The sequence below is a fragment of the Nonomuraea insulae genome (genome assembly GCF_042656245.1).
This window is the reverse complement of the sequence record NZ_JBHSPA010000007.1, coordinates 11,190-54,673: the sequence shown is the minus strand read 5'-3', so window position 1 is coordinate 54,673 and position 43,484 is coordinate 11,190. Positions and strand designations below refer to the sequence as shown.

Here is a 43,484-nt window from a genome sequence, read left to right as displayed (position 1 = left end):
GCCGGCACAGGTCGGCCTGGAGATCGCCACCACGCTCACCGTCCGGAACAGCACGGCTCCCCCTAAGCTTTCTATTTAGGCAGGCCTGGACTTCGGTGCAGGCGCGTGCGGATTGCGTCTTATGTTGCGACGTATCACCATCCAACGGGTTGTACCGGAATGTGACTGTCGCGCTACGGCGTCGGACTGGCGCGCGCTCATGCCCAGCGCGGTTGCACTCCCCGAAGTCGAGCATGCCCGACCCAGGCCACTGCTCCGGCCAGAAGCCAAGACAAACCCGCAGCTCACGGCCCTGGGCGGAGTATTGACACCCTTCGGGCTCGGGTGTCGCCTCGGAAACGTCCGGCTGGTCGGCCTGATGCACTGCTTCGTGCATCAGGCGGTTCAAAGCAGCATGAGCCTCAGCGGCGAAGCGATCTTGGTGCTTGGCGGTGGCGCTCACGGTGATGGCGGCGGCGTCGACGGCACCGCACAGGTACATCAATTCTGCTCCGTATGCGTGGGTGGGCGTCCGTAGCCGGTGTAGAAGGCGTTGCGGAGGTCAGGGCGTGAGTGGAGGGTTCGCATGGTGAAACGGAGGAAGTTGCGGCCTGCGGCCTCGTAGCGGCTGGTTTCGAAGTCGATGACCGACACGATTCCGGCACCGCAGAGAAGGTTGCGGCTGGTGAAATCCAAGTGGGAGGGGACAGCCGGCTGGGGCGGCAATACTCCCAGCTCACCGCACGGCAAGCCCGCTCGGTCGCCTCGCATGCCTGTGCCGCCGCCTCGTCAATTTGCTCACCGGCGCTCGTCGCCGAGTAATACCAGCCTGCGAAGCTGTCCCCAGCCCTTGGGCCAACGGAACGCGCGCACCGGCGGCACCCGCTCGAACCGCACATTCCAACTGGCTCCGAGCGGTGTGCGGCATCGTATGCCGTCTTGGTAGAAGCCCAGCTCGAACGCGGTTAACGCCGGATCGGCGTCCCCAGCCGCGAGTTCCTCCACCGTCACTCCTGACGACCGAGCGCCGCGTTACTCAAACTTCGGTTGCACGAACTTGGTGGTCATCAACCTTCGGTGAGAATGATCAGCCTTTGGTGTCACAGGGCAACATCCCATCAGGACTTGACGAAGGTGAGCTCGTCGATATCGAACAGGTTGCCGGAACCCACGAACGTCAGGTAGACGTTCGCTGTCCCAGAGGGCACCCCGGTCAGGTTGGCGGTGACATTGGTGTAGGTGTCCCAGCCGCCGGTAGCCGGAACAGCGACCGAGCCGATGATCGGACCGGTCTGTGACCCGGTGCGCACCTGCAGCGTGCCGCCGCTGCCGCCGGAGGAGACGCGCGCCTGCAAGGAGATACCGCCTCCGACGTTGACGCTGCTGTAACCGGCCCAGTCGCCGGCGGCGATGTAGCCCAGCCGCTGGCCTCCGATGGCGCCACTGGCATTGACGGCCTGCACGCCGCTTTGGGAGCTGAACGACTCCGCTTGAACCGTGACGTTCGAGCCCGCGGCTGTGGACGCGGAGCTGAAGGAGAAGGTTCCGCTGCCCACGGCATAGACGTCGTACGGGCCGCTGCGGCGGAGGAATGTCGCGCCGCTGGTCAGAGCGGAACTGACACTTGCCCGCGTGGCCAGGGGCACCCAGACCTCACCGCTTGTTCCGGCCGGTGAGGTGACCTGAAGGTGGAACTGACCGGTGGTGTCCTGTGCCCATCTGACGGCCAGGGGCCCGCTGGCCGTTGGAGTCTGGCCCTGGGCCCACGTGACGTTGGCCGGATGTGGCTTCACCTGCCACGTCGAGTAGCCCGGGTTGACCGGCGTCACCCCGAGGAGAGATTCGGTGAGCACCTGGGTGGGACCCGCTCCCCACGCGTGGGCAAGACTGTCGAACCCCCGGTCGGGCAAGCCGTTGCTCATCACGAATTCCCAGAACGTACCGGTGTAGAACGTGCTGTTCGGGTCTACCTGCAGGCCCCACAGGCGGCGCAGCAGGTCTAGGGCGCCGGTGCTGTCGTCGGCCTGCATTCGCGCCATCAGTTCCCACGTGTTGTTGAGCGGCTCGATGGTGTGGCCGTAGGGGTCCGTCATGCTTGGGGCTGGTTGTGTGATCTGACTGCCGTGTGCCTGCCACCGGTTCTTGAAGTAAGTCAGGATGCCCTGGACATTGCTGGCTGAGGCGACGCCCAGTCGAATGGCGTTCATGTTCGCGTCGAGGGGGAACACATTGGTCCGTGTGTTGGTGTGCTGGTAGAGGCCCGCGCCGGCGTTCCAGAGCCGGGAGTTGATCGCGGTCTTGAGTGCGGCGGCCTTGTTGGTGTACTCGGTGACCCTGGCCGGGGTGCCGACCTTGCCTTCAAGCCAGATCAGGTTCTGGAGTAGTTCGTAGTAGGCGAGGCTGTATTCGGTGACCTCGCCGCTCTGCGTCGTCTGCCAGTAGTCGGGATCGTTGGTGACCACCAGGCCGTTGGCGTCGAGCCTGGTCGCGTGGTACGCCGATGCGGCCTCGAGCTTGGGCAGGAGTGAGGTGATGTAGGCGGTGTCATTCGTGTAGCGGTAGTACAGGACTGCGATGATCGCCGAGTAGGCCGAATAGGTCACGGCGTAGTCGAAGGCGCCACATCCCCTGAAGCCGACGGCGCTCGTCAGGCGGCCGTTGCCGGCCTGAAGGTTCATGATTGCGTTGATGGACCCTTTGACGTACGGCACGCTGCTGGTGCCGAGCGACAGTTGCGCCACGGGGTTGGTGATCACGAGATCGCCGGACCAGATCGCGCGGTCGCGTTTGGCACCGTCGAAGATGACCGGTTGCGTGAAGCAGGACGCGACACCGGCGGGCACCATGTCCAACTGGGCGGTGTAGGCGCCTGCGTACCACATCCTGTTGAGCTGGTCGTCGCTGGACATGAACCAGCCCTGGTACTGGTCAGGGCCTGCGCGGTGGGCCTTGAAGGTGAGCCCGGCTGCCGTGAGCCTGATGGTGCCGGCGGTTCGCAGCTCGATCGCGGCGAACCGGAAGCCACCGCGAAGCCCGCCGGTGTAGGTCTGGGCGCCGGTGACGGTCAGGTTGATCTGGGAGCCGTTGTCGTTGACGAACGCACCGCTGCTGTTGGTGAGGAAGCCGAGTGCCTCGCTGGTCGATATGCGTACCGTGTTCGACGTCGCCGGAGCTGTCGGCGTTGAGGAGGAGACGGTGATGTAGGGCGTGCCGCCCACCTCCTTGCCGAAGTCGAGGACGATGGCGGCGCTCTGGCCTCCAGGTGCGACGGTCAGCACAGCCGAGCCGGTGCCCTGGCCGGCCAAGATCCCGGCGTTGGTGACGGTCCCCTGCGTCCGGACGATACGTGCGGGCCTGACGTCGTTGCTCGACGGTCCCGGCACGAGGCTTTGCCAGTTGGGATCCGCCGGCCATGTCGGCAACGCCGCCGCTGCCGAGGGGCTGCCTGTCATCGCCACGGCCATCGCGATGGCCATAACGATCGACATCAGCCTGCTGAGGATGAAGTGCCGACGCACCGCGGGTGGGCTGGATCCACGAATCCTTTTCACGGGATCTCCTAATCGACACGTGCACGGCCGAGATGCGGGCGAGATGTGTTCCGGAGCGGCCGCGCACAACGTCACGGGGAGGGTAACGGTGCTGCCGCCCGGGTCTTGGCGAAGACCCGGGCGGCAGTCCATCAGCCGGTCGTTGCCGCCACGAAGGTGAACGAACCGGACGGGACGCCGTACACGGCGTAGTTTCCTTCCATGCGCAGGAACGTGGCCCGCTGCGAGCTGGCGGTGGGGCGGCGATCCTTGGCCGGCACCCACACCTCAGCGGTGGTGTTTGCCGGGACCTCGACCGTCAGCCTGAACGTCCGTTGCCCGCGACTCCATTCGGATCGCGCCAATCCCTGCGGCGTGCCGTAGCTGCCCTTGACGAAGGTGAGGTCGCCCACCGGCTTGGGCTGGATGATGAGCTTCTGGTACGCCGTCGAGCCGTCGGCCTCGCGGATCCCGGCCAGGCCGCTGTGGAACCACTCCTCGATCTGCGCGAGGATCATGTGGTTCTTGGAGTCTCCACGGTTCCAGCGCTCGCCGATGGTGGTCATACCGCCGGGGTTGGCGGTGGTGGACTCCATGAAGTACCCGTAGCTCGGCTGATCGTTGCCCTGCAGGAGTTCCCACAGGACGTCGTCGCGACCACCGTCGGTCAGCGCCCGTACCGTCGGCGCCATCCCGATGGTGCCGCCGCTGAAGTGCGGCCCTTCACCGTTGGGGTGGAAGGCGTAGACGAGTTCGACGAGGGCGTCGAGGACGGCCTCGCGTTCGCTGTCCGGGACGAGCCCGGCGTCGAGCGCGAGTGCTTGTGCCGTCTGGGTGGCTCCAGTGGTCCCTGCGTTGCCGTCAGTGGTGTAGCGGCGCAGCTGCTGGTTGTAGAAGTGGGCGTTGAAGGCGTTCTTGATGTCGCCGGCGAGGGTCTGGTAGCGCGCGGCGTCCTCGGTGTGCCCGGTCAGCCCGGCCATCTTGGCCAGCTTGGTGATCATGTTGTAATAGCCCCAGGTGCCGGTGATCCGGCCCGAGGTCTGGTCGGCGGCGACCCAGTCGGCGAGGGCGGCGTCGACGATGTGCGCGTTCTCGCCCGTCCCCACCTTCTGACGCTGGATGTAGTCGGCGAAGTCGACCATCTGCTCGTAGTAGCGTGTCATCGTCGCGGTGTCGCCGTAGAGCTCGTACAGCAGGGACGGGACCAGGATGATGGCGTCGCCCCAGTTGATCTCGTCGCCGAAGCGTCCGGTGTAGCCCCAGTCGTAGACGGGGGTCTTCAGGGCCACGTTCCCGGCCATCGGGGTGTCGGCGATCGACTGTCCCTCGACGAGGTGTCGCATCGTGGTACGCAGGTAGGCGGCCAGCTCGTAGTTGCGATGGATGGCGCCCATCGGCATCGTGTAGTCGGCCGGGTAGGACAGCTTCTCGCGTCCGGGGCAGTCGGTGAACACCGACATCATGTTGGACGCGAAGGAGTAGCGGGCCATCGTGTGGATGCGGTTGACGCGCGCATTGGAGGTGCTCACCCCTCCCGCGGTGGGCATCGAGGCCTGCAGCCGGATGCCCTTGATCAGGTCCTTGGCGGGTGTGTAGCCCTCCGGGAGGCCGGTGACCTGGACCCACTGCATGCCGAAGTAGTTGAAATCGGGATGCCAGCTCTCCCCGCCGCGCAGTCCGGCGGTGGTGTAGGTGTTGAACAGGTCGCGGCCCCGGCTGCCGCCGCCGCCCATGAGAGAGGCCTGATCGACGGTTCCGTCAGCGGCCAGTGATTCGGCCGGAGCCATGCGGATGGTGACTCCGGCGGGCACGGTGCCCTTGAGGCTGAGCTGCGGCCAGCCGGTGAAGTTCTGGCCGAGGTCGAACACCCAGGTGCCCGGTGTCGGGTTCGTCATCGAGACCGGCGTGAAGGTCTCGACGGCCTTGACCGGTTCGGCGGCGCGGGCGACGAGTTTCGTGGCGAGGTTCGGCGGCGGCGCGATGCCCGCGTCCACCCAGGACATGTCCGAGCCGTCGCGCCGCTTGGCGCCCGCTCCCAGATCGGAATCCGGCGAGTCCCAGCCGGGCTGCTCGCGGCGCGCGTCGTAGTCCGAGCCGGAGTACCAGGCGTCGGTGACGAGGGGGCCGAGCGCGGTGCGCCAGCCGCGGTCGGAGACGATGGCCTCCGTCGAGCCGTTGCTGTAGGTGATCTCCAGCCGTGCGATCAGGCGCGGCGTGACGGCGGCGCCCGCGCTCGGGTCACTGGCGGCGATGTTGTTGCCCGATCCGGTCGCCGCCGCGCCCGCGGCGTGCGGCTTGGACAACTCCGGCGTGAAGGTGATCCCCGTTCCGTCGGCGCCGGCGGTGCCGATCGCGGTGATCGTACGCGATTCGAGGTTGTCGCCGCCGTTGCCGGTGTCGATGTTGATAGTGCCGCCGACGTGGTAATTGGCGACGTTGTCAAGTTTCACGGTCTCGGTGCCGGCCACGGCGTCGGCGGCCAGAGCGCCGCTGCCCTTCAACTGGCTTTGCCACCATGAGTACGGAGCCGTGCGTCCCACGGCCGGGTTGGTCACGCTGCGCCGCACGTAGGCGGGGCCGTTGCCGAGCCGGATGCCGAGGGTGTTGGCTCCGGCGCGCAGGTCGCCGGTGACGTCGTAGGTGCGGTACTCACTGGAGAGCTGATAGTTGGAGTTGCCCGGCGCGAGCACCTCGTCGCTGAGTTCGCGGCCGTTCAGTGTCGGCAGATGCAGGCCGATGCCTGACAGGTACAGACGAGCGCTGGCCACGCGTTTCTTGCGGTCAATGCCGAACTGACGGGCGAAGATCGGCATGGGTTGCGCTTCGGTACGGCCCGGATATTCGATCCAGCGAGCCGTCCCCCAATCGCTCTGCTGCAGCAGGCCCATTTCCCAGGTGGACGGTTTGCTCCAGTCCGAAGCCTTCTTCTCGGCGTCCCAGACGCGCACGTGCCAGACGACCTTCTGGCGCGAACTCAGGGCCTGGCCGCGATAACGGATGCCGGACTGAGCGGCGGCGTTGACTTTGCCGGAGTCCCAGATCAGCCGACCGCGCTTGAGGTTCTCCTCGCTCGGTGCGGCCTGTACCTGGTAGGCGGTCTGGCTGTCGGCAGGGCACGCGGCCGACGAGTTCGGTCGGTGGCACGGATGAGCGGCGGCTTGTCTGGCCTCTTTCATGCGCCACCCCACGGTGGGGGTGGTGGTGTCGATGCCGAGGGGTTCGTCGTATCTGCCGTCCACATGGAGGTCGATGACCTCGACGTAAGACTGGCCACCGGCGGCGATGGCCGGTGGCGCGCTGATTGGTTGCGTGAGCAGGAGGGTGACGGACACTCCCAGCCCCGTGAGCACGCGTATCCGACGACGTAAGCTGAACACCGGAGTCACTTCCTTCCCGGCCGATGCTGTCGAGCCGGCTGGTACTTCGCCTGCTTGCGCCTGGATGCTGCCTCTCGGGTTGGAGGGCAGCCAGGCGTTCTCGCCCCGTAACAGGGGAGGTCAATCAGGCGCTGGCCTCGTCGTCGGCGTCCCATCGCCGCAGAACCACCTGCGGGCACGACACCCGCTTGAGGATCCGTCGGGTGACCCCGCTTGGGCAGGCATGAGGATGGCGCTCGGGAGCGTCGAGTAAGTCAGCGCTTAGGAGAAATTCGTGCGTGGCGGAGCTGGGGCTGCCATCGCGGAGATGGCCAGGTAATCGTGGACGCAGGTGCGATAGGGGTGCACAATGCCGCCTCCGGGCTCGCTAAAACGATTTAAGCGATCCGCTATCTCGTTAACGTAAGCTTTACCTGGTCTGCAGTCAAGGGCTATCTGAGTATCGATACTCGCGCAAGGCCGAAGTCATACCTATGCGGTGGGTAGCTAAATGTGTATTGTTACCCATGTTGAAACGGGCCTGGATCAGGCGAAACCGGATTCCACGGCGTGGAGATGCCATCCATGGACGGTTCTTGCTCGCTCGTATGTGACCTCACGTCCGGCACGCACCATCGCCGGCGAATCAGGTCGATGGAGTCTCGCTTGTCGGCTGGAAGCCCTCGTACAGGCCGGTCAACCTGGGCAAGTGGTGTGGTCGGAAGGCTTTCGGCCGCGGTTCCGCGCACGAGTGTGACCGCGCTATTGACACGCCGCGAGAGATCGACCTACGGTCTGGGACACTTAAAACGTTTTGCCTTGATCGCGCTGGGAGGGCACGTGGCTGACTCACCTCCTGTCCTGGAGTTACGGAACATCAGCAAGTTTTTCGGCGCCGTGCAGGCACTGTGGAACGTGAAGCTGGAGCTGCGGGCCGGTGAGGTCCACGCTCTGGTGGGTGAGAACGGGGCGGGCAAGTCCACGCTGGTGAAGACCCTTGCCGGGGCTCACCAGCCAGACTCGGGAATGTTGCTCCTTGACGGGCAAGAGGTGGTCCTGTCGGGTCCGGCGGACGCTCAGGCCGCGGGGATCGCGGTGATCTACCAGGAGCCGACGCTTTTCCCCGACCTGTCGGTGGCGGAGAACATCTTTATGGGCCGCCAGCCGCTGCGCGGGCTGCGCCGCATCGACGCCAAGGCGGTGCGCGCCAAGGCCGCGGAGCTGTTCGACCGGCTGGGCGTGCCGCTGGATCCCGACCGGCCCGCACGTGGGCTGTCTATCGCCGACCAGCAGCTCGTAGAGATCGCCAAGGCGCTGGCCTTCGACGCGCGCATCCTCATCATGGACGAGCCCACAGCGGCGCTGTCGGGGGTAGAGGTCGAGCGGCTGTTCGCTGTCGTGCGATCACTGCGGGAGTCGGGCACCGCGATGTTGTTCATCTCGCACCGTTTCGACGAGGTTTTCGCGCTGTGCCAGCGGATCACCGTGATGCGCGACGGCCGGTGGGTCTCCACCGACTCGGCCGATGCCCTGACCGTCGATGAGATGGTGCGCCGGATGGTCGGACGCGAGGTGTCGGCCCTCTACCCGAAGATCGACGCGGCGGTGGGCGAGCCCCGTCTGGAGGTGCGCGGGCTGACCCGGCACGGGGTGTTCGCCGACGTGGGATTCACCGTGCGCGCGGGAGAGATCGTCGCTCTGGCGGGGCTGGTCGGGGCGGGGCGCAGCGAGGTGGCGCGCGCGGTGTTCGGCGTGGACCGTTACGACGCCGGCGAGGTTCTCGTGGACGGCAGGCGGTTGCCGCGCGGCGACACCGTCGCGGCCATCGCCGCCGGGCTGGCGCTCGTCCCGGAGGACCGCCGCCAGCAGGGCCTGGTGATGGAGATGTCGGTGGAGCACAACGCGACGCTGACCCGCCGCTGGTCACTGAGCAGGCTGGGACTGTTGTTCGGGGAGACCGAGCGCGAGGCGGCTCAGTTCTGGAGCGCTCGGCTGCAGGTCAAGGCCGCCCGACTGACTGATCCGGTGTCGGCGCTGTCCGGCGGCAACCAGCAGAAGGTGGTGCTGGCCAAGTGGCTGTCGACCGATCCACGGGTGCTGATGGTCGACGAGCCGACCCGGGGCATCGACGTGGGAACCAAGGCCGAGGTGCACCGGCTGCTGTCGGAGCTGGCCGGACAAGGCGTGGCAGTACTGATGATCTCCAGTGAACTGCCAGAGGTGCTCGGCATGGCCGACCGGGTGCTGGTCATGCATGAGGGGCGGCTGACCGCGGATATCCCGCGGAAGCAGGCGGATGAGGAAACGGTCATGTACGCCGCCACCGGCCAGGGCGGTACGCGATGACGACCCTGCAAACCCAGCCGCCGTCCCAGCGGCCCAGACAGAACGGCTCGCGCTTCGTCCAGCGCGTCTTCGTCATCAGGGAGTTGGGCATCGTTCTGGCCCTCGCCCTGCTCATCGCCGTGACCGTGATCGTCAACCCGCGCTTCCTGACCGCGCAGGGCGTCAAGGACCTCTTGCTCAGCTCGACCATCCTGGCGATTCTCGCGGTCGGGCAGACCATCGTGGTCGTCACTCGCAATGTCGACCTGTCCGTCGGGTCGGTGCTGGGGTTGACGGCGTTCGCGAGCGGCACCCTGTTCGTCGCCAACCCCGGGTTGCCGATCCCGGTCGTGCTGGCCGTCGGCGTGCTGCTGGGAGCGATGTGCGGGCTGGTGAACGGCGCGCTGATCGCCACCGCCCGGGTCCCGGCGCTCGTGGTCACACTCGGCACCCTGTACGTCTTCCGGGGCATCGACTACACCTGGGCCACCGGCCGACAGATCAACGCCGCCAACATGCCGCCCGGCTTCCTGCGGATGGGCAGCGCAACACTGCTCGGCGTACCGGTGCTGACTCTGTTCGCCGTGGCCGTGCTCGTCGTGGCGGGCTACTACCTGCGCACCTACCGCAGCGGGCGGGAGCTGTACGCCATCGGCTCCAGCCCGGCCGCCGCCCGCTTGTCCGGCATCCCCGTCGGCCGCCGCGTGTTCGCCACGTTCGTCGTCTCCGGCGCGCTGGCCGGCTTGTCCGGCGTCCTGTATGCGGCCCGCTTCGGCACGCTGGACGCCAACGCCGGCTCTGGTTTCGAGCTGAACGTGGTCGCCGCTGTCGTGGTCGGCGGCGTGGCCATTTTCGGCGGCAGCGGCTCGGTCTACGGCGCCGTACTCGGCGCGGTCCTCCTCACCACCATTGGCAGCGCTCTGCCGGTGCTCGGAGTGAGCCCGTTCTGGCAGCGCGCCGCGGTCGGCGCGCTGATTCTGGCCGCCATCGGCCTCGACAGGGCGCTGGCCGTCCGGCTCGTACGCACGCTACGCCACTCGACGCGGAAGGAGGGAGCGTGAAGGAACGGATGGCGCGCTCGCGGTCGGTCTTTGGATCATGGGACACTGCCCTGCTCATCGCCTTGATCGTGGTGGTGCTCGTCGGCGCGCTGGCCATCGAGGGCGTGGCTAGCCCGCGTTTCTGGCGGTTCGTCTCACTGGAGATCATCCCGATCGCGTTGATCGCGCTGCCCATGACGCTGGTCGTCATCACCGGCGAGATCGACCTGTCGGTGGCCAGCGTCCTCGGCCTGACCTGCACAGTGATGGGCCAGATGTGGCTGTGGGGGATCAACTCGCTGCCACTGCTCATTGTCGTCGGCCTGCTGCTGGGTGCGCTGCTCGGCGCGGTCAACGGAGTCTTCGTGACCGGGTTCGGGCTGCCGTCGCTGGCCGTGACCATCGGCACGCTCGCCCTCTACCGCGGGCTGGCCTACGTGGTGCTCGGCGACCGGGCGGTGGCCGACTACCCGCCCGAGTGGACGATGGGCGCGATCGCCCCCATCCCCGGCCTGACCATCCCCTGGGTGATCACCGTGGTGGCCGTGCTCGCCCTCGTCTTCGGCATCGTCCTGCATGCCACCCCGATCGGGCGCGGCCTGTTCGCCATGGGGAACAACGCCGAGGCCGCCCGCTTCACCGGCATCTCCGTCGCGCGGACGAAGTTCTGGCTGTTCGTCGCCACCGGAGCCATGTCGGCACTCGCCGGGGTCTTCTGGACCCTGCGTTTCGCCAGCGCCCGCGCTGACAACGGTACGGGTCTCGAACTCGCCGTCGTGGCCGCGGTCCTGCTCGGAGGCGTGTCGATCTTCGGTGGCCGGGGCCGTCTGATCGGTGTCATCGCCGCGGTCATCCTGCTCGGCGTCCTGCGCAACGCCCTGCAACTCGCCTACGTACCAGCCAACACCCTCACCATCATCACCGGATCCCTGCTCATCGTCTCCGTTGTGGGACCCAACATCGTCGGCATGATCCGCGAGCGGCTGCGCCGGCGACGACCCGCCACCCCCCTTCCCCAGACCGCGGCCGAGTGAGCGGCCCGCCGAAAGGACACATCATGGCAGCGAGAAACACACGCGGCCGGGCCATCGCTCTGGCGATGCTCGCCGCGCTCACCCTCGCCGTAAGTGGTTGCGCAGGCCAGGAAGAGCCGACCGCTTCCCAGCCTTCCGGCGCCGGAAGCGCCAGCGGGGCACCGGGAGCGATCAAGGAAGGCTTGAAGGTCGCGTTCCTGCCCAAGCAGGTGAACAACCCCTACTTCGATGCCTCCGACAACAAGGGCGGCAAGGTCGCGGTGGCGGAGTTCAAGGGCGCCTACAGCCAGACCGGCCCATCAGAGGCCAGCCCGTCGGCGCAGGTCAGCTATATCAACACGCTCTCTCAGCAAGGCTCCGACGTCATCGTGGTCTCGGCCAACGACAAGGACGCCATCTGCGGCGCGCTGAACGAGGCCCGCGCCGCGGGCGCCAAGGTCGTGACCTACGACTCCGACACCAACCCCACCTGCCGGGACGCCTTCATCAACCAGGCCAGCGCCGAAGGCATCGCCTCCTCCCAGATCAAGCTGATCTCCGAGGCGGTCGGTGCGGACGGCGGCGAGATCGCGATCCTGTCCGCCACGGCCAACGCGACCAACCAGAACGCCTGGATCGAGATGATGAAGACCGAGTTGGCCAAGCCGGAGTACAGCAAGCTGAAGCTGGTCGCCACCGTCTATGGCGACGACGACGACCAGAAGTCCTTCCAGGAGGCCCAGGGCCTGCTCGCCAAATACCCGGACCTCAAGGGCATCATCTCCCCGACCACGGTGGGCGTCGCGGCGGCGGCCCGTTACCTGTCCGGCTCGGCGTACAAAGGCAAGGTCCAGTTGACCGGGCTGGGCACGCCGAACCAGATGCGCGCCTACATCAAGGACGACACTGTCAAGTCCTTCGCGCTATGGAACCCCTCCGACCTGGGTTACCTGGCCGCGTACACCGGCGGGGCGCTGGCCTCCGGCCTGATCACCGGCAAGGAGGGCGAGAAGTTCACCGCGGGCAAGCTCGGCGAGTACACCGTGGGCAAGGACGGCGCCATCCTGCTCGGCGACCCGTTCGTGTTCACCAAGGACAACATCGACGACTTCGACTTCTGAAGCCTGACTCCCGCTCTGTGGGGCCGGAGCGGGAGCCGTCACGTCTGCCCCGGGAGTGATATGGACATCAAGGCCACGCTGCGGGCGCAGCACATCGAGACGCCGTCATGGGCGTACGGCAACAGCGGCACCAGGTTCAAGGTATTCGCGCAGCAAGGGGTGCCGCGCGATCCGTATGAGAAGCTCGCCGACGCTGCTCAGGTGCACGCCTACACGGGGATCGCGCCCGCGGTCGCCCTGCACATCCCCTGGGACAAGGTGGAGGACTACGCCGAGTTGTCCCGCCACGCCCGCGACCTGGGGGTGGGCATCGGCGCGATCAACTCCAACGTCTTCCAGGACGAGGACTACAAGCTCGGCAGCGTCACCAACTCCGACCCGGCGGTGCGCCGCAAGGCGCTGGGGCATCTGCTGGAGTGCGTCGACATCATGGACGCCACCGGCTCCGACACGCTGAAGCTGTGGTTCTCCGACGGCACCAACTATCCGGGCCAGGACGACATCCGGGCTCGTCAGGACCGCCTGGCCGAGGCGCTGGCCGCGGTGTACGAGCGGCTGGGCGAGGGGCAGCGGTTCCTGCTGGAGTACAAGCTGTTCGAGCCGGCCTTCTACACCACCGACGTGCCCGACTGGGGCACCGCCTATGCACACTGCGTCAAGCTCGGCCCCAAGGCCCAGGTTGTCGTGGACACCGGCCACCACGCGCCCGGCGTGAATATCGAGTTCATCGTGGCGTTCCTGCTGCGCGAGGGCAAGCTCGGCGGCTTCGACTTCAACTCCCGCTTCTACGCCGACGACGATTTGATGGTCGGCTCGGCGGACCCGTTCCAGCTGTTTCGCATCATGTACGAAGTGGTGCGCGGGGGCGGGTTGGACCCGGCGACCGGGGTCGCCTTCATGCTGGACCAGTGCCACAACATCGAGCCGAAGATCCCCGGTCAGATCCGCTCGGTCATGAACGTGCAGGAGGCCACCGCCAAGGCGCTGCTCGTGGACCCGGGCGCGCTGGCCGCGGCCCAGCGTGAGGGCGACGTGCTGGGCGCGAACGCCGTGCTCATGGACGCCTACAACACCGACGTGCGGCCGCTGCTGGCCGGGTTGCGCGAGGAGCTGGGGCTGGCGCCCGACCCGATGGCCGCCTACGCCAAGTCCGGATATTTCGAAAAAATCGCCGCCGAACGCGTCGGCGGCCAGCAGGCCGGCTGGGGCGCGTAGACGCGGCCTCACCAGGCGTGGATCGTGCCATCCTGAAGCCGGTTGATGGGCAGGTACGCCGCCTCGTAGGGGTGCGCGGCCGCCGGTTCCTCGTCGAGGCCGACACCGCACCCGGGCGCTTCGCCCGGTGCAGATGCCCGTCGGCGAAGGTGAAGGCGTGGGGGAACAGCGCGTCGGTCAGCTCGGTGCAGCCGGCGTATCCCTGGATGCCGAAGTTGTGGATCGCCAGGTCCAGGTGGATCGCGGCGGCCATGCCGAACGGAGAGATATCCTCGGGCCCGTGGATGGCGCTCTTGATCTGGTGCTGCGCGGTGTAGTGGTGTGGGGCCGCCTGGATCGGCGTGAGGCGGTGGGCGTCGTGCAGCAGGGACGGGTCCCGGTGCCGAACGTGACGCCGTACACGAGCTCGAGCCCCGGCACGCCCGTCGGCACGCGGATCGTGGGGGTAGCCCTCAGCCAGTCGCACCCGGATGGAGTCGAACAGCTCGGGGACGTCGCGCCCGCTGGCGTGGCCGTAGGTGCAGACGCGCTCGCGGCTCGTGCCGCCCAGCAACTGGTACAGCGGGAGCCCGGCGACCTTGGCCTTGATGTCCCACAACGCCACGTCCACCGCGGCGATGGCGGCCATCGTCACCGGCCCGCGCCGCCAGTAGGCGCCCCGGTAGAGGGACTGCCAGGTGTCCTCGATGCGATGGAGGTCGATCCCCAACAGCAGAAGCACCACGTGGTCGCGCAGGTAGCTGGCCACGGCGAGCTCGCGTCCGTTGAGTGTGTCGCGTCGCCGAGGCCGGTGATGCCTTCGTCAGAGGGCGTCGTAGTCGCGCGCGTGTTGTGAGGACTGTTCCCTGACGAATGAACCCCCGCCGGGCGCCACCTCGATCAGGTGCTGGCCTCCAGCCGCTGTAGCACCTCGCGCACGACGTTGTGGCTCGCGCCGAACTGGGCGACCAGCTCGCGTCGGAGGGCAGCTTGGCGCTCACCCGGATCTCGCCGGATCGGATGTCATGCCCCAGCTGACGCGCGATGCGTTCGGTCAGCAGCCCCCGTGGGACTGTGATAGGTCCTGGTCCATCGGTGCTGGCAGGTCGGTGGGCATGCAGCGAGTACACAGGGGGTCCCTGCGGCGATATCGCCGTCGGTAACCGGTACCGGCTCAGATCGGGCCCTGCCTTGTGCTCGTACAATCGGAGCACGCCTCGGGAGATGGAGTTTCATGGTCACGCCTGGTCGACGACGAGTGACGATCTCCGACGTGGCGAGCCACGCCCAGGTGTCCGTCACGGCGGTGTCCAAGGTGATCCGCAACGCCTATGGCGTCAGCCCGGCCATGAAGGACCGGGTCAAGGCGGCCATCGACGAGCTCGGCTATCGGCCGCAGGCCGTGGCCCGGGGGATGCGCGGGCGCACCTTCACGATCGGCCTGGTGCTGCCGCACATCAGGAACCCGTTCTTCGCCGACATCCTCGACGGCCTGACCGCATACCTCGAGACCACCGACTACCAGGCGTTCATGATTCAGGGCGGCGCCACCCGCAAGGTCGAGCAGCGGGCGGTCGACGCCCTGGTGGACCGGCAGGTGGACGGGATCATCATGGTCGCTCCGCTGGCATCGAGAGCGCGCCTGGAGGAGGTGGCGAAGGAGAAGCCGCTCGTGGTGCTCGCGCGCCACGAACGGTCGCCGCACTACGACTCAGTGTTCGATGATGACGAGGCGGGCGCCGAACTCGTGGTCGAGCACCTGATCGAGCTGGGTCATCGCCGGATCGCGCACATCACGCACCAGGACGACAGCATCGCCCGGCCCGGCGATCTGCTGCACAACATCCGGTCGGCGACCTATGAACGCGTCATGGGCGAGCACGGGCTCGCCGATGAGATCGCTGTCGCGACCAGCTTCTACAGCGAGAAGGGCGGCTACGACGGTGCCCGGCAGCTGCTTGATCGTACGCCGCGCCCGACGGCGATCTTCGCCGGAGCCGACCAGGCGGCCCTCGGCGCTCTCGCCGCGCTGCACGAGGCGTGCCTGTCGGTCCCGGCGGACGTCTCGGTCGCCGGCTACGACAACACCCACCTGGCCGCGCTGCCCAACATCGCGCTGACCAGCGTCGACCAGGACGGCGGCGAGATGGGCCGCGCCGCGGGCAAGCTGCTGCTCGAACGCGTCGAAGGTCGCATGACGCCGGTGCGCTTCTCCGTCACTCCGAGCCTGGTCGTCCGCGGCTCAACGGCCGCGCCGCCCGCCTGAGGCAGTCGAAGAACGTCCCCGCCGCCTCACGCCCACTCTCCGCTTCTTCCGGAACGTGCTGGTCAGCGGGGGAAACGTTGCTCTAATAAGAGCTTCATCAGCCGTCTCATCTGCATAAATACTGAAAACCGTTACCCAAATAGCACCTTGACAGCCTCTCGAGTAACGCCTACGTTAACCGCATCGGGGAGTCGCTTAAAACGATTCGATAACCCTGGAGGGGTGTGTGAAGACCTCCCACCGCACGCTTGCCGCGGCCCTGGCCGTGCTCGCGACGGCGGCCCTTACCTCATGCGGATCCACCTCGGAACCGGCTGCCGACGGCGCCGTGACCCTGTCCTTCATGACGGGCAGCGACCAGTCGACCGTGGACACCTCCAAAGCGCTGGCCAACGCCTTCATGAAGGCCAACCCCAAGGTCAAGATCGAGATGGAGAATCAGCCGGGCGGCAGCGAGGGCGACAACGTCGTCAAGACCCGGCTGTCCACCGGCGAGATGACGGACGTGTTCTGGTACAACTCCGGCTCGCTGCTGCAGGCGCTCAACCCGGCCCAGACCCTCGTCGACCTCACCGGCGATTCCGTCCTGGCCAGCGTCCAGCCCGAATACCTGCCCGTCGTGACGCAGGAGAACAAGGTGTACGGCGTCCCGGCCACCACGCTCACGGGCGGCGGCATCCTCTACAACCGCAAGGTCTACGAGCAGCTCAAGCTGGAGGTCCCCAAGACCTGGGCCGAGTTCATGGCGAACAACGACAAGATCAAGGCAGCGGGGATCACCCCGGTGATCAGCACGTTCAAGGACACCTGGACCTCGCAGATCTTCGTGCTGGCCGACTACCACAACGTCCAGGCCGCGGCGCCGAACTTCGCGACGGACTACACCGCGGGCAAGGCCAAGTACGCCACCACGCCCGCCGCGGCGGGCGGGTTCCAGCACCTCGCCGACGTGCACGCCAAGGACTACCTCAACAAGGGCTTCGGCTCGGCCACCCTCGACCAGGGCCTGAAGATGCTGGTCGAAGGCAAGGGCGCGCACTACGCGATGCTCAGCGGGCTGCTGCCACCGCTGCTGGCGACCTATCCGCAGACAGCCACCGACGTCGGCCTCTTCGGCATCCCCGGCACCGACCCGGCCAAGAACGGCGCCACCGTCTGGGAGCCTCCGGCCATCTACATCGCCAAGACCACCGAGAAACTCGACACGGCCAAGAAGTTCCTGGCCTTCGTCGCCTCGCCAGCCGGCACGCAGGCGGTGACCGCGGCCGTGCAGCCGTCCGGGCCGTACCGTATCAAGGGCGCCAAGCTGCCCGACGATGCCATCCAGGTGGCCAAGGACCTGCAGGCCTACATCGACAAGGGCGCCACCTCACCCGCGCTGGAGTTCCTGTCGCCCATCAAGGGCCCGTCCCTGGAGCAGATCACCGTCGCCGTCGGCTCCGGGCTGACACCGGCCGCCGAAGGCGCCGCCCAGTACGACAAAGACGTGGAGAAGCAGGCCAAACAACTGGGGCTGGCAGGGTGGTGACGAAGCAGTATGCCGGGCCCCTCAGTGGGCCCGGCGCGCCGCCCGGCCATCGGCACGCCCGCTCGCCGGCCAAGCGCAGGTCGGCCTACCCGTACGCGCTCTACCTGCCCGCCGCGGTCGTCTACGTCGTGATCTTCCTGGTGCCGACGGTGATGGCGTTCTACTTCGCGCTCACCCGCTGGACCCTGTTCGACAGCACGTTCGTCGGCCTGGACAACTTCCGCGACTTCCTGGCCGAGCAGAACCTGCGCATCGGCTTCCAGAACACCATCTTCTACGCGGTCGCCACCAGCGGCCTCAAGGTGGTGCTCGGGCTGCTGCTCGGCGTGCTCCTCACCAGCAGGCTGCGGCTGCGCGGCTTCCTGCGCTCGGTGGTGTTCTTCCCCGTGCTGGTATCCACGGTGGCCGTGGGCATCACCTTCAGTGCGCTGCTGCGGCCGGACACCGGGCTGGTCAACAAGGTCCTCGCGCTGGTCGGCGTCGACGGACCCGACTGGATCGGCGACGCCAACACGGCGCTGCTGTCGGTGGCGCTGGTGGACGTGTGGAAGGGCGTGGGCCTGGCCACGGTGATCTACATCGCCGGGATCCTGTCCATCCCCCAGGACTACTACCAGGCGGTCGCGGTCGACGGAGGCACCGCCTGGCACCGCTTCAGGCATGTCACGCTGCCGCTGAGCTGGCCGGCCACGTACTCGGTGATCATCCTGTCGTTCATCGGCGGGCTGCGCTCGTTCGACCTGATCTGGACGATGACCCGCGGTGGACCCGGCTTCACCAGCGACACCATCGCCTCGATCATCTACAAGCAGTACCAGGCCGGCTTCTTCGGCCTGTCCACCGCCGGGAACGTGCTGCTGTTCATCATCGTCACGGCCATCGTCGTCCCGCTCAACCACTTCCTCGGCAAGAGGCAGGTCGCCGCATGAGCACGCTCAAGAGACTCGGCGCGGAGACGATCGCGTTCGTCCTGGCCACCGTGATCTTCCTGGTGCCGTTCTCGTTCATGCTGCTCACCGCCATCAAGGACCGGGCGCAGTCCGCGGATCTGGACTTCGCCTGGCCCGTCGAGTGGCGGGCGGTGGAGAACTTCATCCAGGTCGTCGAGGCGCGCGACTACGTGCTGCTGCGCGCCTTCGTCAACTCCACCGTCCTGACCGTCGCCTCGGTGGCGCTGATCGTCGTCTTCGCCGCATTGGCCGCGTTCGTGCTGCAGCGACGCGCGGGTGCGATCGGCAGGGTGGCCAACTTCCTGGTGCTGTCCGGGCTGATCATCCCGCCCGCGATCGTGCCCACCATCTGGCTGCTGCAGGCCCTCGGTCTGTTCAAGACGCTGCCCGGGCTGATCCTCGTCGAAGTCGCCTTCGGCCTGTCGTACGCGGTGCTGCTGTTCCGCGCGTTCATCGCGGCCATCCCGCGCGAACTGGACGAGGCCGCCCAGATCGACGGCTGCGCGGGCCTCACGCTGTTCTTCCGCGTGATCTTCCCGCTGCTGCGGCCGGTCACCATCACGGTCGTCCTGACCACGTCCGTGGCCGTATTCAACGACTTCGTCAACCCGTTGTACTTCACCCCGGGCACCGAGAACGCCACGGTGCAGGTTACCCTCTACAACTTCCAGAGCCAGTACAGCACCCAATGGAACCTGCTGTTCATGGACATCGTCCTGATCACCATTCCGCCCCTGCTGGCCTTCGTCTTCTTCAACCGCAAAATCGTCGCCGGAATGACCGCCGGCGCCATCAAGGGGTGACATGACCTTCCTGACCGTCGAACCGATCAGCTTCGAACACCACCGCGACCCCCTCGGCATCGGCGAACGCGTCCCGCGTCTGTCATGGATCATCCAGACTGACATCCCCGGCTGGCTGCAACGGGCGTACGAGATGGAGCTCAGCGGCGGCACGTCTACCGGCCTCGTCGAGTCGGGGGAGTCGGTGCTCGTCTCCTGGCCTGGCCCGGAGCTGCGCTCGCGCGAACGGCGCGGCGTCAGAGTACGCGTCCATGGTCACGACGGCTCGACCAGTGACTGGAGCGCCTGGTCCTGGGCCGAGACCGGCCTGCTCGACTCTGCCGACTGGCAGGCCGGAGCGACCGCGCCACCCCGGGACCTTCTAGCCGATGCCGACGGCCCCGCCCCACTGCTACGTCGTGATTTCACCCTGCGCGGACCCGTCGAGCGCGCTCGCCTGTACATCACTGCCCACGGCATGTACGAGGCCGAGATCAATGGCCAGGTCGTCGGCCACGACGTGCTCGCTCCCGGCTGGACGAGTTACCAACACCGCCTGCGCTACCGCACCCACGATGTCACGGCCCTGCTGTGCGAGGGAGTCAACACGATCGGCGCCACCCTCGCGGACGGTTGGTGGCGCGGCCGCGTCGGTTTCGCCGGCGGCAGGTCCGCCGTCTACGGCGACCGCACCGTGCTGATCGCCCAGCTGGAGATCACCTATGCCGACGGCACTACCGACGTTGTGGTCACCGACGCCGCCTGGCGTTGCGCGACCGGTCCTGTCACGGCCGCGAGCCTGTACGACGGTGAGACCCACGACGCCCGCCTGCTCCCCGAAGGCTGGTCGAGGCCCGGCTTCGACGTCTCCGCCTGGCTGCCCACCGAGGTCCTGCATCACGACCCGGCCCTTCTTGTCGCGCCGACCGGCCCGCCCGTACGTCGCACCGAGATCCTCCACCCGGCAGGGGTCCTCACCGGTCCGGACGGCGAGACCATCCTCGACTTCGGCCAGAACATCGCCGGACGATTGCGCATCCGCGTGCAGGGCCCGGCCGGGCACACTGTCTCGCTACGCCACGCCGAAGTCCTGGACGGCGGCGCCCTGGCGCTCCGGCCGCTGCGCCATGCCGCGGCGCACGACCGCTACATCCTGCGCGGAGACGCCGAGCCCGAGACCTGGGAACCGCGCTTCACTGTCCACGGCTTCCGCTACGCCCAGATCGACGGCTGGCCGGGAGACCTGCGACCGAGCGACGTCGTGGCAGTCGTGTGCCACACCGACATGCGCCCCATCGGCGACTTCGCCTGCTCCGAGCCGCTGCTGAACCGGCTGCACGACAACGTGCGCTGGAGCATGCGCGGGAACTATGTCGACCTGCCCACCGACTGTCCCCAGCGCGACGAACGCCTCGGCTGGACCGGCGACATCCAGGTCTTCGCCCCCACCGCGGCCTTCCTGTACGACTGCGCCGGTCCGCTGACGTCCTGGCTCGCCGACCTCGCCGCCGAGCACCGCCGCCACGGCACCGTCCCCGTCTTCGTCCCCTGGATCGCGCTCCCGCCCGTCCCCGACGCGCTGCCGACCGCCGCCTGGGGCGACGCGGCGGTCATCGTGCCGTGGACCCTCTACCAGCGCACCGGCGACCTCGGCCTGCTGAGGGAGCAGTACCCGAGCATGAGGGCGTGGGTGGACCAGATCGCCGGTCTGGCGGGCGAAAGCTGCCTGTGGGACACCGGGTCCCAGCTCGGAGACTGGCTCGACCCGACCGCCCCGCCAGAACGGCCCTTCGAGGCGCAGACCGATCCTGGCCTGGTCGCCACCGCCTACCTGGCGTACTCCGCCGGCCTGGTCGCCGAGACCGCCGCACTGCTCGGCCGCACCGCCGACGCCGCCCGCTACCGGGAGCTGGCCGAGCGGGTCAGGGCCGCCTTCGACGCCGCGTACGCGACGTCCGAGGGCAAGATGACCAGCGACTCGCAGACCGCGTACGCCCTGGCTCTGCGATTCGGGCTCCTTAACAGCGACGAACGCCGAGCCCACGCGGGCGGGCGCCTGGCAGAGCTGGTGCGGGCGAACGGCCACCGCATCGGCACGGGCTTCGTCGGCACCCCGCTCGTCTGCGATGCCCTCACCGACGCCGGCGCCGTCGAGGACGCCTACCAGCTACTGCTACAGAAGGAGTGCCCGTCTTGGCTGTACGCGGTCACCATGGGCGCCACCACGATATGGGAACGCTGGGACAGCATGTTGTCCGACGGCTCGGTCAATGCGGGGGAGATGACCTCTTTCAACCACTACGCGCTCGGTGCGGTCGCCGACTGGATGCACCGCACCATCGCCGGACTTGCCCCGGCCACCCCCGGCTACCGGCGGCTGATGGTGCGCCCGCGCCCCGGCGGCGGCCTCACCCACGCCCGCGCCGCGCTCGACACCCCGTACGGCCGGGCCGAGGTCAGCTGGAACCGGACCGGCAACCAGGGGACGCTCGTCGTCGTGGTGCCCGCGAACACCACTGCGGCCGTTCACCTGCCCACCGATCCGGACACCGCCCTCGATGCAGGAGCGGGACGGCACGTTTTCCACTGGGAGACCCCGTGATCAAGGCACACGACTTCCAGCACAACGGGCTGACCCTGCGCTCCACGCTGCACATACCCAACAGTGAGAGCCGCCGGCCAACGGTGGTGTTCGTCCACGGCTTCTCCAACAACCGCATGGAGAACAGGTCTTTCGTTCTGATGGCGGGCTGCTGGAGAGCTACGGCATCGCGTCGGTCCGGTTCGACCTGTCCGGGCACGGGGAGAGCGACGGCGACTTCTTCGACGTCACCATCGCCGGCGAGATAGCCGAAACCCGGTCCGTCGTGCAGGCCGTGCGTGGCTTCGACTTCGCCGAACCTGACCGGATCGGCCTGGTCGGGATGAGCATGGGCGGCGTCGTCGCCGACATAGTGGCAGCCGAGGAGCCGGGCATCGGAGCGGTGTGCCTGTGGTCGCCGGCCGCCGTCGCCCCTTCGAAGTCGGCGCCGGCTACCTGAAGGGCCGCGACCTCGCCGCCGAGATCAAGGCGAAGGGCTACTTCGACGCCGACAGCCACCGGATGAGCCCGGCCTTGGTCGACGACATCGCCCACCTCGACGTCTACGGCCGGTCCCGCCCGTACTCCGGTCCCGTGCGCATCATCCACGGAGACCACGACGACATCGCTCCCGTCTCCTACGCCCGCCGCTACCTCGGCCACTACGAGGGCAACGCGGAACTCGAAGTCGTCGAAGCGCCGACCACGGCTGGTCCACCGTGCCCCACCGCACCCGGCTGCATCAGTCCACGTCGCAGTTCTTCCGCAAGCACCTGGAGCTCCGCCCACGCTCGACGAGCTCGTGACCACGCTGGACCTGGAGACGAAGACTCGTCCGCTGTTCCTGGACGTTGCGGGCGACGGTCTGCTCGTAATCGTCGGGGGTAGGGGTCGGCGGGTTGGATGCGGGTTCGCCGGTTGCGAGGCCGGCATCATCGACGTGATCACCGACCCGGCACGAGTGGTCGTGGATCGGCGGAAAGACGGCGGCTACCACACCTTCGGCGAGTGCTGGGGCTGGGGCACCTCCGTCCACGCCTGGAGCGCCACCCCACCCAAAGACCTCATCTGGTACGTCCTCGGCGTCACTCCCGCCGAGCCCGGCTACGCCAGCGTGCGCATCGCGCCCAGGCCCGGCGGCATCGACCGCCCTCCGGCACCATCCCCACCCCTCACGGGCTGGTGATGGTCGATGTCGATGCCGGAAAGCCGGTTGCCGTGCACTTCGTGGCCCTCGACGGGAGCCGGACAACGGCCCCCCGCAGGATCTTGCACTTCCAGCTCTGAATGCTCCGAGACTTTGCCCTGGTGGAGTGAGCGTGATCGCGACGCCGAGCCCAGGAGCTGTACGTCGTCCACGGCGCTAAGGGCTTGCTGACGTAGGATGTGGTCGCTGAGGCCGGGATCAAGGATAGCCTGGTAGCGGCCCCGCCGAGTGATTCTCCCGCGCACTGTTCGTGGGTCAGCGGCGACGCCCCCAGGGGTTGCGGCCGAGGACGACGTTGATGCGCCTCAGGCGCGGTTCTCCCAGAACAGCCTTTCGCCCTTGTCTGGATCGTTGACGATCTTGCATTCGGCGTCGATCCACATCGTGGCGCGACGCTCCAGCGTATAGGCGGGCCATTTCGGCACGTCCTTGGCAGAGGGACGGCCCTTGTGGGCGAAGCCCGCCCACAGCCCGCTCATGTGCCGCGCGGTCGCCAGCCGTCCCGGCGATTGATCGGCATAGAGGAAGAAGTCGAGGTTCTTGTCGGTGTTGGCGAATTTGAGGTTGATGTCTGACGCGTGCGGCGAGCCGATGGGGAAGTCGGTGCCTGGCACCAGAGTCGGGCTCTGATAGGCGAGCTGGTACATGAACACAGGCGCCCTGCGCTGCACCACCTTGGCCTCCGCGATCTTGATCGCGTCACGCCAGATGGGCGAGGTGGTGATCGCGAAATAGAGCTGTGCCGGCGTGGCGTCGGGACGCGACTTGTGGAAGGTCTCGATGATCTGGTCGAGCTCGGCGCTCTGATACGTGCTACCCAGTGCCCTGCGCAGGCCGGTCTGGTCGATGCTGAAGATGTCGAGCGGCCCGAAGAGACTGAAGAACACCGTTTCATCGCGGCACGTGCCGCACATCAGCGGCTTGTCAGCCGAAAACGACGCGACGCCATCGGCGAAGGGGTGCCGTGGGATGATGCTGCCATCGACAAAGGCGCCGAAGCCGGGTAGTGCGGCAGGATTTCCCCAGGGCGCAACGCCATTCGGCGCTTCGGACACCTGGATCTCGAGCAGCCTCTCGGCCGGAATTTCATGCAGCTTGGCAATGTCCGCCGTGGTTAGTCCCAATAGCTCCAGCGTGCGTTCGGCGCGAGCGGTGGCGCCTTCGCGAGAAGGGAAGCGCAGTGGCGCGGCACTTTCGATCGAGGCCTTGTGGAACAGCCGCGCGGCCGCCGGCATGGTGTAGATGGCCGCGGTCTTGGCGCCGCCGCCACTCTCCCCCCAGATCATGATGTTGTCGGGGTCGCCACCGAAATTCTCGATGTTCTCCCTGGTCCAGCGCAGCGCCGCCAAAATGTCCAGCATGCCCTGATTGGCGGCGTAGTCGCCGTCGGCGAGGTCGCCCAGAAACAGATAGCCCAGCATGCCCAGCCGGTGGTTGGATTCGACCACCACCACGTCATAGAGCTGGGCCAGATGAGTGCCGTCCTGCCCAGTGGCGGAGCCGGAGCCGATCATGTAGCCGCCACCATGGTTGTAGAACATCACCGGCCGCCCCTTGCGGTCGGCGGCAGGGGTCCAGATGTTGAGATAGAGGCAGTCTTCGGAGGGTGCCGGCATCCGGCCGTTGCCACCGGGGCCCATCTCGTTGCCCGCCACCTGGAAGGCAGGGTTGGGAAAGTCCACCGCGTCGCGCACGCCGGACCAGGGTGTGGGCGGTTTCGGGGCCTTGAACCGGAGTTCGCCGAGCGGCGGCGTGGCGTACGGAACGCCGAGAAACTTAACGATGCCGTCTTCGCACTTCCCGCGCACCTTGCCGTAACGGGTTGCCGCCTCGCCCGTTTTCGCAGCACCCTGCGCAAATGCCGGGAACGGCATACTCATCGCGGCGATCGCGGACAGCGACGTTCCGATCAAGGCCCTGCGGTTCATGCCTGAGTCCATCGTCAGACTTCCCTTCTTGGAGAGCACACGATTACTCCCTGAATTTCCCTACGCCGGTGGTCGGCTGTTCACACCCCTCCCCAGCGCGGCGGCCGGTGGCATTGGTTTCGCGGAACGGCGTCAGGCCCTCCGTCGACTTGCCGGTCGCAGATCCATTTGGCGGTGACCGGCTCGGGGTCTAACCACATCTCTGGCCGGACTTCTGCCAGGAGCGGTCGCACGTCGGTGTTATCCACGAGCTCACCGAGATGCTCGGCGAGGGTGCCTCCCAGGAAGGGTGCGTCAGCCGTCCTGGTAGCCGCCTTTGAGCACCTCAGGCGGCTGCCGGGACGCATGGTGCTGTGGACTCGACTGTCACTCCGCCCCGTGGCTCCGGGACGTCTGTGTGGCGGTCAGATCAGCGGGCAGCTGTTGCGGTACTGCGAAATGCCGCTTTGGTTGGTCAATGGACACAGGAACTGGCTGTAGCGAGTGTCGTTGTCGATGAAGATTTTCATCCAGGGAATCATCGTGCGCGCAAGTGTGGTGCTCGGCTGCCCGATGTAGTTGTGACCGGCACCGGCGACCTCGATGTAGGCCTTCTCGGTCGCCGCCGGAATGGTGTTGTACAGGGTGGTCAGCCGCGACGGAGGTACCAGGGTGTCATTCTGCATCGCGTAGATGAGGGTCGGGACCCGATCGTTGGACAGGCTGCCCGACGGCAGATAGGGCGCGTTCCCGATCGCGGCCTGAAGCGAGGGCCGCCGCAGGGCCGCGTCGAGGGCTCCGCCCCCGCCCATGGAGTGCCCGGCCACGGCCAGTCGCGTGGCGTCGATCCGGCTGCGTACGGAACTCTGTTGTGTGAGGTAGTCCAACGCTGCGAGGAGTTGCGTGCCGCGGCTGACGGGGCTGTCGTTGAGGTTGTTGGTCTCGATACCGAACACGACGAATCCCTGCGAGGCCAACCGAGGTCCTAACCAGGCGATGCCGGGCCAGGTGCCGTTGAGGCCGGGGGAGATGGCTATCGCGCCGAAGGTGCCCTGGTCAGTGGCTGTTGGGTAGTAGATTCGGCCGCCGCCGAAGCCGTTTCCGCGCGGCACCGCGGTCGATGATGTGGCGAAGGGTCCAGTGGGGGCCGCGACGCTGGCAGCCGTCGGAGCCGGGCCCCGCTCGTAAGGATTGGCGGTGGCGGACGCCGCGGGCGCCGCGGTGGCGGTGAGGACGCCGAGGACGATCGCCGCCCCGGCGAGGGTCTTGCGGCGCAACCAGGTGCGCGGCTGTGGGTTCGCAAGCGCTGCGCTTTGAACGTGCGGCATCTGCGTTTCTCCTTCAGGGCATGGTGAGCGGGCTCTGCGTGCAGCGGTTTTGCAGTGAGGTCATTCAGCGCGAGGGGCGAGGCGCCGTAAGGCTGAACACGGCATGCTGGTCTCAGCAAGAAACGTTTTAAGCGCCCCGCGGACATCGCCAACGTAAGCGTTCCTGTCAAGGTCGTCAAGAGGAGCTATGGGCAACGTTTTTGAAGAGTTCTCCACGTAGATAACTCAGCAGGTGGAGTTGATTGGGTAACGGTATCCGCTTCGAGCACTTCTCTGACCAGGCGTTGTCGCGCATGCTGATGTCAACAGCGCTCCCGAGGTCGTTGGCCGCAGTGCAACGCCTGGAAGTGATGGTCTGGCCATGGGGCCGTACAGGTGGCTGTGCCCATAAGTTGCCCCTTGACCCTTTAGCAGGTCGAACGCCAGATAGGTGACAACCTTTTGGAGTGTGCGCCTGCCGAAAATTCCATCCATGCAGTTCAAGCCGCTTGTGAGTACTCGTGGAGGACGCCGCCGAGCCGGTCTCGTCGGCGTACGTTCAGGTCGATGATTCGCTCTGGATCCGTGATCGAGTCCGGGACGGTACGCAGCGGCGCTGCTTGGTCCAGGGCTTGATGGGCCCGATGCTGGTTGTAGGACCGTTCGTACTCGCGTAGGGCGTGCCGCAGGTGGCGTTCGTTCCACAGCAGGCAGCGGTTGAGAAGCTCGTGGCGGCATGACTGCACCCACCGCTCCATGATCGAGTTCATTCGCGGCATCCGGATACCAGTGAGCACCGTCTTGATGCCGGCCTCGGCGAGAATCTCGTCCATCAGGGCTGGGAACTTTCCATCCCGATCTCGGATCAGAAAGCGCGCCCGGCAGTCCGCATCGTGCAGATCCATCACGAGATTCCTGATCGCCTGGGTGACCCAGCTCGCGCTCGGGTGCGCGGTGGTGCCGAGCACCCGGATGCGCCTGGTGGTGTGCTCGATGACGGCCAAGATGTACTGGCGCTGTCCGTTCAGGGTGATGGTCTCGATGAAATCGGCGGCCAGCAGGGCGTCGGCTTGCGAGCGCAGGAAGTCGGCCCATGTGGTGGAGGCCCGCTCGGGCGCCGGATCGAGACCTTCCTGCTTGAGGATCTCCCACACCGTGGACGGCGCGACCTTGATGCCAAGCGTGGTGAGTTCACCGTGCACCCGCCGATAGCCCCAGCTCGGGTTCTCCCGAACCAGACGCAGGATAAGAGCGCGGATGGAGCGGACCGTGGGCGGGCGCCCGGGCCGCTTTGGCCGGCAGGTACGGGCATGACGCCGTCTCATCAGATCGCGATGCCAGCGCAGCACGGTATCCGGTTGGATGAGCAGCCGCAGCCGGCGCAGGACCTCCCGGGGTAGCGAGGTCAGGAGAGCGGCCAGGAAGGCTCGGTCCTCGGGTGCGAATCTCACTCGGGTGTCGGCGCTGAGTTGGCGTTCAAGGACGGTGATCTGGTGACGCAGGGCGAGGATCTCCACATCCTTGTCCCGATCGCCCATGGGCAGCAACCGCAGCGCGGCGAAAGCGTTCGTGACGGTCAGATAGGCCAGGCGAAGGAGCACAGCCGATCATCCTGCCGTACGCGCTCCCGTCTCCCGAGAGACCGGAACTCGCGTACTCCACACAAGGCCCCTCGCAGTGCCACGACCTGGGCGGATGCAATTATCGGCAGGCGCAGGTCCGCTCCAGGAACTGGGAGCGGCGGTGCGCTACCGCACTCGGATGAGCGCCCGCACCCGCGAGATCGCGATTCTCGCCGTCGCCGCGGCAACCGGAAGCGACTTCGAAAGGTACGCCCACGAGCGGGTGGGACGCGCGGTAGGGCTCACCGATGAGGAGCTGTCCACTCTGGCCGCCGGCACCTTCACCTCCGAAGATCCCACCGAAACAGCGGCCTACAGCCTGTGCCGGCGTCTGCAGGACGACCCTCGCCCCTTGGACCAGGACGAGTACGAGGCCGCGGTCACACCGCTCGGACGCGAGGGCGTGGTGGAGCTGGTCGTCCTCATCGGGTACTACCGCACCCTTGCGCAGCTGATGGATGTGTTCGCGATCGGTGCGCCGTCCTCGCGAAAAGGATCCACCCGTCACTGAGCTTGACGCTGACATGATCGCTGTAGTGGGCGGGCCGACCTGACCGTGGCCGCCGAACTCGGCTAGGACCGGGAGCGAGGTCAAAGGTCATCAGCCAGGCTGCGCGCTTTGCGGCTGCGGTGCTGGTCGAGCACAGCACGTCGTCGCCGTTTTGGTGACCCACTCCGACAGCTGGGTGGCTGCCTTCGGGGCGTGGGTCACCACATTGGCGTGAGTGGTAAGTGTAGTCATGGCGATCTGGTCGGGGCGGATGGCCTCACCTGCCGGCCGCCACCGGCTCGGCATCGGGACTTGCGGCTGGTGCGGCGGTGCTGCGTAGCGGGACCTGGCGGATGAAGAAGGCCAGGACGATGCCGACGGCGGTCACGGCCGCGCCCCAGGTGAACAGGGCGGTGACGCCATCGGTGACGGCTTGCTGGAACAGGTGCTGGGCTGCTTCGGGCAGGGCTCGCAGCGCTTGGGGGGTCATGGAGGCGGCGGAGGCGGCCACGTTCTGTGCGGCGGGACCGGCGTCGGCCAGGGAGTCGGCCAGTTGGCTGGTGTAGACGGCGCCGAGCAGGGAGATGCCGAGTGAGCTGCCCATGTTGCGCAGGAAGGTCGATACGCCGGTGCCCGCACCCATGTCACGCAGGTCGATGCTGTTTTGGGCGATGAGGGTGCTGGTCTGCATGATCGCGCCCATGCCGGCACCCAGGACCACCATGTAGAGGGCCGACATCGTGGTGGTGGTGTCGAGGGCCATGGTGGCGAACAGTGCCAGGCCGGCGGTGATCAGGACGGAGCCGATGATGGGCAGCGATTTGTAGTGTCCGGTCTTGCTGATCAGCGCGCCGCCGCCCAGGCTGACGACCATCGCGGCGATCATCATCGGCATGAGCAGCAGGCCGCTGTTGGTGGCCGAGGCGCCTTGGACGAACTGCTGGAACTGCGGCAGGAAACCTATCGCGCCGAACATGGCGAAGCCCGAGATGAAGGCGATCGCGCCGGACAGGGTGAAGTTGAGGCTCTTGAAGACCCGCAGCGGCATGATCGGCTCGACCGCGCGGCGCTGGACGATGACGAAGGCGACGAACCCCGCCACCGCCAGCGCCGCCAGACCGAGGATCTGTGGCGAATCCCAGTCATACTGGGTGCCGCCCCAGCTGGTGATGAGCACCAGTGAGGTGATCCACACCGTCAGCAGTGCGGTGCCCCACCAGTCGATCACGGCCTTGCCGGTGCCCTTGGGCAGCTTGGCCAGGGTGATCCAGCACAGGATCAAGGTGACCGCGCCGAGCGGCAGGTTGACGTAGAAGGCCCAGCGCCAGCTGAGGTTGTCGGTGATGAACCCGCCGATGAGCGGGCCGCCGATCATGGCGACCGGCATGACGGCCATCATCACGCCCTGGTACTTGCTGCGGTCGCGCGGCGGGATCATCTCACCGATGATCGACAGTACGCCGACCATGAGGCCTCCCGCTCCCAGGCCCTGCAGGGCGCGGAAGCCGATCAGCTGTGCCATGTCCTGCGACATCCCGCACAGGGCCGAGCCGAGCAGGAAGAGCGCCACGGCGGCGACGAAGACGATGCGCCGGCCGTACAGGTCGCCGAGCTTTCCCCAGATCGGCGTGGCCACGGTGGAGGCCAGAACGTAGCCGGTGGCCACCCATGCCAGGTGATTGAGGCCGCCTAAGTCACCGACGATCGTCGGCAGCGCCGGGGCGACGATCATGTTGTCCAGCATCGCCAGCAGCATGGCGATGACCAGGCCGCTCATCGTCACCAGGATCTGCCGGTGGCTGAACCCCGGTCCGGCCGGCTGTCCCGCCGCCGGGGTCCCCGGCGCGCTATCTCCCGCCATCATTGCGCTCCCATCGATGCAAGAGAACTTACCTGTCGGCCGGAAAGCCTACTTGCTAACCGGCCGGTAAGCAATTGGCGGCCGAGATGCCCTCGGCTCTTCGAGGAGGCCGGGGCTGCCGACCTCTCAGCCGATCTGCGCTTTGTCGGCCCTGGTCTGCCGGGCTGCAGCAAGCCAGGCTGGTCCGCTTGGTCAGATGTCGGCGTCAGTGAGCCGCTGGTGCTGGCCTGGGGTGACGTTCGCGACCTCGGCGCCGACGCGGTTCATGCGGGCCGGTTTGCCTCCTTGCCGGCATCTGACAGGGCGCTGAGATCACCGGCTGCGCATGTCGTTGATCCGGGCCCGCATCTGAGCTGCGCTGTTCTCGTGGGGGAACGGCTCGTCGGGGATCGGGAGGTTGAGTGCGGCGCACAATGGCTGCCAGCTGTCGGCGGGCTGCCATTCCAGTAGTCGGTGCGCGGGTACGGCGGCGCGGACCTCGTCGAGGTGCCGCTCGTAGGCAGCGATGACGTTGTCGCGGTCGTGGGGGTCGTCGAACGCCCTGCCGAACATGGCTCGAAACGTGTCCTCCGCGGCGCGGGCCTGCTCGGGGGTGGCGGTGGCGCTCATCGGCGGCCGTCTGCCGGCGGCGTCCCCGCGCATCAGATGGCGTGCCCCTTCCAGCACCGTCTGGTCCATGCTCTGGTACCAGCGCTCTGCGCTTTCCCGCTGAGACAGCAGCACCAGTGCGTCCGGGTATGTGTCGGACAGTTCGCGCCAGAACGATGACACCGGCCAGTCCACGCCGGCGGCGTATTCGCTCAGGAACCGGTCCCAATCCGGCATGACGCCCGCGTAGGCGTCGCGCCAGACCGCGGCGTCGTCCGGCCGCCCGAACAGTTCCCTCATGTGGTAGCAGGGCGCCCCGAGCAGTCGCTCCAGCGCCGCCTTCAGCGACGTCGTCCCCGTCCGCGGAAATCCCGCTCCCACGACTCGCAAACTCATTCGCCCTTCCTCTCCAGTTCACGGCGACCCGGGTTGCCTTCGGCTACGCGGGTCGTCACTGATCAGTCGTATGCGAGGTTTCTGCGTAACGGGCAGGCGCCTCACGCGTGCCGGGCAACGCGATCACTCGCAGCTGCCTACCGGCCGGTTAGTAAGATACTTGCTGACCGACCGGTAAGCAACTGGGTGTAGGCTTTGACGGAGCTGGGCTTGGGAGCAAAGGAAGAGCGATGACCAAGGCGGAACAGGTGGCGACCTCGCGACGCAAGGGCAGCCAGACGCGGGCCGACATCCGGCAGGCCGCGCTATCGCTGTTCACCGAACGCGGCTACGACGCCACCTCGATGCGCGAGATCGCCGAGCAGCTTGGCATCACCAAGGCGGCGCTTTACTACCATTTCGACAGTAAAGAGGCGATCATTCTCAGCCTCTTCCAAGAGAATATGCGCGCGCTCGACGACCTGCTCGATTGGGCCGCAAGCCAGCCATTCACTCCCGAACTGTCTTCGGAGTTTTTGGGCCGCTGGATTGCCCTGAGTGCCAGGCAGGGATTGCGGACCATGCGGTTCGCCGCCGCCAACCATGCCGCGCTGCGCACGGTGATGGCGGCGCGGCAGGGTGGCCCGCTGGAACGGGTCGACAGGGCCGCACGGCTCATCCTCGGCCCCGACGCGCCGCTGGCCGACCGCCTGCGCGTCCGAATGGCTCTGCTCAGCGTGCACAACGCCGTGCTGGCCGCCCAGGGCACCGAGGCCGCGGACGCAGACATCCTCACCATCGCCACGCAAGCGGCGACGCTGCTGGTCGGCGACCTGTTCCCGGCACCGCGACTACCCGTCCCCGAGTAAACAGTCGCAGGTCGCATTCTTGAGGGACGTCCGGCAGGGGCTCGTCGATGTAGCTCTGGACGGGCGACGCCCTCGCGTCACCACTGAGGTGGCCACCAGATCTCGAGGTTCTTGGTCGTCCATCACCCGGCGCCTTCACTCGTCATCGATTTCCGGCACGTACCGAACGGTCAGTTACATCCAGCCGCCCCAACGAAAGGTGGGCGTCCAGGTCTGCCTGGCCAGACCACACCACCGCCCTTGGGACCGACAATGCCCCTCGCCTCTCTTGATCGTTGCAGACTCGTTCCCAGGACGACTCCTCTACGGGAGGTGCGCCGAGTCCACCGCACGTGGCTGATTCCCCTTGGTCACAACGCGAATCGCTTGACTTCGTCGAATCCCGACCCGGCCGTACTGCGGTCACAGTAGAGCGGATAGGTACCAAGGGATGAGGGAATCCGCCCAGGTCGGACCTAACGTTCAGGGGTGCGTACGGTGACCTGGCTGAGACGGGCCTTCCTTTCCCGACCTTATGTGGCCGACACGATCCTGGCGATGTGCGTGTGTGCGATGTCGCTGCTGGCGCGGGGTGGGCCCCCGACGCCGGGGGCGGGGTGGCACAGCCGGACGCAGCCCCCCACCGTGTACGAGATCGTGCTGGCCGCGGTCGTCTGCGCGGCACTCGTCTTCCGGCGGCGATGGCCCCGCGCCGTTCTCGCCGTCACGGTCACCGGGTTCGTCGCCAACACCATGATCGACGGCGGGCGGAGCCTGCTGGACCTGGCGCCGGCGATCGCGATGTACACGCTGGCCTCGCGATGCCCGCGCCGGCACGCGTGGGCCTACGGGGGCCTGGCTGCGCTCGTGGTCACCGTGGCCAGGATCGGGTCCGGCGCCGGCGTGTGGCCGGCGCCTGAGATGCTGGGCACGGTCGCCTTCATCGGCATGGCCGCCGCCGTCGGGGACGCGCTGCGCAGCCGCCGCGCCTATGTGAGCGCCATCGAGGAGCGGGCGCGCAAGGCCGAGGAGACGCGCGAGGAGGAGGCCGAACGCCGGGTGATGGAGGAGCGCCTGCACATCGCCCGGGAGCTGCACGACGTGCTCGCCCACCACATCGCGCTGATCAATGTGCAGGCGCAGGTCGCCGAGCACGTGCTCGCCACCGAGCCCGAGCAGGCCCGCGAGGCGCTGGGTCACGTACGCCACGCCGGCAGGGAGGCGCTGGAGGAGTTGCGGACGACGGTGGGGCTGCTGCGCCGTCCTGGCAGCCGCGACGAGCTCGTCACCGAGCCCGCGCCGGGTCTGGACCGGCTGCCTGAATTGGTGGACTCCTTCGCCTTCGCGGGGCTGAGCCTGGGCTGGATGCTCTACGGCGCCCCGAGGCCGTTGCCCGCTCCCGTGGACCTTGCCGCGTTCCGGATCGTGCAGGAGGCGCTGACCAACGTGAGCAAGCATGCGCCGCGGGCGACCGCGAGCGTGCGGATCAGCTACGCCTCCGACGAGGTGGCCGTCGATGTGGCCGATGACGGCCAGAGTGGTCCGAGCGGCATCTCTTCCGGGACCGGGCACGGGCTGATCGGCATGCGGGAGCGGGCCCGGTCGGTCGGGGGCACCTTTCTGGCCGGGCCCGTGGACGGTGGCGGGTTTCGGGTGCGCGCCGTGCTGCCCATCTCCAGGAAGAACAGGCGATGACCGTCAGAGTGCTGCTGGCCGATGATCAGGCGCTGGTCCGCGCCGGGTTCCGGGTGCTGATCGACTCGGCCTCCGACCTGGAGGTGGTCGGGGAGGCCGCCGACGGTCACGACGCCGTGCGGCTGGCGCGCGAAACCGGGGCGGACGTGGTGCTGATGGACGTTCGCATGCCCGGAATGGACGGTCTGGCCGCGACGAGGGAGATCGCCTGCGATGAGGCCATGGCCGGGGTCCGGGTGCTGGTCCTGACCACCTTCGAGATCGACGAGTACGTCTTCGCCGCGCTGCAGGCGGGCGCCAGCGGTTTTCTCGGCAAGGGTGTGGAGGCGGGCGAGTTGCAGGAGGCCATCAGGGTGGTGGCCAGAGGCGAGGCGCTGCTGTCGCCGTCGGCGACCAGGGGGTTGATCACGCGTTTCCTGGCCGGTCCCGGCGTCTCGGCCGGGCACGTGCCCGACGACCTGGCCGTGCTCACCGAGCGCGAAAGGGAGGTGATGACCCTGGTGGCCTATGGGCGTACCAACGACGAGATCGCCGATCTGCTGGGCATCAGCCGGGTGACCGCTAAGACGCACGTCAACCGGGCGATGACCAAGCTGAAGGCCCACGACCGCGCCCAGCTGGTGATCATCGCGTACGAGACCGGCCTGGTCCGTCCGCAGACCCGCTGATCGGCCGGGAACCACGGGCGCAGTAGTCCGCGTGCGCGTCTACTGCGATCGCCGCAGCTGAGAACCCTCCTTCAGGCGGACGTCTCCCCGGGGCGGGGCCACAAGTCTTGAGTGGTGACCACCACGATGCCGGGTCAGGCTCTGTGCGCGACGTCGTCCCCGCGCTACGCAAGGGACGGGATCAGCGCGACAGCGTCCGGTGGCCTGAGACCTCTCTTGAGCGGCACCGCATGGTGTCGCCTCGAGAGGCGGCCCGGCACGCCGGGGATTTTGATCATGCCTGTTCGCGCCTGCCGGCGAACACCTGCGCCCGGCGTGGACTCCGAGGCCATGTCGGTGCCCCACCCATGGTTACCGGTGCTGATGATCCGCGCACTGACGTCGGCCGCCGGGGCAGGGAGCGTCGTGCTCCAGCCGTGGTGAAGCGGAACCAGTTGCAGAAGTTGTCCCGTCCAGACATCCCCATCGTGCGCGCCATGCGATCTGAGACCCTCCGAAGAGAAGTGGAACGATGTCGTTTCTGGCTAGATTGAGCCTCGCCAATCGAGGGCTCATCGCGCTCATCACCATCGTGGTGGTCGCGTTCGGCGCTTACATCACCCCGGCGCTGCAGCAGCAGCTCCTGCCCTCGCTGGCGTTCCCCCAGGTGTCGGTCGTGGCGACCTACTCCGGCGCCGCGCCGCAGATCGTCGAGGACCGGGTCACGATTCCGCTGGAGGAGGCGGTACGCGCCGTGTCCGGTGTCACCGGGGTGACCTCGACCTCGCGGGAGTCCAGCGCGACGATCCAGGTGGCCTTCGACTTCGGCACCGACATCGACGACGCGCAGAGCAAGATCCAGCAGATCGTCGGCGGACTGTCCGGCCGGCTCCCTGACGGAGTGGAGCCGCAGGTGAACGTGGGCAGCACCGACGACCTGCCGGTCATCCAGCTTGCCGCTGCCTCCGACGGATCCCAGCAGCGGCTCGCCGAGCAGCTGACCACCCACGTGGTCCCGGCGCTCACCGGCGTCGCAGGGGTGAAAGAGGCCTCCGTCACCGGAACCCGCGAACAGGTCATCACCATCACCCCCGACAGCGATGAGCTGAAGGAGCACGGGCTGGACACCGGCGCCATCTCCACCGCCATCCAGGGCGCGGGCCAGCCGCTTCCCGCCGGATCCCTCACCCAGGCGGACACCACCCTGAGCGTCCAGGTCGGCGGCAGGTTCGAGTCGATCGACGACCTCAAGGACCTCTACCTCGCCCCCGCCGCGCAGACGTCCCCGGCCCAGAATCAGCGGCCAGGCGCCCCACAGGCCACCCCAACCACCGCGAAGCCGAAGCCGGTACGGCTGGGCGACGTGGCCACCGTGAAGCTCGCTCTGGCCAAGGCGGCCACGCTGACCCGCACCGACGGCAAGCCCAGCCTCGGCGTCTCGATCACCATGAAGCCCGACGGCAACGCGGTGTCGATCAGCCACGACGTCCGCGCCAAGCTGCCCGCCCTCGCCACCGCCCTCGGCACCGGCGCCGCGCTCACCATCGTCTACGACCAGGCACCCGAGGTGGAGAAATCGATCGAGAGCCTCACCACCGAGGGCCTGCTGGGCCTGGCCATGGCCGTGCTGGTCATCCTGGTCTTCCTGTTCTCGATCCGCTCCACCCTGGTGACCGTGGTCTCCATCCCGCTGTCGGTGCTGATCGCGTTGATCGCGCTGTGGGCGTGGGACTACTCGCTCAACATGCTCACCCTCGGCGCGCTCACCATCGCGATCGGCCGCGTCGTCGACGACTCGATCGTGGTCCTGGAGAACATCAAACGTCACCTCTCCTACGGCGAGCACAAACGCCAGGCGATCGAGAACGGCGTACGCGAGGTCGCGGGCGCGGTCACCGCCTCCACCCTCACCACCGTCGCGGTGTTCCTGCCCATCGCCTTCGTCGGCGGCTTCGTCGGCGAGTTGTTCGGCCCATTCTCCATCACCGTCGCCGTCGCCCTGCTCGCCTCCCTGGTGGTGTCGCTGACCGTCGTACCGGCGCTGAGCTACTGGTTCCTGAAGCCGCCCAAGGACGGCGACCGGAACAAGGCAGAGGACAAGGAGCGCCGCAGCCTGCTCCAGCGCGCCTACGTCCCGGTGATCCGCTTCGCCACCCGGCACCGGCTCTCGACGGTCGCCGCCGCGCTGGCGATCTTCATCGGCACCCTCGCCCTGATCCCCCGGCTGGAGACCAGCTTCATCGACAACGCGGGCCAGAACACGGTCAGCCTCACCCAGACCCTGCCCGTCGGCACGTCCCTGACGGCGGCCGACGCGAAGGCCAAGCAGGTCGAAAAGGTGCTGACCGGCCACGATGAGATCAAGTCATACCAAGTCACCGTGGGAGGCGCGAGCGGCGTCGGATTCGGCGGCGCAGGCCGTGGCGGGGGCGGCGCAGGTACGGCCCGCGCCAGCTACTCGCTCACCCTGCACGAAGGCAGTGACACCGCGGCCGTGGAGAACGCCCTGCGCGACGAGCTGGGCAAGCTGCCCGACGCGGGCGAGATCAGCGTCGGCCAGTCCGGCGGGTTCGGCGGCGACGGGCTCGAGGTCCTGATCCACGCCAGTGAGCAGGACACGCTCGGCGACGCGGCGCGAGCCGTGCAGGAGACCATGGCGGCCATCCCCGGCGTCACCGAGGTCACCAGCGGCCTGGCCGACACCGCGCCGCGCATCGATGTCACCGTCGACCGCGAGGAGGCCGCCGAGCACGGCCTGTCCGAGGTCGCCATCGGGCAGCTCGTCTCCCAGGCGTTCCGCGGCAGCACCGTCACCCAGCTCACCTTCGACGGCACCACCGCCGACGTCGTCGTGGACACCGGCGACGCACCCGTCTCCCTCGGCGAACTGCGCAAACTCGATCTCCCCGGAGGGGTGGAACTCGCCGACGTCGCCGAGGTCAAGCAGGTGAACGGGCCTGTCTCGGTCACCCGCATCGACGGGGAGCGCACCGTCACCGTCTCCGGCAAGAACACCGGCGGCAACCTCGGCGCCACCAGCACGGACCTGGAGAGCCGGCTCGCCAAGCTGACCCTGCCCGCCGGCGCCACCTACTCCATCGGCGGCGTCAGCGCCGACCAGAGCGAAGCGTTCGGCAGCCTCGGTCTGGCGCTGGTGGCGGCCATCGCGCTGGTGTTCTTCGTCATGGTCGCCACCTTCCGCAGCCTCATCCAGCCGCTTGTGCTGCTGGTGTCGATCCCGTTCGCCGCCACAGGAGCGATCGGCCTGCTGCTCATCACCGGCACCTCGCTCGGACTGGCGGCGATGATCGGCCTGCTGATGCTCGTCGGCATCGTCGTCACCAACGCCATCGTGCTGCTCGACCTGATCAACCAGTACCGCCGCCAGGGGATGCCCCTGGCCGAGGCGGTCGTGGAAGGCGGGCGCAACCGGCTGCGTCCCATCCTGATGACCGCGCTGGCCACGATCTTCGCCCTGCTGCCGATGGCTCTGGGCATCACCGGCGGCGGCGGATTCATCTCCAAGCCCCTCGCGATCGTCGTCATCGGCGGCCTGATCAGCTCCACGCTCCTCACCCTCATCCTGGTCCCGACCCTCTACACCATGGTCGAAACCCGAAAGGAGAAGATCCGCGCCAGACGCGCACCACAACCCGCGACCCCGATCCTGGCCGAGAACCCCGCCGAACCGGTCCCCTCCGGCTGACCCCGGCCGCCACGCGGACCTGCGCGCGATGCCTCGCCACCGGTACGTATCACCGGTGGCGAGGGCACACGAAGCAACTCTCCGAGTGGGTAGGGGTAGTCGCTTCCCACCATGACCCGAGCGCCGAGAGTGTCCACGAGCACGCGGAGCGGGGCGGGTTCGAAGGCCGCCCTGCCCCTGCGCGCCCAGCCCTGACCAGCCCTTCGACAACCTCTCCTTACTGGGAGTCTTCCGACTATGTAGTTATCTGCTCGTTCATTTCTCGTGTCATAGGTAATTGTGCTCATCTAGCGAGGCCGAATCCCCGGGCGAAACCATGGCAGACGTGGCGGAAGATCATCGCCACGCCGGAACCCATGACCCTGGAGGTCGTACATGCAGGCCAGAAGAGCACTTCGAAAGATCGTCATCGGGACCCTCATGATGGCGCTGATCACGATGGGCGCCGTCACGGCCGGCACCGGACCCGCGTCCGCCGCCCCGCTCAACACGTCGATCCAACTCCGCAACCTCGCCTACAACCAGTGCATGGATCTCGCCGGGGGCGCCTCGCACAACGGGGCCTGGATCGGCCGGGTGCCGTGCGCGAACGAGGCCAAACAGAAGTGGATCCTGGAAGACCGCGGGATGAAGACGGTCTGCGTCGCACCCGGCCCGGTCGCCACGAACACGTGCGCCACCCAGCGGATCCAGGAAGTGCGCATCAAGAGCGCCGCGACCGGCAAGTGCGTGGACATCTACGAGGGAGGGACCGCCAGCGGTACTCACATCTGGCAGTGGGACTGCTCCGAGAACCAGACCCAGCGCTGGGTCGCCGCAGAAGAACCCGGCGGGGCCATCACGTTCGTGAGCTCGCACGTCTACAACGAGACCAACGCCGATCACTTCCGCGCGATCGACGCCAACCCCGACTACCAGCTTCGGATCTGGACCACGTCCTCCTACGTGCAGGGCCTGAACACCCAGCGGTGGGCGGTGAATTCCGGCTGACCCCCATTTCGTCGCGGGCCGCGGAGCGCACCAGCTCTCCGGCCCGTGACGCCTGTTCAGAGACTGGAGCAGCCGCCCTCCAGCAACTCGCGCAGCTGAGCCCGTCCGGTGACACCGAGCTTGGCGTAGGCCCGGGCCAGGGTGTTGTTGACGGTGGGCACGGCGATCCTGAGCCGCTGGGCGATCTGCTTGCTGCTGTGGTGCGCGGCCAGCAGGGCGATCTGGTGCTCGCGTGGAGACAGGCAGGCGCCCAGGTCGTCGTGGGCCAGCAGAGGAGTGTGGGCGGCCGGGCAGCGTGCGCGGAGCGTGGCCGCCATGCCGGCCGCGACGGCCGCTCTGCCGCGATGTCCGGTACGCCGCAACGCGCGGGCGGCCACGGTGGCGACCTCGGCGGCAAGAAGATCGTGGCCGAGATCGGCAAGGGTCTCCGCAGCCCTGGTGAGCGCGGGGGCGTCCGTGTCACCGAGCGCCTTCGCGGTCGCGCCGAGCACGGCGGGCAGGTCCCCGAGACCGGCGGGCAGGTCCCCGGTCACGGCGGGCAGGTGCCCGAGATCGGCGCCTCCCGTGAGAGAGCCGACGGCGCCGCCCAGACGGACCACGTCATAGCGGGCCATGGCGGCCACATTCGGCATGTTCGAAGCGGCGGCCAAGGTGGCGGCGGACTCCGCGTGGCGGATGGCGGCGGCGCCGTCACCATCGGCCTGGGCGACCCAGCCCAGCCACGCGACGATCCACGGGGCGAAGACTCCGTTGGTGCCGTTGTCCAGCCGATCGGCGCGGGCCATGAGGTCGCGTGCCTCGGCGGGCCGGCCGCGCAGTGCCCGCACCCAGGCATGTGCCGCCAGGCAGCAGCGGCGCAGCCGGAAGGTGTCGGTGTGGTCGAAACCCGCACGGGCCTCCCCGAGCAGCCGATCGGCGTCGTCGAGATGGCCCCGGGCGGCGGCGGCGATGCCGGCGTGCAGGGCCCACGCGCTGACCATCATCGTGACGCCCGTCTCCGCGGCGGCCCGGTAACCCGCCGACGCGATGGACGCCGCCGCGGCCGGCCGCCCGGCGGCGAGGTGGGCCAGGCACGCGCCGATCTCGATCTGGAACACGCCCCATGGCAGCGTGTCGACGTGGGCCGCCGCGACTGCCGCGCCGCGCTGCCGTACCGCCTGGGCCTCGTCGAGGCGGCCGAGGAAACCCAGCGCCGCCGTGGCCGCGGCGGCGGCCCACACGACCGGTTGCGGGTCGTGGCCGTCGTGGCCGAGCACGGCGTGGGCGGCGCGTACCGCCTCCTCACACCGGCCGGCGAAGAACAGCATGAACGCCCGCGCCCCCTCTGTGACCGCGTGTCCGGCCCCGAGGTCCAGGACGCGCTGCGCGGCAGTCAGGTCGCCGTGGTTCCAGTAGAGCAAATCGGCGCGGGTGACCGCCCACGACAGCCGCTCGGCGGGTTCGCGTGGCGGGACGGCAGGCAGCAGGGCGGCGGCCTCTTCCCCTCTGCCCTGGTATTGGAGGATCTCGGCGAGCAACCGGTCGGCCTCAAGACCGGGCCCGGCCTCGCGCGCCGCGCGGGCCAGCCGTTCGGCCAGGGCGAGCCCCTCCCGCCCGATGGCCTGTTCGGCACCCTCACGCACGGTCGCAGGCCGGGTGATCTGCCCGCCCTCCACCTGCCACAGCGCCGCCCGCAGGCCGTCATCGCGGCGGCGCATCCCGGTGGCCAGCAGTTGTCCTGCGAGGTCGCGGTAGACCTGCCGGGCCCGCCCCAGTGGCATCCGGGCGCGCAGCACCTCTCCGTACAGCGGGTGCTCCAGCCTGGCCTGAGTCCGCTCGCCGTCCCGCTCGCCGACCACCAGGCCGCTGTCTTCCGCCGCGGCCACCGCGTCGGCTCCGGCCAGTCGTTCGAGGAAGGCGAGCGGCACCGGCTCGCCGCATGCCACCAGCTCCACGACGCCGCGGGTGGCGCGGTCGAGGCCGTTCAGCCGGGAGGCGACCAGGTCGGTCAGCCCGCCGGGAACGGTGCCGTGCAGCAGTTCGCGCAACGCCAGCGGGTTGCCCTTGGCGCTGGTGTGGAGCCGGAGACGGCGCACGGCGTCGATCTCCCCGCCGGTGCTGTGGTCAATGAGCCGGTCGATCGCCGGACCCGGCAACGCGGGCAGCTCGACCACCACCGCCTCGCCGTCCTTGCCCAACCGGGCCAGGCAGTCGGCGAGCGGCTCGCCGCCGCGCACGGTCAGCACCACGAATGCGGCGCCTGTGCTGATCAGGTGCGCGATCACCGTGCTGGACGCATCATCGAGCAAGTGCGCGTCGTCCACGCCCAGGGCGACCTTGGCCCGTCCGCCCCAGCTCGCCACCTGCGCACCGATCGCCTTGACAAAGCCGACGGGTTCGTGGAACGGGGCGAAGTCCCCGGGCAGCAGGTGCGCCACCGGGGCGAACGGGATCGCGGTCGCGGCGCGGGTTGCCGTGATCCATTCGACCCGGCAGCCCAGACGGCGCAGGGCCTCCCGCGCCAGCCGCGTCTTGCCGTACCCCGCCGCCGACCGCACCACGACAGCTTTCACCGCGGATTCGGCGAACGCCGCCACCATAGTCGCCACCTCGGAATCGCGACCTTCGAACGGCCACGGCCGCACGGGTGACCACCTCCCGTTCTGTCCCCGTTCACCTACATATCGGCGAACGGGGCAGGGCGGATGACCGCGCACCTCATCGGCAGGGCGGATCGTAAGGGAGGTCCTGGATGTTCAGCCGCCACTCCTTCTCGCTGATGACGGTCTCGCCCGTGGCGCAGACGTAGCGGGCAGCCTGGCTCACGTCGGTGTTGCACGCTGCACCTGACCGGTCTTCGTGCCGCCCAGCAGCAGGCCGGGAATCGGCAATCGGCTTTGGGTGTAGCTCTTCTACACCCGAAGGCGTTGACGAACTCGTGGCAGCGCCGCTGGCCGGATGGCCGAGCATGCTGGACGACTACAAGGTTCACCTGCACCGGCGGTGGAACTCCGGCTGCACCAACATCAAGCAGCTCCATCGAGAGATCGCCATGCAGGGGTTCCGCGGCACCTACTGGACCGTCTACCGCTACCTGGCCCCGTTCAAGGGGAGCGCCGCACCAGCCGCCGTTCCTTCTCCGCCCAAGGTCCGGCACATCACCAGCTGGATCCGCCGACGCCCCGACAACCTCGACGCCGATGAGCAGGTCAAACTCAAAGAGGTCCGGGCGGCCTGCCTTCACCTGGACATCTTGCGCGGTCACGTCGAAGAGTTCGCCAAGATGATGACCGGCCGCCACGGGGAGCGCCTCGACGCGTGGATCGCCGCCGTCCGCACGGACGACCTGCCCTACCTGCACACCTTCGCCAACGGCCTCGAACGCGACCATGCCGCCGTCCTCAACGGGCTGATGCTGCCCTACAGTTCGGGCGCCGTCGAGGGCAAAGTCTGCATAAAGATCAAATTCCTGAAGCGGCTCATGTTCGGCCGCGCCAACTACGACTTGCTGAGGAAGATGGCACTGCTGAACTGAACCCGGATCACCGACCGTGATCGCTCCCCATCAAGTGCACCAGACCCCGCTTGAGGTCGTGATTTTTGGACCGGTATTTGTCGTGGCTGGCCTGTCGGCCCCTGATCCTTACGGGGACCGCGTGAGCGGTGGCAGGCCGGGGAACAGGTGGGCGGTGGCGGCGGGCAGGTCGAGGTAGCCGTTGAGGCAGCGGGCGGGCTCGCCGTGGGCTTGCTCGGTGGTGCAGGGGCGGGCGGTGGCCAGTAGCGCGTCTCGGACGGTGAGCGGGTCGGGCCGCCGGCTGTGGTGGTGTTGCAGGCTGACCAGGAGCGCGGCGGTCCCGGTGATGAGGGCGACGGACACGCAGGTGCCTTTCTGGGCTTTGATGCCGCCGCCGGGGGTGGCGCCGTAGACGGCTTCGCCGAGGGTGGTGATGCCGTGCCCGGTGTAGGCGGGGCCGTGGTTGCTGAAGTAGAACATGGCGCCGTCGGCGCGGTGCGCGCCGACGGCGAGCACGCCGGGCAGGATGGCGGGGGCGATGCTGTTGTTGCCGTAGTCGTTGCCGGCTGGGGCGCAGACCAGTACGCCTGCCTCGATCGCGGAGGCGATGGCGCGTTTGAGCATCGGGTCGGCGTCGTCGGAGGCGGTGTGGTGGGCGAGGGTGTATTGGATGACGTGTGCGCCGGCCTGCAGGAGTTCTTCGATGGCGCGGGCGGCCGAATGCGGATCGATGAGGGTGTGCTCGTCGGTGGGATGGCCGACGGTGATGAGGCGGCAGCGGGGGGCCAGGCCGGGCAGGACGGTGCCGTGCTGGCCGGCCAGCACGCTGGCGGTGAAGGTGCCGTGCACGGCTCCGTGGGGGTCGGGCAGGGCGGCGGGCAGCCACCACGGCTCGCGCGCCTCCAGACGGGCGCCGGTCAGGCAGGGGTGGCTGGTGTCGGGCGGGCCGTCGACCACGCCGATGAGGATGTCGGGGTGGCCGAGGGTGTGCCGGTGCAGTTCGGTGATGCCGGGTACGGCCTGGGCGGGGTAGCGGGCCGACGGCTTTTCGGCTGGTTCGGGGGCCGGGGTGGGGGCGGACGC

The 43,484-nt window shown here is 68.0% G+C and carries 31 protein-coding genes and 1 pseudogene; 19 read left to right on the top strand and 13 right to left on the bottom strand.

Going from position 1 to position 43,484, the window contains the following annotated elements; all coding sequences use genetic code 11:
* The 5 genes from ACFPZ3_RS05370 to ACFPZ3_RS05350 all read right to left on the bottom strand — a co-directional run.
* On the bottom strand, positions 1–484 hold a 484-nt coding region (locus tag ACFPZ3_RS05370; protein WP_379512814.1), incomplete at its 3' end, for a hypothetical protein.
* Positions 481–675 carry a BUD32 family EKC/KEOPS complex subunit gene (locus ACFPZ3_RS05365; protein WP_379512813.1) on the bottom strand — a complete coding sequence of 65 codons (195 nt, stop codon included), beginning with the start codon at positions 673–675 and terminating at the stop codon, positions 481–483. The genes ACFPZ3_RS05365 and ACFPZ3_RS05370, both read right to left, overlap by 4 nt.
* A gap of 102 nt (positions 676–777) precedes the next feature.
* Entirely contained in the window at positions 778–984 is a 207-nt protein-coding gene (locus ACFPZ3_RS05360) for a hypothetical protein (protein WP_379512812.1), read from the bottom strand.
* A 113-nt stretch (positions 985–1,097) separates the two neighbouring features.
* Positions 1,098–3,467 carry a carbohydrate-binding protein gene (locus ACFPZ3_RS05355; RefSeq protein ID WP_379512811.1) on the bottom strand — a complete coding sequence of 790 codons (2,370 nt, stop codon included), beginning with the start codon at positions 3,465–3,467 and terminating at the stop codon, positions 1,098–1,100.
* Positions 3,468–3,661: 194 nt separating this feature from the next.
* Positions 3,662–6,841, bottom strand: coding sequence for a family 78 glycoside hydrolase catalytic domain (locus ACFPZ3_RS05350; RefSeq protein WP_379512810.1), 3,180 nt, complete (start codon positions 6,839–6,841; stop codon positions 3,662–3,664).
* 864 nt (positions 6,842–7,705) lie between these two features.
* Here ACFPZ3_RS05350 and ACFPZ3_RS05345 point away from each other — a divergent pair.
* The 5 genes from ACFPZ3_RS05345 to rhaI are packed head-to-tail and all read left to right on the top strand — an operon-like array spanning position 7,706 to position 13,579.
* Entirely contained in the window at positions 7,706–9,211 is a 1,506-nt protein-coding gene (locus tag ACFPZ3_RS05345) for a sugar ABC transporter ATP-binding protein (protein ID WP_379512809.1), read from the top strand.
* Positions 9,208–10,251 (top strand): ABC transporter permease, encoded by a 1,044-nt coding sequence (locus ACFPZ3_RS05340; RefSeq protein ID WP_379512808.1) that lies wholly within the window; start codon positions 9,208–9,210, stop codon positions 10,249–10,251. Before ACFPZ3_RS05345 ends, ACFPZ3_RS05340 begins: the two co-directional genes overlap by 4 nt.
* Positions 10,248–11,264 (top strand): ABC transporter permease, encoded by a 1,017-nt coding sequence (locus ACFPZ3_RS05335; protein ID WP_379512807.1) that lies wholly within the window; start codon positions 10,248–10,250, stop codon positions 11,262–11,264. Before ACFPZ3_RS05340 ends, ACFPZ3_RS05335 begins: the two co-directional genes overlap by 4 nt.
* Positions 11,265–11,287: 23 nt before the next feature.
* Complete coding sequence (rhaS, locus tag ACFPZ3_RS05330; RefSeq protein WP_379512806.1) at positions 11,288–12,364, top strand: rhamnose ABC transporter substrate-binding protein; 1,077 nt, start codon at positions 11,288–11,290, stop codon at positions 12,362–12,364.
* A gap of 60 nt (positions 12,365–12,424) precedes the next feature.
* Entirely contained in the window at positions 12,425–13,579 is a 1,155-nt protein-coding gene (rhaI, locus tag ACFPZ3_RS05325; RefSeq protein ID WP_379512805.1) for an L-rhamnose isomerase, read from the top strand.
* Positions 13,580–14,183: 604 nt separating this feature from the next.
* Here the strand turns inward: rhaI and ACFPZ3_RS05320 are convergent.
* Positions 14,184–14,300, bottom strand: a pseudogene (locus ACFPZ3_RS05320) (hypothetical protein); the annotation flags it as partial.
* Positions 14,301–14,792: 492 nt separating this feature from the next.
* Between ACFPZ3_RS05320 and ACFPZ3_RS05315 the strand changes: the two are divergent.
* The 7 genes from ACFPZ3_RS05315 (at position 14,793) to ACFPZ3_RS05285 (ending at position 22,851) form a co-directional block, all read left to right on the top strand.
* On the top strand, positions 14,793–15,824 hold the full coding sequence (locus tag ACFPZ3_RS05315; RefSeq protein ID WP_379512804.1) for a LacI family DNA-binding transcriptional regulator: 1,032 nt from the start codon (positions 14,793–14,795) through the stop codon (positions 15,822–15,824).
* Positions 15,825–16,050: 226 nt separating this feature from the next.
* Positions 16,051–17,352, top strand: a complete 1,302-nt coding sequence (locus tag ACFPZ3_RS05310; RefSeq protein ID WP_379512803.1) for an ABC transporter substrate-binding protein — start codon at positions 16,051–16,053, stop codon at positions 17,350–17,352.
* Complete coding sequence (locus tag ACFPZ3_RS05305; RefSeq protein WP_379512802.1) at positions 17,349–18,281, top strand: carbohydrate ABC transporter permease; 933 nt, start codon at positions 17,349–17,351, stop codon at positions 18,279–18,281. The genes ACFPZ3_RS05310 and ACFPZ3_RS05305 overlap by 4 nt, the downstream gene beginning before the upstream one ends.
* Positions 18,278–19,105 (top strand): carbohydrate ABC transporter permease, encoded by an 828-nt coding sequence (locus tag ACFPZ3_RS05300; RefSeq protein ID WP_379512801.1) that lies wholly within the window; start codon positions 18,278–18,280, stop codon positions 19,103–19,105. Before ACFPZ3_RS05305 ends, ACFPZ3_RS05300 begins: the two co-directional genes overlap by 4 nt.
* A gap of 1 nt (position 19,106) precedes the next feature.
* Positions 19,107–21,686: a glycoside hydrolase family 78 protein gene (locus ACFPZ3_RS05295; protein ID WP_379512800.1), complete on the top strand. Its 2,580-nt coding sequence runs from the start codon at positions 19,107–19,109 to the stop codon at positions 21,684–21,686.
* Between the two features lie 148 nt (positions 21,687–21,834).
* A complete protein-coding gene (locus ACFPZ3_RS05290; RefSeq protein WP_379512815.1) occupies positions 21,835–22,125 on the top strand; it encodes an alpha/beta fold hydrolase in 291 nt (96 codons plus the stop codon).
* Between the two features lie 342 nt (positions 22,126–22,467).
* Positions 22,468–22,851: a hypothetical protein gene (locus tag ACFPZ3_RS05285; protein ID WP_379512799.1), complete on the top strand. Its 384-nt coding sequence runs from the start codon at positions 22,468–22,470 to the stop codon at positions 22,849–22,851.
* Positions 22,852–23,177: 326 nt separating this feature from the next.
* Here ACFPZ3_RS05285 and ACFPZ3_RS05280 read toward each other — a convergent pair whose 3' ends face one another.
* From ACFPZ3_RS05280 to ACFPZ3_RS05270, 3 genes are all read right to left on the bottom strand, one after another.
* Positions 23,178–24,839, bottom strand: a complete 1,662-nt coding sequence (locus tag ACFPZ3_RS05280) for a carboxylesterase/lipase family protein (RefSeq protein ID WP_379512798.1) — start codon at positions 24,837–24,839, stop codon at positions 23,178–23,180.
* 365 nt (positions 24,840–25,204) lie between these two features.
* The gene (locus tag ACFPZ3_RS05275; protein WP_379512797.1) at positions 25,205–26,107 is read right to left on the bottom strand and encodes a dienelactone hydrolase family protein; all 903 of its coding nucleotides are present in this window, start codon (positions 26,105–26,107) and stop codon (positions 25,205–25,207) included.
* Between the two features lie 479 nt (positions 26,108–26,586).
* The gene (locus ACFPZ3_RS05270) at positions 26,587–27,624 is read right to left on the bottom strand and encodes an integrase core domain-containing protein (RefSeq protein WP_379512796.1); all 1,038 of its coding nucleotides are present in this window, start codon (positions 27,622–27,624) and stop codon (positions 26,587–26,589) included.
* A gap of 157 nt (positions 27,625–27,781) precedes the next feature.
* Here ACFPZ3_RS05270 and ACFPZ3_RS05265 point away from each other — a divergent pair, with 157 nt between their 5' ends.
* Positions 27,782–28,219, top strand: coding sequence for a carboxymuconolactone decarboxylase family protein (locus tag ACFPZ3_RS05265; protein ID WP_379512795.1), 438 nt, complete (start codon positions 27,782–27,784; stop codon positions 28,217–28,219).
* A gap of 256 nt (positions 28,220–28,475) precedes the next feature.
* Here ACFPZ3_RS05265 and ACFPZ3_RS05260 read toward each other — a convergent pair whose 3' ends face one another.
* Complete coding sequence (locus ACFPZ3_RS05260; protein WP_379512794.1) at positions 28,476–30,059, bottom strand: MDR family MFS transporter; 1,584 nt, start codon at positions 30,057–30,059, stop codon at positions 28,476–28,478.
* 312 nt (positions 30,060–30,371) lie between these two features.
* On the bottom strand, positions 30,372–31,043 hold the full coding sequence (locus tag ACFPZ3_RS05255; protein ID WP_379512793.1) for a sulfotransferase family protein: 672 nt from the start codon (positions 31,041–31,043) through the stop codon (positions 30,372–30,374).
* 230 nt (positions 31,044–31,273) lie between these two features.
* Between ACFPZ3_RS05255 and ACFPZ3_RS05250 the strand changes: the two genes are divergently transcribed.
* The 5 genes from ACFPZ3_RS05250 (at position 31,274) to ACFPZ3_RS05230 (ending at position 38,908) form a co-directional block, all read left to right on the top strand.
* Positions 31,274–31,891 (top strand): TetR/AcrR family transcriptional regulator, encoded by a 618-nt coding sequence (locus tag ACFPZ3_RS05250; protein ID WP_379512792.1) that lies wholly within the window; start codon positions 31,274–31,276, stop codon positions 31,889–31,891.
* 477 nt (positions 31,892–32,368) lie between these two features.
* Entirely contained in the window at positions 32,369–33,565 is a 1,197-nt protein-coding gene (locus tag ACFPZ3_RS05245) for a sensor histidine kinase (RefSeq protein WP_379512791.1), read from the top strand.
* Complete coding sequence (locus ACFPZ3_RS05240) at positions 33,562–34,233, top strand: response regulator transcription factor (protein WP_379512790.1); 672 nt, start codon at positions 33,562–33,564, stop codon at positions 34,231–34,233. The genes ACFPZ3_RS05245 and ACFPZ3_RS05240 overlap by 4 nt, the downstream gene beginning before the upstream one ends.
* A 511-nt stretch (positions 34,234–34,744) precedes the next feature.
* Positions 34,745–37,918: an efflux RND transporter permease subunit gene (locus ACFPZ3_RS05235; RefSeq protein WP_379512789.1), complete on the top strand. Its 3,174-nt coding sequence runs from the start codon at positions 34,745–34,747 to the stop codon at positions 37,916–37,918.
* A 375-nt stretch (positions 37,919–38,293) separates the two neighbouring features.
* Entirely contained in the window at positions 38,294–38,908 is a 615-nt protein-coding gene (locus ACFPZ3_RS05230; protein WP_379512788.1) for an RICIN domain-containing protein, read from the top strand.
* A 56-nt stretch (positions 38,909–38,964) separates the two neighbouring features.
* On the opposite strand, the gene ACFPZ3_RS05225 is transcribed toward ACFPZ3_RS05230, so the two are convergent.
* Positions 38,965–41,487 (bottom strand): LuxR C-terminal-related transcriptional regulator, encoded by a 2,523-nt coding sequence (locus tag ACFPZ3_RS05225; RefSeq protein ID WP_379512787.1) that lies wholly within the window; start codon positions 41,485–41,487, stop codon positions 38,965–38,967.
* A 338-nt stretch (positions 41,488–41,825) separates the two neighbouring features.
* Here ACFPZ3_RS05225 and ACFPZ3_RS05220 point away from each other — a divergent pair, with 338 nt between their 5' ends.
* Positions 41,826–42,422 (top strand): transposase, encoded by a 597-nt coding sequence (locus ACFPZ3_RS05220; RefSeq protein ID WP_379512786.1) that lies wholly within the window; start codon positions 41,826–41,828, stop codon positions 42,420–42,422.
* A 108-nt stretch (positions 42,423–42,530) separates the two neighbouring features.
* On the opposite strand, the gene ACFPZ3_RS05215 is transcribed toward ACFPZ3_RS05220, so the two are convergent.
* Positions 42,531–43,484 (bottom strand): S8 family serine peptidase (locus ACFPZ3_RS05215; protein WP_379512785.1); only part of this gene is annotated, 954 nt, incomplete at its 5' end.

What these genes read in the sequence shown, in the direction of transcription:
- ACFPZ3_RS05355 (WP_379512811.1), bottom strand. Translation starts at nt 3,467, where the DNA reads ATGTCGATCGTTATGGCCATCGCGATGGCCGTGGCGATGACAGGCAGC.
- ACFPZ3_RS05340 (WP_379512808.1), top strand. Translation starts at nt 9,208, where the DNA reads ATGACGACCCTGCAAACCCAGCCGCCGTCCCAGCGGCCCAGACAGAAC.
- rhaS (WP_379512806.1), top strand. Translation starts at nt 11,288, where the DNA reads ATGGCAGCGAGAAACACACGCGGCCGGGCCATCGCTCTGGCGATGCTC.
- rhaI (WP_379512805.1), top strand. Translation starts at nt 12,425, where the DNA reads ATGGACATCAAGGCCACGCTGCGGGCGCAGCACATCGAGACGCCGTCA.
- ACFPZ3_RS05315 (WP_379512804.1), top strand. Translation starts at nt 14,793, where the DNA reads ATGGTCACGCCTGGTCGACGACGAGTGACGATCTCCGACGTGGCGAGC.
- ACFPZ3_RS05300 (WP_379512801.1), top strand. Translation starts at nt 18,278, where the DNA reads ATGAGCACGCTCAAGAGACTCGGCGCGGAGACGATCGCGTTCGTCCTG.
- ACFPZ3_RS05295 (WP_379512800.1), top strand. Translation starts at nt 19,107, where the DNA reads ATGACCTTCCTGACCGTCGAACCGATCAGCTTCGAACACCACCGCGAC.
- ACFPZ3_RS05275 (WP_379512797.1), bottom strand. Translation starts at nt 26,107, where the DNA reads ATGCCGCACGTTCAAAGCGCAGCGCTTGCGAACCCACAGCCGCGCACC.
- ACFPZ3_RS05270 (WP_379512796.1), bottom strand. Translation starts at nt 27,624, where the DNA reads ATGGGCGATCGGGACAAGGATGTGGAGATCCTCGCCCTGCGTCACCAG.
- ACFPZ3_RS05265 (WP_379512795.1), top strand. Translation starts at nt 27,782, where the DNA reads ATGCAATTATCGGCAGGCGCAGGTCCGCTCCAGGAACTGGGAGCGGCG.
- ACFPZ3_RS05260 (WP_379512794.1), bottom strand. Translation starts at nt 30,059, where the DNA reads ATGGCGGGAGATAGCGCGCCGGGGACCCCGGCGGCGGGACAGCCGGCC.
- ACFPZ3_RS05255 (WP_379512793.1), bottom strand. Translation starts at nt 31,043, where the DNA reads ATGAGTTTGCGAGTCGTGGGAGCGGGATTTCCGCGGACGGGGACGACG.
- ACFPZ3_RS05250 (WP_379512792.1), top strand. Translation starts at nt 31,274, where the DNA reads ATGACCAAGGCGGAACAGGTGGCGACCTCGCGACGCAAGGGCAGCCAG.
- ACFPZ3_RS05240 (WP_379512790.1), top strand. Translation starts at nt 33,562, where the DNA reads ATGACCGTCAGAGTGCTGCTGGCCGATGATCAGGCGCTGGTCCGCGCC.
- ACFPZ3_RS05235 (WP_379512789.1), top strand. Translation starts at nt 34,745, where the DNA reads ATGTCGTTTCTGGCTAGATTGAGCCTCGCCAATCGAGGGCTCATCGCG.
- ACFPZ3_RS05230 (WP_379512788.1), top strand. Translation starts at nt 38,294, where the DNA reads ATGCAGGCCAGAAGAGCACTTCGAAAGATCGTCATCGGGACCCTCATG.
- ACFPZ3_RS05225 (WP_379512787.1), bottom strand. Translation starts at nt 41,487, where the DNA reads ATGGTGGCGGCGTTCGCCGAATCCGCGGTGAAAGCTGTCGTGGTGCGG.